This window comes from Prevotella brunnea (genome assembly GCF_008016795.1).
In the GTDB taxonomy this organism is placed as follows: domain Bacteria; phylum Bacteroidota; class Bacteroidia; order Bacteroidales; family Bacteroidaceae; genus Prevotella; species Prevotella brunnea.
Map to the genome: position 1 here is coordinate 1 of NZ_SDIK01000007.1, position 49,523 is coordinate 49,523.

The window sequence follows — 49,523 nt, forward strand, 5'->3', positions numbered from 1 at the left end:
GTGAATTCAGGAAAAGACAGATTATTCTTCATTCATCTATCCAAAGCTTACCTTTCACGTTTCAAAAGCTTACCTTTTACAATGCAAAAGGTAAGGAATTGGAGTGCAAAAGATAAGCTTTTACAAAATAATTAATATCATACTGATTTTCAACAAGTTATGAGACGTGCTTCGGGCGTAGTTTTTGTAATATAATTTCGCGGTACTGGTCGGATCGAATTTTTACGATCAAGCCACCCCTCAAGAACTCGATTTACAACCAACAAATGGTATTGGATAATCCCTTTGGTTCATTAAAAGTTGGAATCCACTCCTTGAATACTTGTAAGACCTAAAATTATTGAAACTTTTGATTTTTCTTTAATGAAAATTTGGCAGTATGAAATATTATTGCTAAATTTGCATCCGCATTTCAGATGGAATATCATGGTGCCTGGGCCGGTCGGTTAGGTAACGGTCTGCAAAACCGTGTAGAGCAGTTCGATTCTGCTAGGCACCTCTTATTGTATAGTAAAATATCAGGATGGGTATCCCTCCTGATATTTTTATAATTTCAGATAGTTAAAATTGGGTCTATAAGGGGTCAGTCGTAAAATGCCCTGAAACAGATTCCTGCGGAGTTGCTGGAATATCCGTCTTATTATGTCCCTTTACGGTCATACAATTTATCTAATATTGCGAATATCTGCCGGATGCTTTACAGTGATAATTTAACAAATGATGCGAGCTATCAGCGGATTACCGATGCCATAGGGATGGATGAACTGGTAAACGACCTCTATCAATCAGGAAAAAGGGTTGTTTTTACTATGGGAAAAGGCGGCGTGGGAAAAACCACTTTAGCCACTGAAATAGCCCTGAAATTAACAAAACTTGGTGCAAAGGTACATCTTACCACCACTGACCCCGCAAACCATCTGAATTATAACCTTGCTGTTCAGGCTGGCATTACGGTAAGCCGTATTGACGAAGCGGAAGTGTTGGAAGCCTATAAAAACGAGGTTCGCAGCAAGGCAGCGGAAACAATGACAGCCGATGATATGGAATATATAGAGGAAGATTTACGTTCACCGTGTACGCAGGAAATTGCAGTATTTAGGGCTTTTGCTGAAATTGTCGATAAGGCAGAAAATGAAGTCGTAGTAATTGACACCGCACCTACTGGACACACTTTGTTGTTGCTGGATGCAACGGAAAGTTACCATAAAGAAGTTCAATGTACACATGGCGACACTCCCGCTTCCGTAAGAAAGCTGTTACCGCGTTTGAGAAGCCCGCAGGAAACAGAAGTCGTTATTGTGACCCTACCCGAAGCAACACCCGTATTTGAAGCCGAACGTTTGCAAATGGATTTACAACGTGCCAGGATTAATAATAAATGGTGGATCGTGAATGCTTGCTTGTCATTAACTGACACTGAAAATTCTTTCTTGCGAGCAAAGGCGCAAAATGAATTGGTTTGGATTAAGAAAGTAGAAGAATTGTCAAAGGGAAATGCTGCCCTAATAGCTTGGAAAAATAACTAAAAACATGAAGATTTTAATTCTTTGCACAGGGAATAGCTGCCGCAGCCAAATGGCACATGGCTTTCTACAATCATTTGACAATAAACTGGATGTCTTCTCAGCAGGAACAAAACCTGCTGAAAAGGTTAATCCGATGGCGGTAAAGGTTATGGAAGAAATAGGTATAGATTTAGCCCATAATATCCCTAAAAGTGTAAACCTATATATAGGGCAGGAATGGGATTATGTGATTACGGTCTGCGGTGGGGCAAATGAAAGCTGCCCAGTGTTTACTGGTAAAGTCGGGAAGAGACTGCATATAGGATTTGACGACCCCTCGGAAGCAATCGGAACGCCAGAGTTTATAAACAGTGAATTTCATCGGGTACGGGATGAAATAAAAGCCCGTTTCTATGATTTCTACCTGGACGAATTAAAACCACAATTAAGCTAAATATTTGTTATTATGGAAAAGAAACAAGGAATTGGATTTTTTGAAAAATACCTGACTATCTGGGTTGCCTTGTGCATCATTATTGGAATTGCCGTGGGACAATGGCTTCCAGCAGTTCCGCAAACATTAAGCAAATTTGAATATGCCAACGTGTCTATACCTGTGGCAATCCTGATTTGGTTAATGATTTATCCGATGATGCTAAAAGTGGATTTTCAAAGTGTTAAGAATGTCGGCAAGCGTCCGAAAGGAATAATAGTCACTTGCGTTACAAATTGGCTGATAAAGCCATTTACCATGTTCGGAATAGCCTATTTGTTCTTCTATGTAGTTTTCAAAGCCTTTATACCTGCCGGATTAGCCGAAGAATATTTAGCTGGGGCGGTACTATTGGGGGCTGCACCTTGTACAGCTATGGTGTTCGTGTGGAGTTACCTTACTAAAGGGGATGCCGCTTATACACTGGTACAAGTGGCTGTGAACGATTTAATCATATTGGTAGCGTTTGCCCCTATCGTTGCTTTCTTGCTGGGAGTTGGCGGCGTATCAATCCCGTGGGACACTCTGTTGTTATCCGTAGGGCTGTTTGTTGTGATACCACTTGCTGCCGGGATCATTACCCGAATAATGGTTATCCGCCGCAAAGGTGTGGAGTATTTCAATAACGTATTTATTAAGAAATTTGATAATTATACGGTAGGCGGGTTGTTATTAACGCTTATTATCCTGTTTTCATTTCAAGGAGAAACGATACTGAACAATCCTCTGCATATCTTATTGATTGCAGTTCCGCTTGTGTTGCAAACAGTTCTGATATTCTTCGTTGCTTACGGTTGGGCGAAATGGTGGAAATTACCCCATGATGTTGCCGCACCTGCCGGAATGATTGGGGCAAGTAATTTCTTTGAATTGGCGGTTGCTGTGGCTATTTCTCTTTTTGGTTTACAATCCGGGGCTGCAGTGGCTACGGTGGTGGGCGTGCTGGTCGAAGTTCCGGTGATGTTGATGTTAGTAAGGATTGCCAATAACACACGAAGCTGGTTTCCGACTACAAAATCCCAATAGGGCAAAAATCCTAATCTAACTTTATCGTAAAAAGGCTTGGTGCCGGAAATGTTTTTTCCTAACGTTTTCGACATTCTGCCTTTTACAAAAGTCAGAATAAAGATACATTTTTCGGCATTAAGACAACCGTATTTTTTTTCTTGAGTACTTTTGATGCTGTTTTTGTCATGTAATTTCACAGTGATAATCAGGTCGCATGTCCGGTATCAAGAATCTGTTTACCACCGTCTGAATACGAATTGGAAACAAAACGTTAGAATGGCAATCCCACCGCAAAATGAAGAGTAAAATCGCGTGCAAAGTTTGGATGAATTATCGGATAATGTTCTTTCGTGGTTTCATAAGCCGGATTAATGGCTTTCATGCCCGCATCGAAGCGAAGAATAAAATAATCGAAATTCAAACGCACTCCCAAGCCGTACGACATGGCGATTTGTTTATAGAATTTGCTTAACTTAAACTGCCCACCCGGTTGCTCCGTATAATTTCTTAACGTCCAAATATTTCCGGCATCTATAAATGCAGCCCCCTCAAATTTCCAAAGCAGGTGCGTACGGTATTCCATGTTCAAGTCGAGTTTAAGGTCTCCCGTTTGATTTATAAAGTCGATTCTTCCGTCCGTTCTCCTAAACCTTCCAGGTCCAAGTTCGCGAACACTCCATCCTCGCACAGAGTTTGGACCTCCCGCGATATAACGTTTTTCAAAAGGTAGCACTTTGCTATTGCCATAAGGCCATGCGATACCTATGCTACCATGAAGAATAAGAGAATTTTTAGGATCAAAAAGAAGAAGTTTAGTATAATCAATATCAAACTTTGCGTATTGAGCGTATGCGGTATTAAATAGTTTATATTGTCCTTGTGAATCTTCCTTGAGATGAAATAAACTTGAAGCTCCGTTTAGAACGTTTCCCGCTGATTCGATTTGCATTCGAATGGCATTATTGTTATTATTATAAACAACAGAAAAACCCATCTTCATGATAAATAAATCTTCATAGTTATAGCGTAATATAGCATTTCTGTTATTTACATCATCCAAGTAATCTTTCTTAAAGGTCGCACTAATCCAAGGCATATAGACATGGCTTAAATCAAGGACATCAAATTCAAAATTCAAGAACTTCGTTGGTTCTGCCCAATGATACTTCCATGAAGCCGAGAATACACGTCTGTGAAATTCTGGTCTGTTTTGTAAGTCCCAACTAATCGATACTTCGGATGTGGCATTGCTTCTTCGTCGAAACTCTCTTGTTGAAAAAGGTGAGAGAAAACGTGGAAATTTCAGACGAGACAACACGCTGTATTCTTCGTAATTATGATTATCGTATCCTTCTAATCCTGAAATAGCTTCGAATGCCGTTCGTAATTCCAAACTAAAAAGTTCGCTACCTTTAAATAGGTTTCTATTCTGATAAGTTAGCGTAGCGGCAGCTCCAAAGTTTCCAGCTGTATTGGTACCTTCAGGACGAAAAGATATTGAGTGTGGCTTGTTGTTCGATAGGTGAATATTGGCATCTAAATAATGAATGTGAGAAGGCTTACCTCCTAAAGTCCTACCTAAGATGATTTTCTCAATATCCTGGTGCTCTCTAAACTCTATATTCGTATATCTTATGGCACTCAAACGTGCAAAATTATTATACGTCTTTTGCAAATCGCTTGCAGAATAAAATTTACCGGTCTCGATAAGATTGTTATCCGTGATGATACTATTCCTAAGTTGTAATCCGGTGGAATCGCCCGGGAGTATGTTCACTTTACCGATACGATATCTGGGGTGCAGCGATAATTCTTCTGTACTACTTGCTTTATATTTTGTCAGATGTAAGGTGATATCAACAAATTTAGAACCTTGCACGGAATCGGCAGTATAATAGATAAAATCCTTATTAAAACGATAATATCCAGAATCATTCAATATTTTGGTCAATCTTTTCCTTTCATTATCCAAAGCGGAAACTGTGAACTGACGTGGCGTCCGATTACTCAATTTTGTGTTTAAGTGCGGATTTAGTACCTTTTCCACTATAGAATCTTGAATATCATAAACAAAGCTATTAATCATATAAGGATTGCCGGGATGCAGAATGTAAATAGCTGTCAACTTTTTCCCTTTCACTTTGGTCTGCAATTCCACCTTTGCCTTCATATATCCCATGTTATTCAACGCGGTTTTTAAATCTTCCGCCGACAATCGAGTCTCTAAGGTATCATACACTACGGGTTCCTCTCCCATTTTTCGCAGAGTTTTATTAATCCACTTTGTAGTATCTTGCCCGGATAAGGCATAAATTCCCAAAGGTATTTTAAAGAGCGAGAACCATCTTGAATTAGCTTTCTGTCTGACATACTGTTCAAACTGTAAAGCATCAAAATTCTTTTTATTGGATTTTATCTCCACTTTGTCCAACAAATAGTCTCCTTCACCAACAAACTTATCAGCTGAACAGGAATTCAACAAAAATAAAGCGATAAATAAAATCGGAATGAAAAAAGTCAATGGTTTTGAACGATGCATCTCTATTTTCTTATTTTTGCGCAAATATACTAAAAAGTTAAGGTATATGTAGCTTGGATAAAGAGTTTTTTGTAAATTTGCCATATGATTTCCAATAATAAAATAAAACTTATCCGATCATTAGAATATAAGAAAGGAAGAGAAAAAGCGCAACTATTTGTGGCGGAAGGTCCGAAAGTCGTCAATGACTTATTGGCTTCCGGATTTGAAGCCGTAGAGATCTTTGATGAATTTGAGGATATAAAAAAAATATCTTTTTTGCAACATCCGCAAAATAAGATGGGAATCTTCAAACTAAAGTCTGGAAACATTCGCAGTTTCTCCCCCGAAAAAGAATTGGCAATAGGTATAGATGACGTCCAAGACCCGGGAAATTTTGGAACCATCATTAGGATTGCTGACTGGTTCGGAATTAAACACATATTTTGTTCATTAGGAACAGTGGACTGCTGGAATCCGAAAGTGATTCAAGCCACGATGGGGAGTATTGCGAGAGTTGAAGTTCATTACCTTGACTTGAATGAATTTATAGACTCTCTCCCACCCCATTACCCCATCTACGGAACGGTACTTGATGGAAATGACATTTACAATGAGGAGCTTACACCAAATGGGATTATTATTATGGGGAATGAGGGGAAAGGAATTTCAAAAGAGATAAGAAACAAAATAAACAAGAAATTACTCATTCCAAATTTCTCAAAACAGGAATGCAAAGCGGAATCGCTTAATGTGGCAATTGCAACGGCGATCACTTGCGCTGAATTTAGAAGGAGATAAAAATACGATGGTAATTGAAAATTTAGTAAAAAACAGAAGTATTTCGAGTTGTATATCAGCCGGACATAATCTATGGAATAAAAATTTCATGAGTTTGTGCAGATACACTATATGGCATTTACTCACAACCGCTCTTGCAATGTCTATAACCATCATCCTACTGCTTGAGAGCGTATGGTATTTTTGGCAACCGGCATTGCTCCTGACAGTATTTCTTTTTAGCGCTTTCAATTATAAATCCTTGAGATTTATAAAGAATGTCCCGATGCTTAAAGAAAGACTATCGTTAATCTCAAGAAGTTTTCCCGGATACCTTTCTTTTTCTCTATTGGCGAGCACCATATCGCTAACAATCTATATGATTATTGCCACACCCCTGTTCATATTGTTGTATTGCTATATAGCCAATCAAAACTCAATAATTCAAGGAGATGAAAATTCGCAAACAACCTTTTTTACCATCTTGCTATATCTAACAACTTTCGTCACAAGCGTTATTATCCTCTGCATCCATACTTGGAAATCATTCGCGATAGCGTTCTTATTTGGCAGAATGATGGCAAAAGAAAATGTTGAAAACAATGAGAAGGATACTGCCATTACAGAGTGAGAAATGTATAATTTCCGAACAACGTAGGAAAAGGTAGCAGATGACAAAAATAGAAAGACAGAAACAGACCGTGCGTGAGATAATAAAACTTTACGCAACACATAAAAAAGGCTGTAAAGAACTGACCGGAGAACTGAAAGAGTTGGCTGATTATTGTGATAAACGATTGGAACATTGCCGTTGGGGAGAAAAGAAACCTGCTTGCAAGAATTGCTCATCACATTGTTATGCTAAAGAAAAACGTGAAGAAATAAGAAAAATCATGAGATGGGCAGGTCCAAGAATGTTCTTCTATCATCCGGTGAAAGCAATAAAACATCTAATGAACAAATAAATCATTTGAAACAAAAATTTTATCATGTTGAAACAAAATTTTATCATGGGAAAAGTCCTGACGGCATTACTTGCCTTAATCGGACTCTCATCTTGTGGCTCATCCATGCAAGTAAAGACCGAAAATGTAAACGTAAACGAGTTTGAGGCGATCATTGCCAAGAAAAAAGTGCAATTGGTGGATGTGAGAACACCTGAAGAATACACAGAAGGGCATATTCCGGGTGCTATTAACATAGATGTATTAAATTCAACATTTGAAACCATAAGTAAAAAACAGCTTAACAAAAAGCATATGGTAGCAGTGTATTGTCGTTCCGGAAAACGATCAGCCAAAGCATGCTCCATACTTAATAAAGAAGGATATAAAACAACCAACTTATTGGGAGGATTTATGGCTTGGGAGGAAAAAGACAAGCGCATAGCGAAATAACACCATATTTGCTGAGAACTTGAGTGCAACTTATGATAGAAACCCCATTCTTTTCAGTCAACTATCCATTTTAGCACTCTCGCAAATCACTTGACAAAACAGATACCGGTCCAATAATGTCCTAAATATTCTTCATTCATCCACCCAAAGCTTAGCTTTCACTTTCCAAAAACTTACCTTTTGCACTGCAAAAGGTCATGAATTGGAATACAAAAGCCAAGCTTTTAAATCGCAATTAATATCATCCTGATTATCAACAGATTACAAAGTGTGTTCCCAATATGGTTTTTGTAATATAATTTCATGATGTCGGACAGGTAGAATGTTCGCTGTCAAGCGTCTGCCATACACCACCTGAATGTGAATTGGAGATATACGCCATGTATGATGAGAGAGAAAACACGTCAAGTCTTATGATTTATGCGATGCTTCGTGAGTTGTCGAAAAATATTTAGTACACTATTGATACCCATCAGATGAATTAATATTTGTAGCACTTTGTCAAGTGATTTATTAGAAAAAAATGATGATGACAATAAAATTGAGACAAGGGATATAAATCAATATAAGATGTATTATATTCAGTTTGGATAATCAATTCGCGAATTTAGGGAATTTCCTTTCCCATTTAGGGAAAATCCCTTTAATTGCCCATCTTTTATTTGTTCTTTTGCATTGTAACATCATAGTGCTTTATGCACAAAATTGATTAAACAAGAAAGGAAACATCACTATGAAGAAGTTTTTATTTACACTCGTCGCAGTATTCACAATATCTGTCTCAGCAGATGCAATGAGCTATGAGCAGGCACGCAATCAAGCATTATTCTTGACTGATAAGATGGCATACGAACTCAATCTTACGGAAGAGCAATATGAAGCCGCATACGAAATTAATTTAGATTATCTGATGAGTATCACCTCGGCAGACGATCTTTTTGGAGCATATTGGGCTCAACGCAATTTGGATTTAAGTTATATCTTATTGGATTGGCAATTCCGAACTTATACCAGTGCTGCCTATTTTTACAGACCGCTGTGGTGGGATGCCGGATACTGGCACTTCGGAATTTACGCACGCTATCCCCAGCGCAACTATTTTTATTTCGGCATGCCGAGATTTTACGCCGTCTATCGTGGCGGACACAGCTGGAGAATGAATGGCGGACGTAGTTGGTATAACGGACGTAATCTTTATGGTTCGAGAGGTAATGGCAACTCATTTGGTATGCGAGATAGATTTCAAAGAGGAGATTATCGAGATGGTTTCAACACACTATCGCAAAATCCACAAGACAACAGAAGACGTTCGTTTGGCAATCAACAAAATAGGAACTTTGGAGGAAGTCGCAACTTTGGCAATATAAACGCACCGAGAAGAAGTTCCACACGCACGACTGTGAACCAAGGAACGGGAAATTTCGGATTCAATTCACCCGAAAGTGGAAGATTCGGTGGCAGTCGAAGTGTTGGAAACGGTAATTTCAGACAGGCACCAAGTCGCTCATTTTCGCCTTCAAGAGGAAATCGTTCTTTTGGAACACAAAATAGGAGTTTTGGAGGTGGTACACGTTCAGTAGGTGGTAATAACAATCGCTCCACATTTGGTGGACATAGATAAATGCCAATTCGGATAAGCTGATAAGAATATGTCCCATATGAGCAACTGAATCTTATTATATGATACGTTTTAGCATTTGAACTGCTACAGAAGACACGTGTTTTTATTCATAGGCTTTCAAATGGTACAAGGGTAATAAATAATGGACATTTGGAGCTTTTCAGCCTACCAAATGTCCATTACGCCTGAATTTATTTATGGCACTATTGAAAAACGCTCGCTTCAAGTTTTTTGCATGAAGCGAGCGATGTCTAAATCTTATTCAGCTAATGGGTTACTTGATGTTTTTCAATACTGCAAGCAAATGATCCCACACCATCTGAGCCGATGGTATATGTAAGCGTTCTTCCGGAGTGTGAACGAAGCGCAGTGTCGGACCGAAGCTAACCATGTCTAAATCCGGATATTTTTCAGAGAAAAGACCACATTCCAATCCTGCGTGTATGCCGAGTACTTTCGGTTCTTTGCCAAAAAGCTTTTTGTATTCTTCGACTGCAACCTCTACAAGCCTTGAGTCAGGGTTCATTTTCCATGCCGGATATCCGTCACCTTGTTCAACCTTAGCACCGGCAAGTTCAAAGCATGCCTTTATGCTGTTAGCAATGTTCTTTAGGTTGCTCATTACGCTTGATCGCTGCGAGGCTACCACTTCTACTTTGTTGTCTTCACTCTGAACGCTGGCAATATTGCTTGAGGTTTCAACGAGATAGGAAATAATCTCGTCCTGACAATTGGCAATAGGACCATTTATCATCGCTTGAATGGCGGAGATGAGATTTCGACTTACTTTCTTTTCCATTACTTTTTGGGTGTCAGCACTTTCCATATTCCAAACCATGTTGGGATCAGACACGTGATATTCGTCTTGAACATCGTTTGTGAAGATGTTCCAATCAGCCTTTACCTCTTCTTTCTTGTTGGTTGGAACCGCGAAAATAACTTTTCCGTCACGAGGAATGGCATTGTGCATCTTTCCTGAGTTCCATTGAGCCAATCGCAAGTCCATTTTCTCTTGCTCCATATAGAGGAAACGCGACAAAATCTTAATGGCATTGGCGCGTTGCTTGTTGATATCATCTCCGGAATGTCCGCCGATAAGACCCTTCAGGCTTGCTTCCATGAAGAAATAGTCCATTGGCGCGTCCTCTCTCTCGAAGGAGAATGTAGCTGCCGTGGTAATGCCTCCGGCACAGCTGACAAAAAGCTGACCTTCGTCTTCTGAGTCAAGATTGATAAGATACTTGCCCGACAAAAATCCTGCTTCAAGTCCGAAAGCTCCCGTAAGCCCTGTTTCTTCATCCACGGTGAAAAGACATTCGATGGGACCATGTTCAATGTCATCTGAATCCAAGATAGCCAATTCGTAAGCACAACCAATTCCATCGTCAGCACCAAGTGTTGTCCCTTCGGCTGTTAGCCATTCGCCTTCAACTTTAGTTTTAATCGGGTCATTGTAAAAATCGAAATCGACATCTACCAACTTATCGCAGACCATATCCATGTGGCTCTGAAGGATTACGGTGGGAACATTTTCCATTCCCTTGGTTGCCGGTTTGCAGATAAGCACATTGCCGGTTTTATCTACCTTTGTTTCAAGGTTGCGACTTTTACCGAATTCCACCAAATATTCAATCATTCTTTCCTCATGCTTTGAGGGACGGGGAATTGCGTTAATCTTTGCGAATTGCTCGAAAACTTGAGCAGGTTTTAATTCTTTGTTTGTCATTTTTAATAGGTTTTTGTTTTGATATCTTCGCGATTTATGTTACCTTTGCCGAAAATATTTATTGCAAAGATATATAAAATGGTTGAGACATTATTATTGAGTATGTTAATAATTGCAATTGCGATAGTATTGTTGAGCATAAGAATCCTTTTTAAAAAAGGAGGGCAATTCAAATCCCAGCATATTCACGATAACAAAGCCTTAAGAAATCAAGGTATTCACTGCGTGTTAGACCAAGACAAAGAGGCAAGAGCACTCAATCGTGCATGCTGACATTACTAATATTTTTTTATGAGAAAAGAAAATAATAACAAAAAAAAAGATATACACCTATGAAGAAATTTTTAAGTGCCATGGCAATTGCAGTAACGACATTTGGAATAATGTCATGTAATAATAAGCCACAATCGAATGACACAAAAGCATCTACAAAGACAGAATCCGCTGCTTCCATTCAAAATGAACAAAAAGTTGCTTATGTGGAAATTGATTCCATCATGAGTCAATATACGTATTGGAAAGAAGTAACCAAAATAATGAAAGCCAAGGAGGCTAATATTCAGAAAACACTCGCCAATAAGCAGCAGTCCATCCAGAAAGCAGCTGCGAACTTCCAACAAGATATTCGCTCAAACAAATATACTCAGGCACAGGCTGAACAAATTCAGGCGAGTATTCAAAAACAAGCTCAGGATGCCGACGTTTTGCAACAGCGATTGGGGAGCGAATACCAAAATGAGGTTGCTAAATACAACAAGGCACTCTCAGATAGTGTTCACCACTTCCTCGTGGAGTATAACAAAGACAAGAAGTATTCTATGATTCTTGCCAAAAGTGGAGACAATATCCTTTATGCAGATAAGACATACAATATCACAAACGATGTTGTTAAAGGCTTAAACAAGGCATATAAAGGAATGAAAAAATAACTATTGATTGAAATCAATATATTCGCCATCCTCGAAGTTCGTGGATGGCGTTTTCTTTACTAATTCGAAAATTAATTTCCGGTGTATCGTAAGCATCCAATATTGGATGCTTACCGTGAAAGATGTGGATTGGTTAAATCATTTATCGGTTTCGAACCGTTTAAATAGATACAAATCAGCCCAAAAATACTGAAGGATGCCTCTAAATGAGAGAAATATCAAGAAAGCTATCCATAGTGCATGATTGCCCATGAGAGATGTTGTAAGAAAGTAAAATCCAAAGAAACACAACATCGCAACTAAAGAGGAGATTAACATACCTTTCGTTTCCGTCATTCCAATGAAAATTCCATCATATATAAAGGCGGAAACACCGGCAATGGGAATCAGACATGCCCATGGCAAATAGGGCTTTGATGCAATGATTACAGCCGCATCATCGGTTAGAAAACGAAGAAATCGTAAACCTCCTAAAACATACACGGCAGTAAAGAAAACAACCATACCCATTCCGAAACAAAACAACTGTCGTAACATGTTTGAAAATCCTTCTTTATCTTTCGCGCCATAATATTTACCACTTAAAGCCTCGCCTGCATAAGCAAACCCATCCATCACATAGGAAAATAAAGTGAAAAGAGTCATTAACAGAGTATTCACAGCAAGTATCATTGCTCCTTGCCTACCTCCAGCACTCGTAAAGAACATATTAACAGCTACAAGGCAAAGGGTTCGCAAAAAGATATCTCTGTTTACAGTAAAGAAATGTTTCCATGCGCCACAATAAGACAAAGTAGAGCGTATAAAACGTAATGAGAAATATTCGTTCCGTTTGGAATTAAAAATACTTTTTCGGTACAAACTCTTACGCAATATATAAAGCCCCATTAAGAAACCTGTCCACTGGGCAATCATTGTACCAGCTGCAACACCTTTTATCTGCCAATCCAACACAAAGACGAAAAACAAAGATGCAAGAATGTTCGTAATATTTTGGACAATGGCTATTATCATTGGGACTTTTGTGTTCTGCATTCCTATAAACCATCCGGTAAGACCATACAACCCCAACATTGCAGGTGCCCCCCATATTGTAATACGAAAATAAATACTCACTAATGAAACAGAACTAATCGGTGTGCCCATAAGAAGTACCATACTCCATTCTATGAACCTTTGGAATAGAATAAACAAGACACCCATGCAAAAACCTATTGTCAATGCACGTAAAAGTACTCGCAATGTATCATCCCACGACTTCTTTCCATACGCCTGAGAAGTCATCCCACTTGTACCCATTCTCAAAAAGCCAAGAACCCAATAGATAATATTAAAAATCATAGATCCCACGGCAATGGCACTGATATAAGTTTCATTACCAATATGTCCAACAATATATAAATCGACAAGACCTAATAATGGAACTGTTATATTACTGACAATAGATGGCAATGCCAAATTCAATATTTCTTTCACCTTCAGAGTCATACTTATAATTCAATAGGCATAATGCATAATTTATATATAATTATTTATTTTACACGTCATAATATAACATTTCCGTAGAATATGCAATAAAAGGCGTATTTATTATATTAATAGTAGTGCTTTTTTTATTATCTTTGCAATGTCATTCAATCATAATAGTGTTTAAATAGTTTGGTAAAGTAAATTAAGAACGAAAGAAGTATTAGTCTGGTAAGGAGATTGTTCGGAATGACTCTTTGTGGTTTAAGTTTAACTTTAAGGCGTGGGGACGGCGAGAGGCTGTAACCGCGCTCTTTTCAATATCTAATGTAATCTTTCGCTACAAGGTCATAATAAAGAGCTTCGAGTTCATCAATGGTTAAATTTTCCACCGAGTGCTCAATCATTCTAATCAACTCCGCCTTACGTGTATCGTCATTGTTTTGATTGAAGTTCATGATGGTATGACTTTAAAACGTAACTTGTACGTCTTTGAATATTCGTCCCAATTTGTACCTAACAATTCAAACCGTCCTATCTGTCGAGTCGAACGTACATGCTTGCCAATGCAAGGACACACATCATAGTCGCCAATTTTCACTACACGTATCTTCTCAGAAGCATTTAAAGAGTTATTTTCAATAGGAAACTTTTCTGCCATTGAAGATGTATTCACCATTTCGCAAATTACGGGCATGTCCAAATCTATGAGCCTATTCATCTCTTGTTCAATTACTTTCTCTTCCTTTCGTCCGGGTTTCGTTTCAAGCACGAAAGACATCATACTTTTCTTGCGTTCAATGTGAGAATTGTGGCTTCTCGTAGTACCAAACATTCTTATCATCAGCTGATTGAGAAGATGTTCGCATGTATGTGCAGGTGGAAAATCCTCTTTGCAATGAGAATTAAATTGATAATCGCTTAAAAACATATTCTTAAAATTTATAAATTCTTCCTGACAATGCATCAACCTGAATCTTGCAAAAGCCATCTTTAGAAAGTCTAACTTTGAGCTTTTCTCCTGATAAAAGATCTGTCATGTTTACATTTCCTTCTTTCAGTTCAAGATAGTCAAAAGCGTGAGTAGGGATGATTATGTCAGATTGGTGTGCTTCATTGTCAAAATTCGCCAAAACAAATAAGGTTTCGTCAACGGATTTCCGAAGAAACGCAAAGAGTTTTTTATCATTAAAATTATGATTATCCAAATTCGCATACATCAAATCAAAGGTCTTACCCTCGCGAACAGCTTTCTCAACATTACAGATATTCAATATTTTTTTGTACATAGTTTCCAGATAAAGCTGCCGGGGGGTAAGGTTTTTACGTGAAAAATAGCCATTATATACACCATCAACACACCAATAATCGAATATCGTGGAGCGACCGTCTAATCCGGAGAAGCCCTCTTCATCCATGCCTCGCTCGCCAAATTCCTGTCCAGCATATATCATGAATGGATTAGTACGCAACAAAGCCGAAACTATCATGCCAGGGATACCTTTTAGAGCATTCCCACTAAAAAAGTTGGATGCGACACGCTGTTCATCATGATTTTCAAGAAAGTAAAGCATGTGATCCCGAATATCATCCGTGTTCTGCCATACTTGAGTTATAGATGATGCAGGAAGTCTGTTACAGATTACTTCACGAAGACAATCATACATACCCACTTTATCATAAAGAAAGTCAAAGCCGGTATGTAGATAACTTCGATACAAGGAAGGATTATACACTTCGCCTATAAATAGAATGTCGGGATAACGCTCTTTTACTCTTTTGATGGTATAGGACCAAAACTCTTTTGGTACCATCTCTGCCATATCACATCGAAAACCATTAATTCCTTTTCCAGCCCAAAAAAGCAAGACATCTGTCATCTTTAGCCAAGTAGATGGTATGGGAGAGAAGTGGGAACTCCTCCCTCCTAAATCACAATAATCCACACCATAATTAAGCTTAACTGTTTCATACCAATCATTCCGTTGTGGATACGCATCAAATTTATCATTGCCGGTACACTTGGCCGGATATTCTTCATAAGGCGTGCACAAAAAATCACAATCATTGGTAACAGCAGACAAGTCTAAGTGCTCATTCGGACAATAATAGAAGTTATTTTGAGCATCAAAATGTTTACTTTTATCATCGGATTCGCCCAAATCCTTCACCTCATCCGGTTTCGCAATACTTTTGTATTCACGAGCGACATGATTAGGGACAAAATCTATTATTATCTTCAAACCTATATGATGGCATCTATGAATTAAAGCCTCAAACTCTTGCATTCTGCGAGGAACATTCACAGATATGTCTGGATCGATGTCGTAGTAATCAGTTATAGCATAGGGCGAGCCAGCCTTTCCCTTGACAATGATTGGTGTTTGAAGTGGGATACCATAAGACGCATAATTGGTTGTGGTTGCATGACGTAATATGCCGGTAAACCAAATACTATTTGCACCAAGATTTGCAATTTGCCGTAGAACCTTATAACTGAAATCATTCATCTTCCCCACCCCATTGTCGTGCAGACTTCCATTTTTTTTCCGGGTTTGATTTTTATTACCGAATGTTCGGGTCAGAACCTGATAAATTATTAGTTTCTCTTGCTTCATATTATAATTATCCAAAGTGGCAAAAAGGGGACAAAAGTGTTATTTAAATCTTCCTCTTAGAATTATTAGGATATTATCGTTTAGAGGAAACATTTGAATAACACTTTATACGCCTTTATCGTTTCCTTCAAACGAAAAAGATATACGATCTACACCAAACCATGAGCAACAACTTCCCTGTTGATACGCCCTATCATACCTTGCAAAGCTTTCCCGGGTCCACACTCAATAAACTCATCAGCACCTGATGCTATCATATTTAGAATACTTTCAGTCCAGCGAACACTTGATGTTAGTTGTGCGATAAGATTGGCTTTAATTTCAGCAGCATCAGTATGCGCTTTCGCGTCCACATTCTGATAAACAGGACATTTTGGTATCATAAAATGTGTTGTCTCTATAGCTTCCTGTAGTTCATCTTTTGCAGGTTGCATCAAGGGAGAATGGAAAGCACCACCTACCTTCAAAGGCAAAGCGCGTTTCGCACCTGCAGCTTTCAACTTATCACAAGCACTTTCTATACCCTCTTTTATACCAGAAATCACCAACTGACCCGGACAGTTATAATTTGCAGCTACACAAAGGCTTCCGTTATCACTGACCTGCTTGCAAATTTCTACTACTTTTTCATCAGACAACCCAATAATCGCAGCCATTGTGCCGGGATTCTTTTCACATGCTTTCTGCATCGCATTCGCACGAGCCGAAACCAACTTTAAACCATCTTCAAAACTTAAAGCTCCGGAAGCTACAAGGGCAGAAAACTCGCCAAGAGAATGACCAGCTGTCATATCCGGCTTAAACTTCTCTCCCAGGCAAAGAACTGAAACGACACTATGGAGGAATACTGCCGGTTGAGTAACTTTAGTTTCTTTCAACTGTTCATCGGTTCCTGCAAACATAATATCTGTAATTTTAAAGCCGAGTATTTTGTCAGCTTCATCAAAAAGTTTCTTTGCCAATGGAGAAGAGTCATAGAGTTCTTTACCCATACCAACAAATTGAGCACCTTGACCTGGAAAAACAAATGCTTTCATACTATATAAACTTTTAAAATTATTTTATAGATTGCAAAGATAGAGAAAAATCACGAGATACAACCTAAAGTAAGACTATTTCATACATTTTAAAGCAAAAGCTTTCACATCATTAACAACATGAAGAACATATAACATAAGGTATCGTTTATTTCCCTAACGCCAAATTATAGTTACTAAAGCGGTTGTTTTGGGTCAGTCGTAAAACCCAGTTGCATCCCCTCCCTCTCATGCACATAATTTCATAAGTATTTGTTATCTTTGCATCATGAAGACCGAGCAATTGTTGCGTTGTATCTTTCCAGAGATACTTGCAGATTATTTTGATGTGATAGATATCCAAGAGAGCATTTCCCGGATAGACTTCTGGTTGGATGAGCGTAACTTTATGGAAGAGGCAGACCGCAAGGCCGGCAAAGTAAGCTGTTACGGCTTTACCGCCGAACGGGTTGTCCATGACTTTCCCCTTCGTGGCAAGCCCGTTTACCTTCATGTCCGCCGTCGAAAATGGCATGACAGTTCCACGGGTGAGATATTCAGTTATTCTTACGATGACTTGACGGCTGAGGGCAGCAAACTATCCCCTGAGTTCGTTTCTTTTTTAAAAGAATAGAATTGAGTCTACTGCGGAGAGCATTACAGGTATCGGCTCTCATTATGGCGTAGACGGTAAGCAGCTTTCCACACAATACAAGGAGCATTTCAGTGATTATCGCCAGTGGGAGCAGTTGTCGCATGCGGGAGACTGGCTGCTGTTTGATGAGAACCTGGGAGAGAGCCTGAGTATCGATGAGACTTGTCTGAGCAGCGGTGAGGTCTATACGTTTCTGACCAACAAGGCCGGCAAAGGTGGCAGGGGTACGCTGGTAGCTGTGGTCAGGGGAACAAAAGCCGAAGATGTGATCCGTGTTCTGGAAAAGATTGACCTTTCCAAAAGAAAGACTGTCAAGGAGATAACGCTCGACTTGTCTTCCTCTATGATGATCATTGCGCGCACGGTGTTCCCCAAGGCACTCATCACCAGTGACAGGTTTCATGTGCAGAAACTTTACTATGACGCTTTGGACGACATGCGCATAGCCTACCGGTGGATGGCAAGGGACAGAGAAAATGAGGAGATGAAGGAAGCCAAAGCCAAGAATGAAACCTACAAACCATTCAGATACAGCAACGGTGACACACGCAAGCAACTGCTTGCCAGAGCGAAGTTTATACTGACTAAACACAAGTCCAAGTGGACGGAATCGCAAAGGCTAAGGGTGGAAATAATCTTTGAAAACTACCCAGAACTCAAAAAAGCCTATGACCTGGCCATGGAACTTACCGATATTTATAATGCCGAAAGCATCAAGGACGCGGCAAGGCTGAAACTGGCTAAGTGGTTTAACGAGGTAGAGAAGTTGGGGGTGGACAACTTCTATACGGTGATTGACACCTTTAAGAACCATTATGATACCATACTCAATTTCTTTGTCAATAGAGTCACAAATGCCAATGCTGAATCCTTCAACGCAAAAGTCAAAGCCTTCAGGGCACAGTTCAGGGGAGTAACGGATATTCCTTTCTTCCTTTACAGGCTTATAAAATTATGTGCATGAGAGGGAGGGGGATGCAACTGGGTTTTACGACTGACCCGCTATTACCTATAATCAAATACTTTAATCACACCTCAAGTAGTCGGTACGAGAATCGAACTCGTATGCCAAGATTGAGAATCTTGTATCCTAACCGTTAGATGAACCGACCAATAAAAGCGGAAGGAGGGGGATTCGAACCCCCGGTACGCTAACGCGCACGGCAGTTTAGCAAACTGCTGGTTTCAGCCACTCACCCATCCTTCCGGAAATAAGTTAGAACCGAGAAGCCAAGCATTTTATAAATGCGGTGCAAAGATACTATATAATTTCTAAACGTGCAAATTTTTGTCGCATTATTTCACAAACAAAACAATAGTACTCTAAACAAATCTGTCGTAAGTCGGGAATTTAAGCGCAATCGCAATAAACATGAAACGTATAGTTACTCTCATGCGCAGATGCTTGCAAGTGTCCATAAGAGCGTCTTCGCAAGAACCGCGCTTTACAGAAGAAATAAAGAACCACATCACCCGCTATATGTGACAACTCCAATGACCTTCGGAACAGATACTCGGCTATTGTAAACTCAAAGGCTGCAACATGGCTTCCACCGAGGGATGTTCCTTTCTTATCTTCAAAATGGGTGAACCTGATGCCCTCTGACCAAAAGGGTTGCATAAACAGGGATTTATACGAGTGATAATTTATAAGAGGGTGTATCATAAAGACGAGTTATGATACGCCCTCTTTAATTATATATAACAGGTTATTTCTCTATGGCAGCCACTCCCGGCAACACTTTGCCTTCAATAGCTTCAAGCATGGCACCGCCACCGGTGGAAACATAGGAAACTTCCCCTGCCAGTCCAAACTTGTTGACCGCGGCAACCGAGTCGCCACCACCAATCAGTGAGAATGCACCGTTTTTCTTTGTAGCCTCAGCTACATATTTTGCAATTTCACCGGTACCGTGAGCAAAATTCTCCAACTCAAACACACCTACCGGACCATTCCAAAGAATTGTTTTTGAGTCAAGGATGATTTTCTTCCAGATTGCCAAACTTTCTTCCGAAGCGTCCATTCCCTCCCACTCGTCCGGGATTTGGTTTATTGGGAATACCTTGCGCTCGGTATCATTAGAAAAGTCCTTTCCGCACAAGGTAGCTACGGACAGCGAAAGATTAACGCCTTTTTCCTTGGCAGCGGCAATAACATTCAGAGCTTCTCCCATTAAATCATCCTCATGAAGAGAGTTCCCAATTTTTCCTCCTTGAGCCTTAATAAAAGTGTAGCCCATACCGCCACCAATAATAAGGTTATCTACTTTGTCCAATAAGTTTTTGATAACACCAAGTTTGGAACTAACCTTGGAGCCTCCTATTATCGCGGTAAATGGGTGCTGTGCATTTTTCAAAACATTGTTGATGGCCGTAACTTCCTTTTCCATCAAGAAGCCCAACATTTTGTGATTTGCGTCAAAAGAGTCGGCTATAACAGCAGTAGAGGCGTGTTTTCGGTGTGCGGTTCCAAAAGCATCATTAACATATACATCCGCATAAGATGCCAGTTTTTTCGCAAAATCAGCTTGTCTGACTTTCATTTCCGCTGCGGCTTTGTCATATTCCGGTGTACCTTTTTCTATACCGACGGGCTTGCCTTCTTCCTCTGCATGGTAGCGCAAGTTTTCCAACAACAATGCCTCTCCGGCTTTTAAGGCTGCTACTTCTGCATCAGCATTCGCGGCATCCTTTGCGAATTTTACTTCTACCCCAAGGACATTGCTCACATTTTTTACAATCTGTCGCAATGAAAGCTCCGGTTTTACTTTACCTTTCGGTTTTCCCATGTGACTCATCATTATCAGGGTACCGCCATCAGCCAACACCTTCTTCAATGTTGGCAAAGCTCCACGGATTCGAGTATCATCAGTTACGTTGCCATTTTCATCCAATGGCACATTAAAATCAACGCGAACGATAGCTTTCAGTCCTGCGAAGTTAAAATCATTAATTTTCATCTGATTATGTTTTGTAGTTAGAATTGAATACATCTTTACCGCAAAAATAAGCATATTTAATTGATTTATGAAATCAAATACAATCTTTTTTGTATTTTTGCAGAAAATACACTTCAATGAAAGATTCTATTATCATTATTAGTGGCGGACTTGACTCCGTTACTTTACTTTATGAGAAGCAAGAAGAAATATCACTTGGAATTTCTTTTGATTATGGGCAAAATCACGCATGCAAAGAGTTGCCTTTGGCAAAATATCATTGCGAAAAGTTAGGAATTCCTCATATTGTCATTCCCCTCAATTTCATGCAACAGTACTTCACAAGTTCTTTGATGGAAGGTGCGGACAAGATTCCGAATGGGCACTATGATGAGGAGAACATGAAATCTACTGTTGTCCCTTTTCGTAACGGTATCATGCTTTCCATCGCCATAGGTATTGCCGAAAGTAGAAAAATGCGACGCATCTACATTGCCAACCACGGAGGCGACCATACGATTTATCCTGATTGCAGACCGGAGTTCATCGCTGCCATAAGAGCTGCCGGTTCCGCCGGCACTTTCAACAACATTCGGATTGAAGCACCCTATACTTTGCTGACAAAAGCTGATATTGTTCGCAAGGGAATAAAATTAGGTGTGGATTATTCTATGACTTGGAGCTGCTATAAAGGTGGGGAACAACATTGTGGCACATGTGGCACGTGCATAGAGCGTCATGAAGCTTTCCTTGCCGCAGGTGTAAAAGATCCGACGACTTATGAAAAGACATAAGATTTTCCCTGTATAGCTCTGTGTATGTTAGGAGGGGTTAGAACTCCACCGTTATTTTTCCATTAATCTGCCTGCCGGTAAGATAGTTAGGAACAGCATACTGTTGCCCGGCAATGTCCGTAACCCAATAATAAGAATTTACGTTATTAATCCCCAAAAGGTTCAGGCAATCTACCCCAAGCCATATATTGCGAAAAACCGAATGTTTTGAACGGTCGTGATTATCAAACAACCGATAGCTCATACCTATATCGGCACGCCGGTATGCCGGTGCTCGGAAAGAATTTCTCTCCAACTCTCTATGAGGTGCTGAGAAAGGAAGTCCATCGGCATAAGCCAATTTTAGCGACATCCGCCAGCGTGTGGTTCCCGGGAAATAATCGGTGAAATACAAGTTTACGGAAAACTTCTGATCTGTAGGTAATGGAATATTCCTGCCATTCAGTTTCATTCTTGTATTCATAATGCTAAAAGTGAGCCATGAATCAGCATCGGGGACAAACTCTCCGAATAACTTCAAATCAATGCCCGCTGCATGACCGGAAGAGCGATTATCGCCATAATAGGTAACTTTCACGTTATCCACAGAATAGGGGATGAGCCGTGAAAGAACTTTATAATATAGTTCCGCCGTGAATTTGAATGGTCGGTTCATCATTCGGAAGTTGTAATTCATTGCGGCAAGAATGTGAATGGAACGTTGAGACTTTATTTTCTTGTTCAACAATGCGTAAGTAATGCCATTAACAACAGTTGTATCGCGCAACTCCTTGTAGAAAGGTGCTTGATAATATAATCCGCCAGCCAGACGAAACGACAGATTGCGATTCCATCCGGGTGTGACGGATAAAGAGGCACGTGGCGAGAAGATGCTTTCTCCATTGTAATTCCAATGCGCGAAACGTACTCCGTAATTAAGCGTGAACAACGTGGGAATTGAATCGCGAGTTTGGAAATGCCATGTATCCTGCAAATATGTTTCTATTCTTTTTGCGTCAAGTTTATTACGCGCACGGAGTGAGTAAATCAGATTCAGATCGTTCCCCGTATGCGGTATGTTATACCCTGCGGAATCACGATATTCGTATTCTGATGAGTTCTCTTTAATACTTTCTATCTTATAAGTAAACGCACCTTCAATATTATGTTTCCCTGCCTTATGCTTCAACATCAACTTGAGGCTCTGTACATTTGCTCGCAAATAATCTCGAGAGTGTTGCGAATACGTACCTACCCCAAGATTTTCCGATGTTTCAGTTTGAGTAAGCCAATATTGTCCTTGTATGTCATAGCTTTGATTTTCTTTAGTTGAGAAAGCGGAAGCAATGAGCGATATTTCAGTTTTTGCGGACAGATGATTGGTAACACTGAGCGTGCCAAAGAATGTACGGAAATCATCCTTTTCCTTACCATCAAAATATACCTTGAACGATTTCACGTTTTCCATGGTTCCAAAGCGTGTTTCTCGGTCTTGGGGTTGGAAATTGTATTCGTTGTTGGAAATATTCCCAATGAAATCTATTCTCCAACGCCGATTAGGCAACCATGACAAGTAAGTTTGATAATCAAGAAAGGAAGGTTTATATTCACCTTTTGTTTCCAATGTTCCCAACAAATATTTATTAGTTTTATAGCGTAAGCCATTACTCCATGTCAGCTTTTTAGTGGCTAATCCCAAATATCCACTTGCGCCGAGCAACGATGCCGAGAGGGCAGCTTCGGTTTCTTTAGGACGTTTGTATTGAATGTCTAATGCCGAACTCATCTTATCGCCATATTTAGCTTCAAAGCCACCGGTAGAAAAGCCAACACTTTCCACCATATCGGGATTAATGACAGAAAGTCCTTCCTGTTGTCCGCTACGCACCAAGAATGGGCGATACACTTCGACGTTATTGATATATACCGAATTTTCATCAAAAGTCCCCCCTCGCACGTTATATTGAGATGACAATTCCGAATGTGTGGAAACACCCGCCTGTGTTTGTACCAATTCCTCAACCGCGTTTCCTGTCGCTGATGGAGCTTGCTTGTTCTTTTCCAAATCAAGGTTCTCCGTTGTTCCATGAACGCGCGCTTTCCCCTCAACCACCACTTCTTGCAACTCGTTATCATCGGCCAATTGCACAAGCAGGGTTTGCTTTCCCCGAGGTCGATGCAAAGTTCTTATTTTAGTCTTATAGCCTATCATGGAAAATCTGACCTTCACAGAATCTTCACTTCGCAAAGTCAGACTGAATTCACCTTTCAAGTTACTCATGGCTAATTTGCCTTGAGAAACCACCATGATGGAAGCCAATTCTATCGGGTTACCATCCTTGTCGGACACCTTGCCCTGAAGCGTGAACGATTGTCCAAATGCAGAAAAACTGATTAGCAGGGACAAGATGATGATGAGTATCGACTTATTTTTTTTCAACATATTTTGATAACGCATCCTCTACTCCATTTATTGTTTATATAAGTCTGCGATGTGAATTTTATTTACAACCGACATAAAATTACAAACGTTTTCTGAAAGGAATGTGAAACGGTGAGAAAACAGCGCAATCTCAATGCTTTCATAACTTGCTGTATTTCAATATATTGACGAAACATATAAAAAAGCCATATTTATTCTGTATAGAAAAGCCCACAAAAGCTTAGCCATTACAGTCTAAAAGATTATCAATCGTTGAGTAATTGCTCATCTATTGGCTCGCAAAAGGTAAGCTGTTGCAACACTAAAAACAGTTTTCAGTATAAAAAACATCGAGAAAATGGGTTTCAACCGATGAGAACTCAAAATTTCAGAGCTATTTCACGATTTTGCAAATGTTAAAAAACAGTCGTTTTATTTTACAAAAAAAATCAGAATGAAAGTAATTGATAATTCAACATACCCATTAACGGAGAGCGTTCAATCTTTACCACTTCATAACCAAAGTCATCAGCTATTTCCTGAAAAAAATCCTTGAAATAATAAGAAACACTTCCTATGGCGGAAATTTTATTATTTCCCAAATCATCATAATGACGAATGTTTTTTGAAAAGAATTGATAGAAATTAAATTTCACCAAACGCTTCAAGTCGTCTTCCTGAATATTCTCAAGTATAAATTTTGATGTATTGGCAAGAAACCTGTTTGCCAATGGTTTGCGATAGACACGTTCTATCACGTCGGTATAGGTAAGTCCGGCTTGCTCCAGATATTTATCACGTATTCTACCGGAAATATCGCCTTTGAAAATACCATTAAGAAAAAGTTTTCCCAATGCCGCTCCACTTCCTTCATCACCCAAAATATAACCAAGCGGAGGAACGTTGCGCACTATTTTTCTACCATCATAGAAACAACTGTTCGACCCCGTTCCGAGAATGCAAGCCACCCCGCCGCTCTTTCCGTAGAGTGCCCGAGCCGCACCTAACATATCTCCGGCAACCTCGATAACAGCTTGGGGAAACACCTCTTGTAAACAATAGCGCATCAAAGGAATTGTGGTTGTGTTACAACCGGCACCATAAAAGGCAACCTCTGAAATAGTTTCTGATATCCGGTTCAGTTGAAACTTCTCGAAACATTTCAGCAGCAATTCCTCACGAATAATCCCCATGATGACATCACGAGATTGATGAAAAGGATTAATCCCCTGCGTCTGAATTCGTAAAACATCCGGTTTGAATTTTTCTCTTGAAACAGTATTGGAGCATAATGCCCAATCCGTCTTCGTACTTCCGCTATCGGCTACAAGTATCATAAGTATGTGTATTTATTGCAAAAGTAATAAAAAAAACGATATTGCTCAATGTAAAACATTAAACTTTAGTATCTTTGCATGAAGAATTGAAGAAGACAGGTGCAAACATCTGCATTTTGGGAGTTTATCCATTAAGATATGAAAAGAAACAACATTTTTATCGCAGGTCCCTGCGTGATAGAAAATATGCAACTTCTTGATACGGTTGCGAAGGAACTTGTTCGCCTGAATAATAAATTTGATACTGACATTATTTTCAAGGCCAGTTTCGACAAAGCAAACCGTACAAGCCTACACTCCTTTCGCGGACCGGGACTAAAGGAAGGATTGGCAATGCTAAAAGCCGTAAAAGAGAAATATGGTTTGAAAATCCTGACCGATATTCACGAGAGCAGTCAGGCTGAAGCCGTAAGCAAAGTGGCAGATGTGATACAAATACCGGCATTCTTGTGCCGGCAGACCGACTTACTGGTAGCGGCTGCAAAGACCGGAAAGGTGGTAAATATCAAGAAAGCTCAATTCCTTAGTGGAAAAGACATGAGATATCCTGTTGAGAAGTGCCGGGAAAGCGGTGCCCAAGAGATATGGCTCACTGAACGAGGCAACAGTTTCGGATATAATAACCTAATCGTTGATTTTAGGAACATTCCCGACATGAAGGAAATAGTTCCCACGGTAATAATGGACTGCACGCACAGCGTTCAACGACCAAGCGCGGGAAACGGAAAGACCGTAGGCGACAGGAAGTTTGTTCCCGCAATGGCATTGGCAGCAAAGGCCTTTGGTGCCACAGGATATTTCTTTGAAGTGCACCCCGAACCGGATTTGGGACTGAGCGATGCTGCGAATATGTTGGAATTGTCAAACCTTGAAAGAACAATAGAAAAATTGCTATGAAAAAAGCAGAAGACAGACTTGAAAGGGTGAGAGAATATGCAAGCCAATGCATTAAGGAAGAGGCAAATGCAACTCTGGCACTTATCGACCAACTGGATGAGAACTTCGATAAAGCTGTCAGCTTGATGTTCCATTGCAAAGGGAAAATCATTGTTACCGGAGTGGGTAAAAGTGGGAATATAGGCGCAAAGATAGCTGCGACCTTGTCTTCGACAGGCACGCCTGCATTCTTCGTCAATCCCTTGGACGTATATCACGGCGACTTGGGAGTTATGACCAAAGATGACGTGGTACTTGCGCTTTCCAATTCGGGACAGACAGATGAATTGCTGCGATTCATCCCCATGGTGCTCCACATGAACATCCCCATCATTGGCATGAGCGCGAACGCACAATCCTTATTGGCAAAATATTCCACAGTACACATAAAGGTGTGGGTAGAAAAAGAAGCATGTCCGCTGAACCTCGCTCCAACAAGTTCAACCACTGCCGCACTGGTAATGGGCGATGCGTTGGCTGTGGCACTGATGGAAGTCAGAAAGTTTCGACCAAAAGACTTTGCCCAATTTCATCCGGGAGGAGAGCTTGGCAAACGTTTACTGACTACAGCTCAAGACGTAATGCGGTCGGATGAATTGCCCATAATTCCAAAATGCACCCACTTGGGAGATGCTATCATATTGGTGAGCAAAGGAAAATTGGGCTTAGGAGTTTCACTCGAAGAAGAAAAAGTTATCGGACTGATAACCGATGGCGATATCAGACGCGCAATGGAAAAATGGCAAGCGAAATTCTTTGACCATAAAGTTGAGGACATCATGACAACCGCCCCCAAAATGGTGGCACCAACAACAAAAATAACAGAAATTCAAAGAATGATGCATCAATATAAAATTCACACGGTCCTTGTCTGCGATGAGGAAAAGAAATTGTTGGGGGTTGTGGATCATTACAGTTGCATGATTTGACGAACCGAACAAAAATGACAGATTAAAGAAATAAGATTGAAAAATAAGATAAAATATATCTTTACCTTGTTCTTGTGTGCGATTGCGATTTGGGCAAATTCATCAACTCTCTCATCGCATCGCACAACAGAAGACAGTATATTCATAAGTTCCGATTCACTGATAGCACACCAACTACGCGCAAAGGGGATTCGGTTCTCAAAAAATAATTCCGTTACGCTGCTAACTAATGGACAAGAGAAATTCGATGACTTGTTCAAAGCCATAGAACAAGCCAAATCGAGTATACATTTGGAATACTTTAACTTCAGGAACGACTCTATCAATGGGGAGCTCTTGAAGAGATTGGCTCTGAAAGCCGGTCAGGGAGTTGAGGTAAGAGCCATATTCGATGGATTTGGAAATGCCAGTAACAATCGCCCAATGAAAAAACATCATTTGGATGCGATAAGAAAAAAAGGTATAGAGATATATCAGTTTAAACCTATACGATTTCCTTGGATACACGATATTTTTAATCGCGATCACCGAAAAATCGTTATCATAGATGGTAAAATAGCATATACGGGTGGGATGAATGTCGCCGATTATTACATAAAAGGTAAGAAAGCAATAGGTTCTTGGCACGACTTGCACTGTCGCATAGAGGGAGATGAAGTGAACACGCTTCAAAAGATTTTTATAGATATGTGGTGGATGGTGGCAGGAGAAAAAATAATCGGCAGTAAATATTTTCGCGGAATATCCAATGCCGACTATATCAAAGGGCTAATACCGGATACTTGTAAATCGGCAGGAAAAAAAATGGTGGGTATCATCAATAGGAAACCACGCATTTCAAATGAAATCATTCGCTACTTCTACATTAACTCGATTAATGATGCGAAAGATAGTATCAAAATCATCAATCCATATTTCACATTGAGCCGGAAATTAATAAACGCTCTTAGAAATGCGGTAAAGAGAGGGGTGAAGGTAGAAATTTTATTGAGTGAAAAAAGCGACATTCCCTTAACACCGGATTGTGGCTTTTACAATGCGCATAAACTAATGAAGGGAGGATGTGTCGTCTGGATTTATAAGCCCGGATTTCATCACACAAAAATCATAATGGTGGATGGGAAGTTCTGCACGGTGGGATCGGCAAACTTAAACGCGAGAAGTTTAAGGTGGGACAGAGAAGTTAATGCCGTCATCATTGACAAAGAAACAACAAAAGAGCTGGACACACTCTTCGAAAACGAAAAGAAAAAGAGTTTCAGACTCACGGAAAAAACTTGGAATGAATGGAGAACACCATGGCAGAAATTCAAGGGATGGGTGGCTCACCTTCTGGCAGCATTTCTATAAACTATATCTTATTGATATCAACATATCCGTGCATGACAGCATATATAGTCAAAGCCGAAACACTTTTTATTCCCAACTTTTCCGTTATTTTTTTTCGATGCGTAATTACTGTCGTGGGACTAATACAAAGTTTTGCAGCAATTTCTTTATTGATGTAGCCTTGAACAACCAAAGAAAGCACTTCTATCTCCCGATTTCCCAAAACCTTATTCTTGAAGATTTGAGGCATTTGAGGAAAATTCTTCCCCCCCGCATGTCCGTGTTGCTCCACTTTCAAAACGTTCTTCACTAACTCATCTTCCGGAACATTAATGCAAAAACTATGAAACCCGGACAGCTGAGAATTGGGATCATTAGTCATGGATAACACGATAGTCTTATTAATTCTATCAGTAAAAAAAGCACGATTTTCTAAAGCTACAGTTTGAGCTACAAAATAATGATAAAACGAATCGGGGGAAGCATGATAGAAATCACTAAAATTGGAAAAAGTCTCAACCGTAAGAATAGGTAGTACTTTCTGAAGAATATACTTTAACCCCAATACTGCCAATGTATTGGGATCAATAATAGCCATACGCGGATGACCATGAGGCATTTTTCCATGCTCAATTTCAAAATGTTCTTCTGTCATCATAGATTTATTCATACTTTTCTTAAGTGAATACAATTATAAATTAACACTGCTGATATCTACGAGGTTATTGACAATGGCATAGATGGTTAATCCTGCCGGAGAATGAATTTGAAGCTTTCGAGCTATATTCCGTCGATGGGTGATAACCGTATTCGTAGAGATACAGAGATGATTGGCTATTTCCTTATTCGTCATACCTTGCACAACACAAATAATGACTTCTTTTTCTCTGTCACTCAGAGTTTCCGTTGAACCACTCGGCTTAATCATATTGGATATTTTCAAAGAAACATCATTTTGCTTACTTTTCATTTCCAAATGACGAATAACCGGAATGAATATTTCATCTTCCACCCGAGCATGCAAATCCAGCCAATTCTCACAATTATATATATCATACAAAGTAGATGTCAATTGGTTGTTGTGTCTGGTATCTGAAGGAAGGTATTTGATAATGATATTCTTCAGTTCGCGCAACTTCACATCTGTCTGCGTATGATGCTTGGAAAACGTCTCAATGTCATATTTCTCGTCAGCATTACCTGCCAACAGAGATTCGACATAAGGAAAAACCGTTTTCTCTTCATATTCCATGTGATGATGAATATCAAACGCATATTCATCGTATATTTTCAATATCAGACGCGCGAAATTATCACTTACATCCAACGCATCAAGTAACTTTTTACGAATGAAAGGAAGTTCATAATCTAAATAATAAGTGTGACAAGCTTTCAGATAGTTAACCAAAGTCGGTATAGACAATCTATCAGTATCATCGTACTCTTTGTACCCATTTATGGAAAAGTTTACAACCGAAAGGAATGTGTAGGTATCAACATTTTGCGCTTCACACACTTCACGAACGGTCTTATCGCCAAAACCGAGATTGATACCAAAACTTCCCAAGGCTTGTAACAAGGCGTAATTATCGGCAATCAGGCTTATCATTTTATCATCAGCCTCGTACATTTTTTGATTCTTCATCGACTTTGTAGTGTTTTATAAGTTTAATGTAATTGATAATATATGAGAAAGCAAAACACTTTTAACTATCGTAATATCCGCAATTTAGTGGGAGACGCACGTATTTCTTCTGACTTTCAATCCATCTATAATCTTAGGGTATCGCTGTCCAAACAATAAATAATAAAAACAACTCACAACAAATTAGAAAAAAGAAGTGCTACCCATGAAAGAAAATTGGGGACATAAAAAACATGTCCCCTTTCTCTTCAATAGACATTATTTCGCATAAGAAACACTGCGCGTTTCACGAATAACAGTAATCTTGACTTGTCCGGGATAAGTCATCTCATTCTGTATCTTCTCCGCAATTTCAGAACTCAACTCCTCACTTTCCATATCGTCCATCTTGTCTGCTCCCACTATCACGCGCAACTCTCTCCCGGCCTGTATGGCATAGGTTTTAGTTACTCCGGGATAACTCATTGCAATCGCTTCCAAATCGTTCAAACGTTTTATATAAGCCTCCACTATTTCACGTCGAGCTCCCGGACGCGCTCCGGAAATCGCATCACAAACTTGAACAATTGGAGCTAACAAACTGGTCATTTCTATTTCATCGTGATGGGCAGCGATGGCATTGCATATCTCCGGTTTTTCTTTATATTTTTCAGCTATTTTGCCACCATAGAGCGCATGAGGCAATTCTGTTTCTTCATCAGGTACTTTCCCGATGTCATGCAGCAGTCCGGCGCGCTTTGCCTTTTTGGGATTTAACCCTAACTCACTTGCCATTACTCCGCAGAGGTTGGCTGTCTCACGAGCATGTTGTAATAGATTTTGTCCATAGGAGGAGCGATACTTCATCTTTCCCACTATCCTAATCAGCTCCGGATGCAAGCCATGAATGCCTAAATCGATGGCGGTGCGTTTTCCTGTCTCAATTATTTCATTATCCAACTGCTTCTTAACCTTTGAAACGACTTCTTCTATTCTTGCCGGATGAATTCTGCCATCCGCAACCAACTGATGCAAAGCCAAACGACAAATCTCTCTCCGTACAGGATCGAAAGCGGAAATGACGATAGCTTCAGGAGTATCATCAACAACTATCTCAACCCCCGTAGCTGCCTCTAACGCACGTATGTTACGTCCTTCCCGACCAATAATGCGCCCTTTCACTTCATCGCTGTCAATATGAAATACACTAACCGAATTTTCTATGGCAGTTTCCGTTGCTACACGCTGGATAGTTTGAACAACAATCTTCTTTGCTTGCTGATTGGCATTTAATTTGGCTTCGTCAACGATTTCATTTATATATGAAGCGGCATCCAACTTGGCTTGATCTTTCAAACTTTCTACTAATCGGTGTTTTGCTTCATCTGCGCTCAACCCGGACAATTCCTCAAGTTTAGCTCGCTCAAGCTGCTGCATTTTTACCAGTTCTTCTTGCTTCACTTGGAGTAATTTCTTCTCATTGTCAATGCGTTGCTGCATTTGTTCTACGTCTTGTTTCCGACGAGCAAGTTCTTCTTGCCGTTGATTTAAAGATATTTCTCTCTGCTTCAAACGGTTTTCACTTTGCTGAATCTTCTGATTTCGCTGATGAACTTCTTTTTCGAGTTCGCTTTTCTTGTTAAGGAACTTTTCCTTAACCTCTAAAAGTTTCTTTTCTTTTATTACTTGGGCATCTTTATCAGCCTGTTCCATTAGCTCATTATATTTTCCTTTTGCCACATAGCGTAAATAGGAATACCCACCTAAACCGCCTAACACAAGGCATATAACAGCAATGATAATTGCTAAAATTGGACTCATTTATTATTGTTTTTGATTATTATTCTTGATTCCCTTTAAGCACATCCTCAATCTCAGAAGTGAGTTTACCAAGAATTTCATTAAAAGGTGCAGTATCATTGCGTGCACCTTCTTTCTTATATCGCAAAGCTATATCGAGCATTGACATATATAAGATATCCTTATCGTTTTTCTTTCCTTTGAAAAGCGTAGAATAAGTATTTACCGTATCGGTAATTAGTTTGGATGCAGAACGATAATATTCCTCATCTTCACGAGGTACATTGACAGAGAGCTCCGTATCATAAACGTGTAATCTTATATGTAACTTATCGTCTGACATATTTCAAGGTTATTTCTCACTGATGAGTGTGATGCATTTATTAACATCTCTAATCAGCTTGGCGATTCTTTTCTGAGCAGTCTCCATATCACCGTCAGAAATTTCAATCATCCGAGCCATTTTTAATGAATTGTAGTCATTGTGTGCTTGAGTCAGTTGTGCTTCAAGATCTTTGATCTTCTTTTCACTCTGTTCCACTTTTGCTCGCCACTCGGTATTTGCATTTTTCATCTCTTCGTATTGGAGAATCATTTGCCTTACACGAGTCGCAAACGTATTTAGTGTTTTCTCATTAGCATTCATACACTCACAATAATTTTGGCTACAAATTTACATTAAAGTTTTAATTTAACAAAATTATTAAACACTTATTTTCAATTGAAAGTATTAGAGCGTAGTTGCTTATTATCTTTTAATCTCTTTTTGGTTTTCCGCTTCAGGCTTCGGCTCTTTTTTTGCTAACAGTATGATTTGGAACACGAAGTCGGTAATCCATTTTCTAGAAAATCCAAGCCTGTTGTTGATTTGACGAATGGAAGCGATCGTCTTTATCACACCAGAATCGGAATAGTCGTTCTTGTCAAAGATATCGTTCACGGTTTTCTCCGTCATACTGTAAATCGCTTTCTTAAAAAAGCCGGGCATACGCAACTTAAATTTCATCAAATTTCCTATCAGCATCATCAAGTCTTGTGTCAATGCCTGAAATTGATATAAATAAGTTTGCGAATCCTGCAACTTCTTACAGTTTTTCTTAATACTCACATCAATTTCGTCGAAAAACAGATCTTCTGTCCCATATAGGTTTTTCATTGTCTTCCGCACACTATTCTTCTCTCCCACCCCCAATTTATTATTGACCGTTGGAACATGGAAAGTTTGTTTATAAGTACGTAAATCCGGCAACATCGCCAAATTGGTGATGCCTAACTTAGAAGCTAAAGCAGCTTGAAAATAGACCCTCACCAATGCCATGTAGTCATTCATGCCACCGATTTTTTCACCATCGCCTTTATTCTTCTTGAATATCTTAGAAATTATTCCCATTTAAGTTTGTTATTAATAATGTTCTTTAATTCGTTAGTTTTTCTTCAAATGCAAAGTTAATAAAATAAAATAAGATTTTGATTACCTTGGATATTTTTTTTATTACAATGTTAAAATATCAATTTTAATTATTACCTTTGCGAGCAGTATATGAATAACTCGGAAACAGATAGGACCGAACGCCTCGAAGTATTATATGGCTTCAGCCGTAAAAAGATGAAAGCAAAAGGTCTAATCTATTTCAGAAAACAATTAACAGAGCATTGAAATGAAAGGTATTGTTCTTGCTGGTGGCTCAGGCACACGCCTCTACCCTATTACAAAAGGTGTCAGTAAGCAATTGATTCCTATCTATGATAAACCGATGATTTACTACCCTATTTCGGTTTTGATGTTGGCAGGAATAAAAGAGATTTTGATTATCTCAACTCCCAGCGATTTACCAAGTTTTAAAAGATTATTGGGCGATGGAAGTGCGTTTGGGGTTGAATTTCAATATGCCGAGCAACCATCACCTGACGGATTAGCACAGGCGTTTATTATAGGAGAGCCGTTTATAGGTAATGATAGCGTCTGCCTTGTCTTGGGTGATAACATTTTTTATGGGTCGGGCTTTACGGGCTTACTTAGAAGTAGTGTAGATACAGCTGCGAAAGAAAACAAGGCAACTGTATTCGGATACTTTGTCAATGATCCGGAAAGATATGGGGTCGCAGAATTTGACGCAGCCGGTAATTGCCTGAGCATTGAAGAGAAACCGGAAAATCCTAAAAGCAATTATGCCGTTGTAGGACTTTATTTCTACCCCAATAGCGTTATTGAAATCGCAAAGAACATCAAGCCTTCAGCAAGAGGTGAATTAGAAATCACTTCCGTAAACCAAGAATTTCTTAAAAGAAACAAGCTCAAAGTTCAAACATTGCAAAGAGGATTTGCATGGTTGGACACAGGAACACACGACAGCTTATATGAGGCAAGCACATTCATAGAATGTATCGAAAAAAGACAAGGATTAAAAATAGCATGCTTGGAGGAAATTGCTTTTAAAAAAGGGTGGATTAGTAAAGAACAACTAATTAAAAGTGCACAGATAATGTCGAAAAATCAGTATGGACAATACTTACTGAAAATGGTTGAACATAATAAATAAAAGCAACAACAAGAAACTTATGGAAGATAAAAAATACAGCGAAGAGGAAAACAGAGAACAGGAAGGAAAATCTTCTTTTGATTTCATGAAAATCATCAGTACGGTTATTCTATATTGGTATTGGTTCATACTTTCAATCATTATTTGCACTGGTTTAGCTGCCATTTATTTGCGATATGCCACACCCATCTATGAGGCTTCTGCAAAATTATTAATCAAGGATCAGGACGACAACAATGGTTACAGCAGGAAGTCATCCCTACAAAATATGGCGAATTTGGGCATCATATCTAATTCCACAGGTATTGACAACGAGATGGAAATATTGGCCTCGCGCTCATTGGCACAAGACGCCATTAGGGATATGAAAATTTATGTAAGCTATAGCAGCAAGGGACGAGTGGTAAACCAACCCTATTACCAGAACCAGCCCCTAAATGTAGATATTGATGCCGCTCACTTGGAACTACTGAACAAACCCATTGATTTAACCATAACAAGGAAAGGGTCGGTATATAATGTTGTCGGCATATATTCGGTGCCCATTGATGAACGAGAGTCAGAGGGACCATTCTCCTTGAAAAAAAGTTTCTCCTCGCTACCTGCGAGAATCAACACACGTGCAGGAGTCATCACTATTGACACCAATTCGGGACATGGCTTGAAAGATGGAGAATCTCTATTGGTAAGAATAGAATCCCCCAAGTATGTCGCAAGCAGATATGTAGGTGCATTAAAAGTGGCACAAACATCCAAGATGACTTCCATTGCCCAACTACAAATAACGGACAAGATACCACAACGCGCCATCGACTATTTGAAACAACTTGCTATTGTCTATAATCGTCAGGCAAACGAGGACAAGAATTTCATCGCGTTAAGGACCGATAAGTTTATCAATAATCGCTTGCAGAAAATCAACAGCGAGCTTGGAAAGACTGAGGGACAGATGCAGAACTATAAACAAGATCACGGTATGGTTGAACTGCAAATGAACTCAAGTGCCAACGTGTCCAACCAAAACACATACGAGCAAAAACTTGCCGATGCCGATGTGCAAATAGAGTTGTTCAACAATATCGCGTCAGAGGTGAGAAGTGCTGCAAGGAATTTCTCACACGTCATTCCTGCGAATGTTGGAATCAACGATGCAAGCACGTCCAACTTAATACAGAAATACAATGAGATTGTTCTCGAGAGGAACAGATTGCTAAGGAGTGCTTCGGAAACGTCTCCGGTGGTAGAGCCGCTCACCGACCAGTTGCGCACCTTAAACACCAACATTCTTACTGCCATTGAGACATCAAGAAAAAACTTGGAAGTCCAAAAGAGTGGCATTGCGGAACAGTTCAGCAAATACAACAGCAATGTCGCCCAAACACCACAACAAGAAAGAATGCTCACCCAGTTTGGCAGACAGCAAGAAGTAAGAGCAGGACTTTATCTTATGCTTCTACAAAAGCGTGAAGAAAACAACATCTCATTAGCTGCCACCGTGGACAAAGGCAAACTGATTGATGAACCACAATTTATAGGCAAGGTGCGCCCGAGAACTACGATAATCATGCTTGGTGCTTTCCTGTTAGGATTATTCTTACCTGCCGGATTCATATTCATCGTACAATTCTTCAGATATCGCATTGAGGGACGTGATGATGTAGAACAACTTACCAAACTGCCGATTATCGCGGATGTGCCAATTGCCAGCAACCAGGCAAAAGGCAAGGCTGACATCGTGGTTCATGAAAACAGAAATAACCAGATGGAAGAAGTTTTCCGTTCTTTGCGAACCAACTTACAATTCATGCTCACCGAAGGACAGAAAGTCATCTTGTTCACCTCGTCCACATCAGGTGAGGGTAAAACCTTTACTGCCTCCAATCTTTCCATCAGTTTCGGACTCTTAGGCAAAAAGGTTATTTTGGTTGGACTTGACATCAGAAGGCCTCGATTGGCAGAACTCTTCGGCATCAGAGATCATAAACACGGAATAACAAACTTGCTTGTCAAGAATCAGCCTACCGCAGAGGAGGTCAGAGAGCAAATTCTCCCATCCGAAGTAAACAAGAACCTCGACCTTTTGATGGCAGGACCGGTTCCTCCAAACCCATCCGAATTAATTGAGAGAAATTCTCTAAAGATTATATTCGATATACTGAAACAAGAGTATGACTACATACTTATAGATACAGCACCCGTCGGCTTGGTAACTGATACACTGCAAATAGGACGAATTGCCGATGCTTCAGTATATATGTGCCGCGCCGACTACACGCCGAAATCTACATTTGAGATGATTAACGAACTATCAGCAGAAAACAAGCTGCCAAATATGGCACTGGTACTCAATGGAATAGATATGTCGAAGAAGAAGTATGGCTATTACTACGGTTATGGCAAATATGGTAAATACGGCATTTCCAAATACGGCAAATATGGTAAATATGGTGGCTACAGCTACAGCCATTACAGCAACAAGAATGATAATTCGGTAAAACGATAAAAACACAAATCTAAAAAGTGTGTTGCTCATATTGGAGCAACACACTTTTTGCTTTAAACAAAATAAAAATGATAATAGCAGTTGATTTTGACGGAACGATAGTAGAACATGAATATCCCAAGATTGGGAAAGAAATTGTCTTTGCAACAGAAACATTAAAAGAACTCATAAAAGATGGGCATCAGCTCATACTATGGAGCGTGAGAGAAGGAGAGTTACTCCAAGAGGCTATTGACTGGTGCCACGAAAGAGGAGTTGATTTCTGGGCCGTAAACAAAGACTACCCGGAAGAAGAGAAAGGAAAAAACAATCATTTTTCACGCAAACTGAAAGCCGATATGTTCATTGATGACAGAAACCTCGGTGGCTTACCCGATTGGGGAACCATATACAGAATGGTGAAAAATCACGAAACGTGGGAAAGCATGGGCTATAATCACCCCAATCCATCGTACGGAGAGAAACCTAAAAAGAAAAAACATTGGTGGAATAGATAATAGCATCCTGACAAATCAGTCGCTTCGCCACTGCACTTTCCACAGAACAACTACATTACCGATAGGTGGTAATTGGATTACCAATGGGTGGTAATTGGATTACCAATAGGTGGTAGTTTCAACAAGATACGGCATTCTGTGTCAAAACCTTGGAAAGCCGGCATTAACAAATAAGCGACTGCACTGAATGGGAGTTGTAAACTCTTGAACATACAATATGTTTAAAGTACCTCTTCACGTCTATCATGAAAAAATGAAGAACGTTGATAGAAGAGCTGCTTTACAAGAACTTGCTTTTGAGTCACGAAGTTTTCGTGCCTATCCCCTTTTCAACTATTTTCCCTCCTTATCCAATACGGAATATACGCTATTATTACTGATATATTCGGGAACGATGGCTTTCATTTTTCGAACTATATCCATATTGTTATAACCATGACTGATTTTTATCAACTCTTCTACTTGCCGGTTGATATTGTCATAATCATATTCCTTTACTTTGGCAATACGAATTTTCTTATTGAAACTGGGAAGTGTATTTTCGGTTGTGCTTAGAACTTCCTCATAGAGTTTTTCGCCGGGACGCAGCCCTGTATATTTAATCTTCACGCCCTTCGCGCCCGCAAGTTTAATCATACGCATGGCAAGATCTGCAATTCTAACCGGTTTGCCCATATCGAACACGAAAATTTCCCCACCATTCCCATGTGTTCCTGCCTCCAATACAAGTTTGCAAGCTTCAGGAATAAGCATGAAAAAGCGGATGATGTTCGGATCGGTAACCGTAACAGGTCCACCACTTTTTATCTGCTTCGTAAACAAAGGGATAACCGAGCCGTTCGACCCTAATACATTGCCAAACCGCGTGGTAACGAACTGAGTTCCGGAAGGCGAATTTTCTTTCTTTATCTTAGCATTCAAACTCTGACAATAGATTTCGCAAATTCGCTTCGAACATCCCATCACATTGGTAGGATTTACCGCCTTATCAGTAGAAATCATAACAAATTTCTTTACTCCGGACTTCACGCTAAGATCAGCAAGCACTTTAGTACCCAAAATATTATTCTGAATACTTTCAGAAGGATTATTCTCCATCATCGGAACATGCTTGTAGGCGGCAGCATGGAAAACGAATTCCGGTTTATACTCTGAAAATATCATTTCCATTCTGTCATAATTCGCAATACTTGCCACGATGGTATGAGCCTCGATATGTGGAAAATTGAAATTTAACATCAGGCGAATGTCATGTTGAGGCGTTTCAGCCTGATCCACCAATATCAATTCCGATGGTTCGTAAGCTGCTACTTGTTTTACCATCTCTGCTCCTATCGAACCTGCGGAACCCGTAATCATGATTCGTTTCCCTTTCAACAGGCTTTCTATGGCGTTCATATCCACAGATATTTCATCACGTGGAAGTAAATCTTCTATTTTTACTTCTTGGAGTTGAATGTGAGAAAGGTCATCATCCGTCTCTGACCATTCCCTTGTTCTTTGCGCTAAATATATATTAACTCCCGCATTTAACAAAATATCTTGCAACTGCATATCTGCCCGGAAGCGATCTATCTGTATGGGGGATACCAACACCGCTTGAATATTCATGGATTTCAAAAAGTCGGATAGTTTCTCGTTTACGGAATATACCTTTGTCCCCATCAAGACACGCCCCTTAAAAGTACTATCATGAGCTATGAAGCCCTTAAGACAGTATTTTGTCTGCCGATCATTCTCAAGGTTTCTTGCCAATCCTAATCCTCCCTCCTGAATGCCATAGATTAACGTTCGTACACCTTGCTTGGAACTTATCATCAAATCATACAGAGACTTCACTGATAACCGGAATACACTCATACCGATTGTCGCAAATATGTACATGACGATAATTTGCCTGCCCTCTAAATGTACAAAAGGGTAATGCACTTCATTAATAAAATAATGAATTATCTCCGCAAGAATCAATGAGAAAAGCATTGCATAGGTTACTCGCCGAATATCTGCTAAAGAAGAATAACGAATGATACCGGAATAGGTTCTGAAAATGCGGAAACCTATTAAATTAAGCGTCATATAAATTAAGATTGTTTTAGACAACAATCCAAGATTTGCAAACGTAACAACACCATGGTAATATAACCAAAAAACAAAAATTCCGGCAAAATAGCATATCAAACAGTCAATTAGCAACACTATCCAATAAGGAAGAGCGTTCTTTGTGAAATACCAATCAAATATTTTCTTAAACATGACCATAATTTTGTATTATAAAATCTTTCACGGATGAGGGACTAACAGATGCGGCGACAATAAAACAAACTTACATCATATACTTTGATGTTTCGCTTGATACTCGCCACTAAAAAATAAACCAATAAGCAGGGTGTAGCTTACTTTTTAACTTTATTCCATATCCAAAGCATCAGGACAGAACCAAAAAGGGCAGTTCCCAAAGAACCCCAAAAGCCACCGCCCCAATCAACGTTCAGCCATGAAAGAATATTCCCTCCTATTACACCGCCTAACAAACCAATAATGATATTCCAGATGCAACCCGACTTGTTTTTCTTCACAAAAAAGCCTGCCAACCATCCGGCTAAACCACCAACAATTAACGAACCAATAAAACTATTCATAACAGATATTTTTAATTATTATTTTTTACCTACACTTTCTAACATATATCTTGAAACAGATTGAAAACCATTCAAAAAAGACTGCGCATCCATGCGCTTCTTACCGGACATCTGAACGCACTTCAATTCCAAAAGGTTATCTTCTGTATTTACAAACAACTTATTCCGAAGCACGTGAAATGTTCCCGGTTCACCAATACTTCTCTCGTCTGTTTTTGCAACCTCAAATATTTTCATCACTGCATTTCTATCAGGCAAAGATTTCGTTTTACAGTTTTTCTCATCAATAAGACGTAACTTAGACCATGCACCCGGATAAGGCGACAAACCTCGTACAAAATTATTGATATCCGTTGAGCTGCAATTCCAATCTATCTCACAAGTTTCCTTGAATATCTTGGGAGCAATCCTTAAATCCTTATCATCCCCAATTTGAGGATTACTGATATTCTTCAAGACCTCTCCAAACCCCTGTTTGCTCATATCGGCAGTTACGCGTGCCAATATCAAATCAATGGTTTCCAAAGCAGCTTCTGCTCCTAAAGCCATTAATCCGTCATATACATACTCTACGTTTGCCGTTGGCGGGATAGTGAATTTCTTCTGAAGAATAATTCTTCCCGTATCAATGTCATCGTCAAGAAAGAACGTTGTTACCCCGGTCTCAGATTCCCCATTGATGACAGCCCAGTTAATGGGAGCTGCACCTCGATATTGTGGTAATAAAGCTGCATGAACATTGAATGTGCCAAATCGTGGCATAGACCAAACCTCATAAGGTAACATCCTGAAAGCCACAACAACTTGCATGTCAGCGTTATATTCCCTCAGGGCATTTATAAACTGGAGATCTTTCATTCTTTCCGGTTGCAAAACCGGTAATCCTATTGAAAGCGCATATTGCTTCACGGCAGAAAACTGAACCGTGTCGTGATGCCTCCCCACCGGTTTATCCGGTTGAGTAACCACCGCCACAACATGATATCCGTTTGCGACCAACGCTTTTAAAGAACTCACGGCAAACTCCGGTGTTCCCATGAAAACAATTCTCAAGTCTTCCTTATTCATAGTTATTGCATATCAGTAGTATGATGAGCCTCATCTATTCCGCACTGAAATCGGCGACATAGCGACGATAGGTATTGTACAATCGTGTACGAGAAATATATCCAACAAGTCTGGAGTCCACATCTATCACCGGAAGATTTTCAGCTCCGGTTTTCTCGAACACTTTCATTACTTGTGCCATAGGATCGTTAACGCTCAACAAGGCAGCCGGCTGTGTCATTAATTGTCCGACTACAAAACGTTTATATAATTCAGTTCTGAATATTACATGACGTATTTTAGTAATGTCCACCTCACCAAGCAAAGTTCCATTATCATTAACCACAGGTAAATAACTGTTTCTGCTCGCGCTAATGGCATGAATCATTTTCCCCATTTCCATATTCGGGTCAACGGACGTGAAATTCTTGTCAATAAGACTGTCCATACTCATTAATGTCAATACCGATTTGTCAATATGATGGGTAATGAGTTTCCCCTGTCGAGCCAACCGAACAGCATAAATACTGTGTTGTTCGAAAATGTTAATGGTAAGATAAGAGCTGATAGTCACAATGATAAGTGGAATGAACAAATTATAGCCACCGGTTAATTCTGCTATCAAGAATATTCCGGTGAGTGGAGCGTGCATAACGGCAGCCATTACACCTGCCATGCCATATAACGTGAAATTCTTCTCCGGGATATAAACTCCCACTTGATTCATATTCCATATTCTGGCAAAGAAGAAACCGGCGAAACCGCCTATAAAGAGCGATGGGGCAAATGTTCCTCCACAACCGCCTGCACCATTTGTAGCACTGGTAGCGAAGACTTTGGTAATCATCACCAAGCCCACATAAAGAATAAGAAATTTGCTTTCACCCGCAAACATCGAGTTGCCTAACACCCGATTCCAATCTGCCTCCGTTTTGCCCTCAATGAAAATGCCCAAACTGCCATAACCTTCTCCGTACAACGCCGGAAATAAAAAGATTAGAGAGGAAAGTACCAATCCTCCCACAAGCAATCGTTTATAAGGATGCGTGGAAAGTTTGGAATAGCCATCCTCACACCATGACATCACGCGCATGAAATACAATGAGAGGAAGCCACATCCTATACCCAATAGAATGGTGGCAGGAACTCTGCTCAAGCTCCACAAATAATCCACCCTAAAATCATACATTGCCGAGCTGCCCGTGAAAAAATAAGAGAAGCACGTCGCAGTTACCGATGCTATCAGTATGGGCAACAACGATGCCATGGTTAAATCGACCATCAAGACCTCAAGCGTGAACACGAGTCCCGCAATGGGAGCTTTGAAAATTGCGGATACGGCAGCAGTAGCACCACACCCAACGAGTAACATCAAGGTGCGCTTATCCATATGAAAGATGCTTCCCAGATTGCTTCCTATTGCCGAGCCCGTTAGCACAATAGGAGCCTCGGCTCCGACGGAACCGCCAAATCCTATGGTGATGGCAGAAGCTACTATCGAAGTCCAAGTATTGTGTCCTTTAAGTTTTGAGCGTTTGGTGGAAATTGCGTACAAGACACGTGTAATGCCATGCGAGATATTATCGCGAACCACATACTTTACGAAAAGACTTGTGAGCCATATCCCGATAACAGGGTACAACAGATACAACCAGTTAATGGTCATTACCCTAAATCCGGAAGTGATAAGTGTTTCTATCTCCTTGATTATCACATGAAGTACGTATGCCGCCACGGAAGCGAAAAAGCCCACGACAAAAGCCAAGAACAACACGAACTGACGGTCAGAAATGTGTTCTTTGCGCCAATCGTTTATCTGTACAATGACATTTTCAGCGAGCATTGCTTGTTTATTCGTAACTTTATCGTTATTTATCTTTATGCTAAAAAAGGCAGTTCACTTTGGTTTTACTTGCGAATGATATTGATTTCTCCCTCTGTCCCCACTCTAATGATGGTAGAAGGTTGATGGGGATAATGTTCCTGCCGACGTGTTTCGCAGACATAATCAACCGCGTTTAATATTTCTTCCGAGATATCCTTGTAATTCTGTGCTGCAGGCTGACCGCTGATATTCGCGGAAGTGCTTACGATAGCCTTCTGAAATCTGAAACACAATTCTTTTGAAAATGCTTCTTTCGTAATTCTAATCCCTATCGAGCCATCCTGTGCAATGAGGTTAGAAGCCAAATTCACAGCTCCATCAAGTATCAACGTCGTAGGCTTTACCACCGCATCAATAAGTTGCCAAGCTGCCTCCGGAACATTCCTGACATACTTTTGCAACCGAGCATCAGAATCAACCAAACAGACCAATGCTTTTGAGTCATCGCGATGCTTAATTTTATAGACTTTAGCTACAGCATCCGGATTTGTGGCATCACATCCAATTCCCCATACAGTATCAGTGGGATAGAGAATTACGCCACCTTTTTTCATTACCTCTATAGCATTTTTTATATCTTCCGCTTGCTTCATCTTGCTTTATAAAACCAGTTCTTTCTTTTTATAATCGCAAAGTTATTGCAAAAAAAACGATAATCCAAGAAAAAAACGTAAAAAGATACAGTTACATCCAATAGTGTTCTAATATTTTTTAGGAAACTCACACTACATCGCATAAACCTTAAGACGTGATGTGTTTTTCTCTAACTATAATATGGCGTATACCTCCTTATATCCCCAATCGTATTCAGATGGTGGCAAACAGATTCTTGACACAGAGCATTCACCTCTATCATCATTACGAAATAACATGACAAATGCAACATCCGAAAGTCCGCCTATAACTCACTGATAATCAGTATAATATTAATCTGATTTTAAAAGGTAAGCTTTTGCACTTCAATTCCTTACCTTTTGCATTGCAAAAGGTAAGCTTTTGGAAAGTGAAAGGTGAGCTTTGGATAGATGGATGAAGAATATTTAGGACATTATTGGGTTGTTCCCTATTTATAAATTGAAAAGGAGCCAATGCTGTAAAGCATCGACTCCAAACTATAATATTCCTATAATTCCCATCCAATGGCAGATGCCCCCAACACGGCTGCGGCACCATCATCAAGAGAGCTTACCAAGAACTTGGGTTTGTCCTTGAAGATTTTAAAGACATGTTTGGCATACGACTCCATAATGGGTTTCATCAGCAAATCACCGGCTTTCGTCAGCCCTCCGAAGAACACAAAAGCTTCCGGCGAAGAGAAGCTCGCAAAATCAGCACAAGCTGCTCCCAACATTTCACCGGTAAACTCATATACTCGTTTTGCCAATTTATCTCCTTTGCCCGCAGCAATGGAAACATCCAAAGAGGTTATTTCTTCGGGAATGATATTCCGCAATTCCGATGGTTCATCCGAAGATTGCAAATACTCACGAGCGGTGCGAGCCACTCCCGTTGCCGAACAATATGCTTCCAAACAACCGGTACGACCACATCCACATAATCGCCCTTCTTTTCCGCGAACCATGGTAACATGACCTAACTCACCGGCAAAACCGTCCGAGCCATAAACCACTTGACCATTGATGACTATTCCGGAGCCTACACCTGTTCCCAAAGTAAGCATGATAAAATTTTTCATGCCCCGGGCTACTCCATATTGCATCTCACCGATAGCCGCTGCATTAGCGTCGTTTGTCAATCCGACGGGAACTTCTAAACGCTTCGAGAACATCTCTGCTAAAGGCACAACACAATCATGCCCCCACGACAAATTCGGTGCCATCTCAATGGTTCCTTTATAGAAATTCCCATTTGGTGTTCCTATTCCCATTGCTTTTATTTGCCCTATTCCACCAACTTTAGCAACAATGGGCTTCATGGCTTCGACACCGGCATCTACAAAATCCTCAACAGTCTTATAAGCTTGGGTTTTTATCGCGTTCGTAGCGAGCACTTGCCCTCGTTGATCAACAATTCCGAAAACAGAATTTGTCGCTCCCAAATCCAATCCAATTACGAAAGGCTTCTGTTCTTGTATATCCATTTGATATTCGTTTTTGTTTAGTTTATCACAGGCAAAGATATTAAAAAAGTGGAATACATCAAACTTTTGTTGAGTAAATTTGCTTATTCCGTATTATTTTTGCAATTTTGCATCCGAATTATGAGCATGCCTTTTCCAATCCAAATAGATATACTCGATTTTATTTTCAAGGGTATCTTAATCGGTATTATTGCCTCTGCCCCCATGGGACCGGTAGGCATCTTGTGTGTCCAACGCACCTTGAATAAAGGTCGTTGGTACGGATTTGTTACAGGAATAGGGGCTGCCATCAGCGATTTCATCTATGCCTTAATAGTAGGACTGGGAATGAGTTTTATCATGGAGCCCTTGCAAAATCCCGAATATCAATTCTTCCTTCAGATAGTAGGCAGTATCGTTCTTCTCTTTTTTGGCATCTATTGTTTCATCTCAAATCCCGCAAGAAAATTACACAAGAGTGGGAAAACGAAAGGAACGCTTTTCCACAATGGGTTCACGGCGTTTCTCGTTACTTTCTCCAACCCTCTCATCATTTTGTTGCTGATGGCTGTTTACGCGCAATTTGCTTTCGTACAGCCATCCCGCCCTTTTGAGATGATTGTCGGGTTTGCTTGTATTCCCATAGGAGCTCTTGTCTGGTGGTACGGACTAACATGGCTGGTAAACAAGATAAGAGCCATTTTCGATGTGAATGGCATAGTGATTATCAACAAGGTGATTGGGTCGCTGGTTGTACTTTTTTCGTTAATCATGCTCATTGGAACCTTATTCAACCTTTACCACCTTCCCTCATATTATTAATGTCATTGGGAAAAAATCAAGAATATGTTTGTAGCACAGGAATTAAGAAAAAAGAATATTGCGGAGTATCTGCTTTACATGTGGCAGATAGAAGATATCATACGCGCTTACGGATGTTCATTAACGCGCATTCGGGAGGAATATATCAACAAATTCCAATATACTACCGAGCAAAAAGAAGAAGAAAGCGATTGGTTTGGCAATCTCGTGAGAATGATGAAACAAGAAGGATGCAGGGAAAGCGGACATCTGCAAATTAATAAAATCCTCATGCAAGACCTGACAGAGCTACACGCTCGCCTGTTGGCATCCTCGAAATTTCCATTCTATTCCGCAGAGTACTATCGTGTCCTGCCTTTCATCGTGGAACTTCGAGGTAAAACCAAACAGGTAGCCGACCGCATGACCATCAAGAACGATAAGCACCTCAAGGAAATAGCTGCCAACCTTGGACACAGCGAGGTGGAAACATGCTTCGACGTGCTCTATGGCGTCATGATGCTCCGGCTTCAGAAGAAAGAAATCAGCAAGGAGACATCGGCAGCTCTCAAAGAGATTACAACACTATTGGGTATGTTGTCCGATTATTACATCAAGGACAAGCAAGAGGGACTTGTATTCGAAGACAAATAACAGCCAAAAGAATACAGTTAAGACAAAAGTCGAATTTAAGGACATAATGACAAAGCTATGAATATATTGGTTACGGGTGCCAACGGAATGCTGGGCAAAACAATGCAGGAAGTGTCCAAAGACAGTAACAACAACTATCTGTTCACCGACATTTGCGATGGCTATAACAAAGTTGATATCACCGACTTGAACGATGTTCGTCGAACAGTCAAAGAAAATAATATAAAGTGTATTGTCAATTGCGCGGCTTGGACCAACGTAGATAAAGCCGAAACCGCCGGTGAGATAGTAGAGAAGTTGAATGCCGATGGACCCGCGAACTTAGCTCTTGCAATGAAAGAAGTGAACGGACTTTTGGTGCATATCAGTACGGATTATGTCTTTGGCAATGATCCGTACAATACTCCTTGTACAGAGGAACAAAAAGGAACTCCAACGGGTGTCTATGGTCTTACAAAGCTACACGGAGAAGAAAAAATCCGCGCCATAGGTGGGAAATATATTATCCTTCGCACTGCATGGCTTTATGGAGAACACGGACACAACTTCGTGAAGACTATTCTAAATCTTATAGAAACCAAAAAACAGATAAAGGTCGTATTCGACCAATGTGGCACACCCACATACGCACGGGATTTGGCAAACGCTATTTTTGATATCGTAGAGAAAGGTAAATACGAAGGAAACACGGGCATTTACCATTTTTCCAATGAAGGAGTATGCAGTTGGTATGATTTTGCTAAAAAGATAGCTGAGCTGATGGGCAACACGCATTGTGAAATTCTGCCATGCCACAGCGAGGAGTTTCCCTCTCCGGTGAAACGACCTGCATACTCGGTCTTTGATAAAACAAAAATAAAAAAAACATTCGATACGAAAATCCCATATTGGACGGACAGCCTGACAAGATGTGTGGAGAATTTAAAAAACAAAGCATAACACCACAATGAATGAAATAGAACGCAGAAGAACATTTGCCATTATATCACACCCGGACGCAGGTAAGACTACACTCACGGAGAAATTCCTGCTTTTCGGCGGTCAGATCCAAGTGGCGGGTGCCGTGAAAAGCAATAAAATACGCAAAACGGCCACTTCCGACTGGATGGATATAGAGAAGCAACGCGGTATATCGGTTTCCACCTCTGTGATGGAGTTTGATTACGAAGGCTACAAAGTGAATATACTTGACACACCGGGACACCAAGATTTTGCGGAAGATACTTATCGAACACTGACAGCCGTGGATTCGGCCATCATCGTTGTTGACTCTGCAAAAGGTGTGGAAATGCAAACACGCAAACTGATGGATGTGTGCCGCATGCGTAATACGCCAGTCATTATCTTTATCAACAAGATGGATCGTGAGGGACGAGACCCATTCGATTTACTTGATGAGTTGGAAGAAGAACTACAAATAGGAGTTCGTCCACTTTCATGGCCTATCGGTCAAGGGCAACGCTTCAAAGGGGTCTATAACATATATGAACAGAAGCTCAACTTGTTTACACCAAATAAACAAAGAGTTACTGAAACCGTAGAAGTGGACATCAATTCAGACGAGTTGGACAATCGTGTTGGCGATTCTTTTGCAGAACAACTCCGAAACGATTTGGAACTCATCAATGGTGTTTACCTGGAGTTCAACGTAGAGAACTATCGCTCTGCCAATGTCGCACCGGTCTTTTTCGGCTCCGCGCTCAATAATTTCGGCGTACAAGAGTTGCTCGATTGCTTCGTAGAGATAGCCCCAAGTCCGGGCATTACAAAGGCGGAAGAACGCACGGTAGAACCAAAAGAGACAAAATTTACCGGTTTTATCTTTAAAATCACGGCAAACATTGACCCTAATCATCGTAGTTGCATCGCTTTCTGCAAGGTCTGCTCAGGGAAGTTCCAACGCAACCAACCTTATCTTCACGTGCGGAATGGCAAAACTGTTCGCTTCTCGTCTCCCACCCAGTTCATGGCACAAAGAAAGAACACTGTGGATGAGGCATATCCGGGAGACATTGTGGGACTACCCGATAATGGAGGACTTTTCAAAATTGGCGATACGCTCACGGAGGGAGAAAAAATTCACTTTAGAGGCTTACCCAGTTTCTCTCCGGAACTTTTCAAATACATAGAAAACGACGACCCCATGAAGTCAAAACAATTCATGAAAGGATTGGAGCAGCTAATGAATGAAGGTGTGGCGCAACTATTCGTAAACCAGTTCAACAACAGAAGAATTGTCGGAACAGTAGGGCAATTGCAGTTCGAGGTCATTCAATATCGCCTCGAACATGAATATAACGCTAAATGCCGATGGGAACCGGTACATCTACACAAGGCTTGTTGGATTGAGGCAGAGAATAGCGAGGAACTTGAAAACTTCAAAAAGCGGAAATATCAATATATGGCGAAAGATACCGAAGGGCGGGATGTATTCTTGGCAGATTCCGGGTACGTGCTTTCCATGGCGCAACAAGATTTCAAAAAAATAAAATTTCATTTCACAAGCGAGTTTTAGTCCAAATACTGTAATTTCAAATCTATCATTAGGAACTCTTGGTGTCGTATGGCAGTGAGAATTCCTTTATCTCAAATCGGTCATTAGAAACATCTTTAGTTTTTTCTAATGACCGCCATTAGAAATATTCAATTATATAGGTTTGTTATTCAGCAATTTACTAACCAGTCATCCCTAAAGAACTTGACTTACAACCAACAGATGATATTGAATAACCCCTTTGTTTCATTAGAATTGGGCGATATGGGAAAAGTTCAATAATGTCCTAAATTTTTCTTTATTCCTCTATCCAAAGCTTAGCTTTCACTTTTCCAAAGCTAAGCTTTTGCAATGTAAAAGGTGGTACTGTCCTATAAAAGTGTGTAAGCTCCTTTTTTCTTATCTTTGTATTTGATAACTTTAAAAAAGAAAAAAATGAAACTTACACATTCGCAAATTTCGGAAATTATTTCGAATTACACAAGCAGCAGCGAGGGTTTTGTTACCCTTCAGTCATTAATCATGAACTCCCTGATGTATCATGAACGAGAGTTGTTCGTC

General features: G+C 40.1%; 42 protein-coding genes, 3 tRNA genes and 2 pseudogenes. 23 read left to right on the top strand and 24 right to left on the bottom strand.

What is annotated here, in order from left to right; genetic code table 11:
* Window positions 1–428 precede the first annotated feature (428 nt).
* From ETF27_RS00745 to arsB, 4 genes and pseudogenes are all read left to right on the top strand, one after another.
* Window positions 429–499, top strand: a tRNA-Cys gene (locus ETF27_RS00745).
* A gap of 97 nt (window positions 500–596) precedes the next feature.
* Window positions 597–1,526 (top strand): annotated as a pseudogene (locus ETF27_RS00750) (ArsA-related P-loop ATPase); the annotation flags it as partial.
* 4 nt (window positions 1,527–1,530) lie between these two features.
* Window positions 1,531–1,959 (top strand): arsenate reductase ArsC, encoded by a 429-nt coding sequence (locus ETF27_RS00755; RefSeq protein ID WP_130828691.1) that lies wholly within the window; start codon window positions 1,531–1,533, stop codon window positions 1,957–1,959.
* A 12-nt stretch (window positions 1,960–1,971) separates the two neighbouring features.
* Window positions 1,972–3,024 carry an ACR3 family arsenite efflux transporter gene (gene arsB, locus ETF27_RS00760; protein WP_130828690.1) on the top strand — a complete coding sequence of 351 codons (1,053 nt, stop codon included), beginning with the start codon at window positions 1,972–1,974 and terminating at the stop codon, window positions 3,022–3,024.
* 253 nt (window positions 3,025–3,277) lie between these two features.
* Here arsB and tamL read toward each other — a convergent pair whose 3' ends face one another.
* The gene (tamL, locus tag ETF27_RS00765) at window positions 3,278–5,545 is read right to left on the bottom strand and encodes a translocation and assembly module lipoprotein TamL (protein ID WP_130829719.1); all 2,268 of its coding nucleotides are present in this window, start codon (window positions 5,543–5,545) and stop codon (window positions 3,278–3,280) included.
* 84 nt (window positions 5,546–5,629) lie between these two features.
* Here tamL and ETF27_RS00770 point away from each other — a divergent pair, with 84 nt between their 5' ends.
* The 4 genes from ETF27_RS00770 (at window position 5,630) to ETF27_RS00785 (ending at window position 9,322) form a co-directional block, all read left to right on the top strand.
* Window positions 5,630–6,325, top strand: a complete 696-nt coding sequence (locus ETF27_RS00770) for an RNA methyltransferase (RefSeq protein WP_130828689.1) — start codon at window positions 5,630–5,632, stop codon at window positions 6,323–6,325.
* Between the two features lie 650 nt (window positions 6,326–6,975).
* Window positions 6,976–7,269: a nitrous oxide-stimulated promoter family protein gene (locus ETF27_RS00775; RefSeq protein ID WP_130828688.1), complete on the top strand. Its 294-nt coding sequence runs from the start codon at window positions 6,976–6,978 to the stop codon at window positions 7,267–7,269.
* A 24-nt stretch (window positions 7,270–7,293) separates the two neighbouring features.
* Window positions 7,294–7,701, top strand: coding sequence for a rhodanese-like domain-containing protein (locus ETF27_RS00780; RefSeq protein WP_240048092.1), 408 nt, complete (start codon window positions 7,294–7,296; stop codon window positions 7,699–7,701).
* Between the two features lie 733 nt (window positions 7,702–8,434).
* Entirely contained in the window at window positions 8,435–9,322 is an 888-nt protein-coding gene (locus ETF27_RS00785; protein WP_130828687.1) for a hypothetical protein, read from the top strand.
* Between the two features lie 274 nt (window positions 9,323–9,596).
* On the opposite strand, the gene ETF27_RS00790 is transcribed toward ETF27_RS00785, so the two are convergent.
* Entirely contained in the window at window positions 9,597–11,048 is a 1,452-nt protein-coding gene (locus ETF27_RS00790) for an aminoacyl-histidine dipeptidase (protein WP_130828686.1), read from the bottom strand.
* Between the two features lie 332 nt (window positions 11,049–11,380).
* On the opposite strand from ETF27_RS00790, the gene ETF27_RS00800 reads away from it, so the two are divergent.
* Window positions 11,381–11,977 carry an OmpH family outer membrane protein gene (locus ETF27_RS00800; RefSeq protein WP_130828684.1) on the top strand — a complete coding sequence of 199 codons (597 nt, stop codon included), beginning with the start codon at window positions 11,381–11,383 and terminating at the stop codon, window positions 11,975–11,977.
* Window positions 11,978–12,115: 138 nt separating this feature from the next.
* On the opposite strand, the gene ETF27_RS00805 is transcribed toward ETF27_RS00800, so the two are convergent.
* The 5 genes from ETF27_RS00805 to fabD form a co-directional block, all read right to left on the bottom strand.
* Window positions 12,116–13,465 (bottom strand): MATE family efflux transporter, encoded by a 1,350-nt coding sequence (locus ETF27_RS00805; RefSeq protein ID WP_130828683.1) that lies wholly within the window; start codon window positions 13,463–13,465, stop codon window positions 12,116–12,118.
* 296 nt (window positions 13,466–13,761) lie between these two features.
* Window positions 13,762–13,902 (bottom strand): hypothetical protein, encoded by a 141-nt coding sequence (locus ETF27_RS11295; protein ID WP_165444184.1) that lies wholly within the window; start codon window positions 13,900–13,902, stop codon window positions 13,762–13,764.
* The gene (locus ETF27_RS00810; RefSeq protein WP_240048094.1) at window positions 13,899–14,288 is read right to left on the bottom strand and encodes an alanyl-tRNA editing protein; all 390 of its coding nucleotides are present in this window, start codon (window positions 14,286–14,288) and stop codon (window positions 13,899–13,901) included. The genes ETF27_RS11295 and ETF27_RS00810 overlap by 4 nt, the downstream gene beginning before the upstream one ends.
* 91 nt (window positions 14,289–14,379) lie before the next feature.
* Window positions 14,380–16,062, bottom strand: a complete 1,683-nt coding sequence (locus ETF27_RS00815) for an alpha-amylase family protein (protein ID WP_130828681.1) — start codon at window positions 16,060–16,062, stop codon at window positions 14,380–14,382.
* 149 nt (window positions 16,063–16,211) lie between these two features.
* Complete coding sequence (gene fabD / locus ETF27_RS00820; RefSeq protein WP_130828680.1) at window positions 16,212–17,099, bottom strand: ACP S-malonyltransferase; 888 nt, start codon at window positions 17,097–17,099, stop codon at window positions 16,212–16,214.
* Window positions 17,100–17,367: 268 nt separating this feature from the next.
* Here fabD and ETF27_RS00825 point away from each other — a divergent pair, with 268 nt between their 5' ends.
* Both ETF27_RS00825 and ETF27_RS00835 read left to right on the top strand, forming a co-directional pair.
* Window positions 17,368–17,712 carry an ISAon1 family transposase N-terminal region protein gene (locus ETF27_RS00825; RefSeq protein ID WP_130828679.1) on the top strand — a complete coding sequence of 115 codons (345 nt, stop codon included), beginning with the start codon at window positions 17,368–17,370 and terminating at the stop codon, window positions 17,710–17,712.
* Between the two features lies 1 nt (window position 17,713).
* Window positions 17,714–18,697 (top strand): ISAon1 family transposase, encoded by a 984-nt coding sequence (locus tag ETF27_RS00835; RefSeq protein ID WP_439650603.1) that lies wholly within the window; start codon window positions 17,714–17,716, stop codon window positions 18,695–18,697.
* Between the two features lie 76 nt (window positions 18,698–18,773).
* On the opposite strand, the gene ETF27_RS00840 is transcribed toward ETF27_RS00835, so the two are convergent.
* From ETF27_RS00840 to ETF27_RS00850, 3 genes are all read right to left on the bottom strand, one after another.
* A tRNA-Glu gene (locus tag ETF27_RS00840) sits at window positions 18,774–18,845 on the bottom strand.
* An 8-nt stretch (window positions 18,846–18,853) separates the two neighbouring features.
* Window positions 18,854–18,940 (bottom strand) — tRNA-Ser (locus ETF27_RS00845).
* A 502-nt stretch (window positions 18,941–19,442) separates the two neighbouring features.
* On the bottom strand, window positions 19,443–20,693 hold the full coding sequence (locus tag ETF27_RS00850) for a phosphoglycerate kinase (RefSeq protein WP_147785320.1): 1,251 nt from the start codon (window positions 20,691–20,693) through the stop codon (window positions 19,443–19,445).
* Window positions 20,694–20,809: 116 nt separating this feature from the next.
* Here ETF27_RS00850 and queC point away from each other — a divergent pair, with 116 nt between their 5' ends.
* On the top strand, window positions 20,810–21,466 hold the full coding sequence (gene queC, locus ETF27_RS00855) for a 7-cyano-7-deazaguanine synthase QueC (RefSeq protein WP_130828675.1): 657 nt from the start codon (window positions 20,810–20,812) through the stop codon (window positions 21,464–21,466).
* Window positions 21,467–21,503: 37 nt separating this feature from the next.
* On the opposite strand, the gene ETF27_RS00860 is transcribed toward queC, so the two are convergent.
* On the bottom strand, window positions 21,504–23,888 hold the full coding sequence (locus ETF27_RS00860) for a TonB-dependent receptor (protein WP_130828674.1): 2,385 nt from the start codon (window positions 23,886–23,888) through the stop codon (window positions 21,504–21,506).
* Window positions 23,889–24,316: 428 nt separating this feature from the next.
* Window positions 24,317–25,204 carry an ATPase gene (locus ETF27_RS00865; protein ID WP_130828673.1) on the bottom strand — a complete coding sequence of 296 codons (888 nt, stop codon included), beginning with the start codon at window positions 25,202–25,204 and terminating at the stop codon, window positions 24,317–24,319.
* 138 nt (window positions 25,205–25,342) lie between these two features.
* Between ETF27_RS00865 and kdsA the strand changes: the two genes are divergently transcribed.
* The 3 genes from kdsA to cls all read left to right on the top strand — a co-directional run bounded on the left by kdsA (window position 25,343) and on the right by cls (window position 28,419).
* Window positions 25,343–26,101 carry a 3-deoxy-8-phosphooctulonate synthase gene (kdsA, locus tag ETF27_RS00870; RefSeq protein WP_130828672.1) on the top strand — a complete coding sequence of 253 codons (759 nt, stop codon included), beginning with the start codon at window positions 25,343–25,345 and terminating at the stop codon, window positions 26,099–26,101.
* On the top strand, window positions 26,098–27,069 hold the full coding sequence (locus ETF27_RS00875) for a KpsF/GutQ family sugar-phosphate isomerase (protein WP_130828671.1): 972 nt from the start codon (window positions 26,098–26,100) through the stop codon (window positions 27,067–27,069). Before kdsA ends, ETF27_RS00875 begins: the two co-directional genes overlap by 4 nt.
* 138 nt (window positions 27,070–27,207) lie before the next feature.
* Window positions 27,208–28,419, top strand: a complete 1,212-nt coding sequence (gene cls / locus ETF27_RS00880; RefSeq protein ID WP_240048096.1) for a cardiolipin synthase — start codon at window positions 27,208–27,210, stop codon at window positions 28,417–28,419.
* Between the two features lies 1 nt (window position 28,420).
* On the opposite strand, the gene ETF27_RS00885 is transcribed toward cls, so the two are convergent.
* From ETF27_RS00885 to ETF27_RS00910, 6 genes are all read right to left on the bottom strand, one after another.
* Complete coding sequence (locus ETF27_RS00885) at window positions 28,421–29,017, bottom strand: response regulator transcription factor (RefSeq protein ID WP_394348691.1); 597 nt, start codon at window positions 29,015–29,017, stop codon at window positions 28,421–28,423.
* Window positions 29,018–29,089: 72 nt separating this feature from the next.
* Entirely contained in the window at window positions 29,090–30,043 is a 954-nt protein-coding gene (locus tag ETF27_RS00890; protein WP_130828669.1) for a helix-turn-helix transcriptional regulator, read from the bottom strand.
* Window positions 30,044–30,301: 258 nt separating this feature from the next.
* Entirely contained in the window at window positions 30,302–31,843 is a 1,542-nt protein-coding gene (gene rny / locus ETF27_RS00895; RefSeq protein ID WP_130828668.1) for a ribonuclease Y, read from the bottom strand.
* Between the two features lie 19 nt (window positions 31,844–31,862).
* Window positions 31,863–32,165 carry a cell division protein ZapA gene (locus ETF27_RS00900; protein WP_130828667.1) on the bottom strand — a complete coding sequence of 101 codons (303 nt, stop codon included), beginning with the start codon at window positions 32,163–32,165 and terminating at the stop codon, window positions 31,863–31,865.
* Window positions 32,166–32,174: 9 nt separating this feature from the next.
* Window positions 32,175–32,468 carry a hypothetical protein gene (locus tag ETF27_RS00905; RefSeq protein ID WP_130828666.1) on the bottom strand — a complete coding sequence of 98 codons (294 nt, stop codon included), beginning with the start codon at window positions 32,466–32,468 and terminating at the stop codon, window positions 32,175–32,177.
* 102 nt (window positions 32,469–32,570) lie between these two features.
* Window positions 32,571–33,212 carry a hypothetical protein gene (locus ETF27_RS00910; protein ID WP_130828665.1) on the bottom strand — a complete coding sequence of 214 codons (642 nt, stop codon included), beginning with the start codon at window positions 33,210–33,212 and terminating at the stop codon, window positions 32,571–32,573.
* 268 nt (window positions 33,213–33,480) lie between these two features.
* On the opposite strand from ETF27_RS00910, the gene rfbA reads away from it, so the two are divergent.
* From rfbA to ETF27_RS00925, 3 genes are all read left to right on the top strand, one after another.
* Complete coding sequence (gene rfbA, locus ETF27_RS00915; protein ID WP_130828664.1) at window positions 33,481–34,362, top strand: glucose-1-phosphate thymidylyltransferase RfbA; 882 nt, start codon at window positions 33,481–33,483, stop codon at window positions 34,360–34,362.
* A gap of 19 nt (window positions 34,363–34,381) precedes the next feature.
* Complete coding sequence (locus tag ETF27_RS00920) at window positions 34,382–36,865, top strand: GumC family protein (RefSeq protein ID WP_130828663.1); 2,484 nt, start codon at window positions 34,382–34,384, stop codon at window positions 36,863–36,865.
* A 68-nt stretch (window positions 36,866–36,933) separates the two neighbouring features.
* Entirely contained in the window at window positions 36,934–37,362 is a 429-nt protein-coding gene (locus tag ETF27_RS00925; protein ID WP_130828662.1) for a BT0820 family HAD-type phosphatase, read from the top strand.
* Window positions 37,363–37,695: 333 nt separating this feature from the next.
* Here ETF27_RS00925 and ETF27_RS00930 read toward each other — a convergent pair whose 3' ends face one another.
* From ETF27_RS00930 to ETF27_RS00955, 6 genes are all read right to left on the bottom strand, one after another.
* The gene (locus ETF27_RS00930) at window positions 37,696–39,621 is read right to left on the bottom strand and encodes a polysaccharide biosynthesis protein (RefSeq protein WP_130828661.1); all 1,926 of its coding nucleotides are present in this window, start codon (window positions 39,619–39,621) and stop codon (window positions 37,696–37,698) included.
* Between the two features lie 134 nt (window positions 39,622–39,755).
* Window positions 39,756–40,001 (bottom strand): GlsB/YeaQ/YmgE family stress response membrane protein, encoded by a 246-nt coding sequence (locus ETF27_RS00935; protein WP_130828660.1) that lies wholly within the window; start codon window positions 39,999–40,001, stop codon window positions 39,756–39,758.
* An 18-nt stretch (window positions 40,002–40,019) separates the two neighbouring features.
* Entirely contained in the window at window positions 40,020–41,069 is a 1,050-nt protein-coding gene (fmt, locus tag ETF27_RS00940; RefSeq protein ID WP_130828659.1) for a methionyl-tRNA formyltransferase, read from the bottom strand.
* Between the two features lie 34 nt (window positions 41,070–41,103).
* A complete protein-coding gene (locus ETF27_RS00945) occupies window positions 41,104–42,891 on the bottom strand; it encodes a chloride channel protein (RefSeq protein WP_130828658.1) in 1,788 nt (595 codons plus the stop codon).
* A gap of 65 nt (window positions 42,892–42,956) precedes the next feature.
* On the bottom strand, window positions 42,957–43,526 hold the full coding sequence (locus ETF27_RS00950) for an L-threonylcarbamoyladenylate synthase (protein ID WP_130828657.1): 570 nt from the start codon (window positions 43,524–43,526) through the stop codon (window positions 42,957–42,959).
* A 530-nt stretch (window positions 43,527–44,056) separates the two neighbouring features.
* Window positions 44,057–45,034, bottom strand: coding sequence for an ROK family protein (locus ETF27_RS00955; protein WP_130828656.1), 978 nt, complete (start codon window positions 45,032–45,034; stop codon window positions 44,057–44,059).
* 126 nt (window positions 45,035–45,160) lie between these two features.
* Here ETF27_RS00955 and ETF27_RS00960 point away from each other — a divergent pair, with 126 nt between their 5' ends.
* From ETF27_RS00960 to ETF27_RS11395, 5 genes and pseudogenes are all read left to right on the top strand, one after another.
* Window positions 45,161–45,835 (top strand): LysE family translocator, encoded by a 675-nt coding sequence (locus ETF27_RS00960; RefSeq protein WP_376744088.1) that lies wholly within the window; start codon window positions 45,161–45,163, stop codon window positions 45,833–45,835.
* 24 nt (window positions 45,836–45,859) lie between these two features.
* On the top strand, window positions 45,860–46,468 hold the full coding sequence (locus tag ETF27_RS00965) for a DUF4924 family protein (protein WP_130828654.1): 609 nt from the start codon (window positions 45,860–45,862) through the stop codon (window positions 46,466–46,468).
* 57 nt (window positions 46,469–46,525) lie between these two features.
* The gene (rfbD, locus tag ETF27_RS00970; protein ID WP_130828653.1) at window positions 46,526–47,407 is read left to right on the top strand and encodes a dTDP-4-dehydrorhamnose reductase; all 882 of its coding nucleotides are present in this window, start codon (window positions 46,526–46,528) and stop codon (window positions 47,405–47,407) included.
* A gap of 7 nt (window positions 47,408–47,414) precedes the next feature.
* Entirely contained in the window at window positions 47,415–48,983 is a 1,569-nt protein-coding gene (locus ETF27_RS00975; protein WP_130828652.1) for a peptide chain release factor 3, read from the top strand.
* A 414-nt stretch (window positions 48,984–49,397) separates the two neighbouring features.
* Window positions 49,398–49,523: pseudogene (locus ETF27_RS11395) on the top strand (IS256 family transposase); the annotation flags it as partial.

Coding starts and splice junctions, on each gene's coding strand:
- ETF27_RS00755 (WP_130828691.1), top strand. CDS start 1,531: ATGAAGATTTTAATTCTTTGCACAGGGAATAGCTGCCGCAGCCAAATG.
- arsB (WP_130828690.1), top strand. CDS start 1,972: ATGGAAAAGAAACAAGGAATTGGATTTTTTGAAAAATACCTGACTATC.
- tamL (WP_130829719.1), bottom strand. CDS start 5,545: ATGCATCGTTCAAAACCATTGACTTTTTTCATTCCGATTTTATTTATC.
- ETF27_RS00770 (WP_130828689.1), top strand. CDS start 5,630: ATGATTTCCAATAATAAAATAAAACTTATCCGATCATTAGAATATAAG.
- ETF27_RS00775 (WP_130828688.1), top strand. CDS start 6,976: ATGACAAAAATAGAAAGACAGAAACAGACCGTGCGTGAGATAATAAAA.
- ETF27_RS00780 (WP_240048092.1), top strand. CDS start 7,294: ATGTTGAAACAAAATTTTATCATGGGAAAAGTCCTGACGGCATTACTT.
- ETF27_RS00785 (WP_130828687.1), top strand. CDS start 8,435: ATGAAGAAGTTTTTATTTACACTCGTCGCAGTATTCACAATATCTGTC.
- ETF27_RS00790 (WP_130828686.1), bottom strand. CDS start 11,048: ATGACAAACAAAGAATTAAAACCTGCTCAAGTTTTCGAGCAATTCGCA.
- ETF27_RS00800 (WP_130828684.1), top strand. CDS start 11,381: ATGAAGAAATTTTTAAGTGCCATGGCAATTGCAGTAACGACATTTGGA.
- ETF27_RS00805 (WP_130828683.1), bottom strand. CDS start 13,465: ATGACTCTGAAGGTGAAAGAAATATTGAATTTGGCATTGCCATCTATT.
- ETF27_RS11295 (WP_165444184.1), bottom strand. CDS start 13,902: ATGAACTTCAATCAAAACAATGACGATACACGTAAGGCGGAGTTGATT.
- ETF27_RS00810 (WP_240048094.1), bottom strand. CDS start 14,288: ATGATAAGAATGTTTGGTACTACGAGAAGCCACAATTCTCACATTGAA.
- ETF27_RS00815 (WP_130828681.1), bottom strand. CDS start 16,062: ATGAAGCAAGAGAAACTAATAATTTATCAGGTTCTGACCCGAACATTC.
- fabD (WP_130828680.1), bottom strand. CDS start 17,099: ATGAAAGCATTTGTTTTTCCAGGTCAAGGTGCTCAATTTGTTGGTATG.
- ETF27_RS00825 (WP_130828679.1), top strand. CDS start 17,368: ATGAAGACCGAGCAATTGTTGCGTTGTATCTTTCCAGAGATACTTGCA.
- ETF27_RS00850 (WP_147785320.1), bottom strand. CDS start 20,693: ATGAAAATTAATGATTTTAACTTCGCAGGACTGAAAGCTATCGTTCGC.
- queC (WP_130828675.1), top strand. CDS start 20,810: ATGAAAGATTCTATTATCATTATTAGTGGCGGACTTGACTCCGTTACT.
- ETF27_RS00860 (WP_130828674.1), bottom strand. CDS start 23,888: ATGTTGAAAAAAAATAAGTCGATACTCATCATCATCTTGTCCCTGCTA.
- ETF27_RS00865 (WP_130828673.1), bottom strand. CDS start 25,204: ATGATACTTGTAGCCGATAGCGGAAGTACGAAGACGGATTGGGCATTA.
- kdsA (WP_130828672.1), top strand. CDS start 25,343: ATGAAAAGAAACAACATTTTTATCGCAGGTCCCTGCGTGATAGAAAAT.
- ETF27_RS00875 (WP_130828671.1), top strand. CDS start 26,098: ATGAAAAAAGCAGAAGACAGACTTGAAAGGGTGAGAGAATATGCAAGC.
- ETF27_RS00885 (WP_394348691.1), bottom strand. CDS start 29,017: ATGCCTCATGGTCATCCGCGTATGGCTATTATTGATCCCAATACATTG.
- ETF27_RS00890 (WP_130828669.1), bottom strand. CDS start 30,043: ATGAAGAATCAAAAAATGTACGAGGCTGATGATAAAATGATAAGCCTG.
- rny (WP_130828668.1), bottom strand. CDS start 31,843: ATGAGTCCAATTTTAGCAATTATCATTGCTGTTATATGCCTTGTGTTA.
- ETF27_RS00900 (WP_130828667.1), bottom strand. CDS start 32,165: ATGTCAGACGATAAGTTACATATAAGATTACACGTTTATGATACGGAG.
- ETF27_RS00905 (WP_130828666.1), bottom strand. CDS start 32,468: ATGAATGCTAATGAGAAAACACTAAATACGTTTGCGACTCGTGTAAGG.
- ETF27_RS00910 (WP_130828665.1), bottom strand. CDS start 33,212: ATGGGAATAATTTCTAAGATATTCAAGAAGAATAAAGGCGATGGTGAA.
- rfbA (WP_130828664.1), top strand. CDS start 33,481: ATGAAAGGTATTGTTCTTGCTGGTGGCTCAGGCACACGCCTCTACCCT.
- ETF27_RS00920 (WP_130828663.1), top strand. CDS start 34,382: ATGGAAGATAAAAAATACAGCGAAGAGGAAAACAGAGAACAGGAAGGA.
- ETF27_RS00925 (WP_130828662.1), top strand. CDS start 36,934: ATGATAATAGCAGTTGATTTTGACGGAACGATAGTAGAACATGAATAT.
- ETF27_RS00930 (WP_130828661.1), bottom strand. CDS start 39,621: ATGGTCATGTTTAAGAAAATATTTGATTGGTATTTCACAAAGAACGCT.
- ETF27_RS00935 (WP_130828660.1), bottom strand. CDS start 40,001: ATGAATAGTTTTATTGGTTCGTTAATTGTTGGTGGTTTAGCCGGATGG.
- fmt (WP_130828659.1), bottom strand. CDS start 41,069: ATGAATAAGGAAGACTTGAGAATTGTTTTCATGGGAACACCGGAGTTT.
- ETF27_RS00945 (WP_130828658.1), bottom strand. CDS start 42,891: ATGCTCGCTGAAAATGTCATTGTACAGATAAACGATTGGCGCAAAGAA.
- ETF27_RS00950 (WP_130828657.1), bottom strand. CDS start 43,526: ATGAAGCAAGCGGAAGATATAAAAAATGCTATAGAGGTAATGAAAAAA.
- ETF27_RS00955 (WP_130828656.1), bottom strand. CDS start 45,034: ATGGATATACAAGAACAGAAGCCTTTCGTAATTGGATTGGATTTGGGA.
- ETF27_RS00960 (WP_376744088.1), top strand. CDS start 45,161: ATGCCTTTTCCAATCCAAATAGATATACTCGATTTTATTTTCAAGGGT.
- ETF27_RS00965 (WP_130828654.1), top strand. CDS start 45,860: ATGTTTGTAGCACAGGAATTAAGAAAAAAGAATATTGCGGAGTATCTG.
- rfbD (WP_130828653.1), top strand. CDS start 46,526: ATGAATATATTGGTTACGGGTGCCAACGGAATGCTGGGCAAAACAATG.
- ETF27_RS00975 (WP_130828652.1), top strand. CDS start 47,415: ATGAATGAAATAGAACGCAGAAGAACATTTGCCATTATATCACACCCG.